General features: G+C 70.8%; 51 protein-coding genes, 4 tRNA genes and 2 pseudogenes. 28 read left to right on the top strand and 29 right to left on the bottom strand.

Annotated features, from left to right (window positions below; translation table 11 throughout):
- Position 1: 1 nt before the first annotated feature.
- From AB0O48_RS27735 to AB0O48_RS27725, 3 genes are read left to right on the top strand one after another with little or no spacing between them, the layout of a single operon-like run.
- The gene (locus AB0O48_RS27735; protein WP_357250768.1) at positions 2-484 is read left to right on the top strand and encodes a DUF6232 family protein; all 483 of its coding nucleotides are present in this window, start codon (positions 2-4) and stop codon (positions 482-484) included.
- The gene (locus tag AB0O48_RS27730; protein ID WP_357572181.1) at positions 481-870 is read left to right on the top strand and encodes a hypothetical protein; all 390 of its coding nucleotides are present in this window, start codon (positions 481-483) and stop codon (positions 868-870) included. The genes AB0O48_RS27735 and AB0O48_RS27730 overlap by 4 nt, the downstream gene beginning before the upstream one ends.
- Positions 871-917: 47 nt before the next feature.
- Positions 918-1,646, top strand: coding sequence for a hypothetical protein (locus AB0O48_RS27725; protein ID WP_357250773.1), 729 nt, complete (start codon positions 918-920; stop codon positions 1,644-1,646).
- A 64-nt stretch (positions 1,647-1,710) separates the two neighbouring features.
- Here AB0O48_RS27725 and AB0O48_RS27720 read toward each other — a convergent pair whose 3' ends face one another.
- Both AB0O48_RS27720 and AB0O48_RS27715 read right to left on the bottom strand, forming a co-directional pair.
- On the bottom strand, positions 1,711-2,607 hold the full coding sequence (locus tag AB0O48_RS27720; protein WP_365069221.1) for a ribokinase: 897 nt from the start codon (positions 2,605-2,607) through the stop codon (positions 1,711-1,713).
- 25 nt (positions 2,608-2,632) lie between these two features.
- Positions 2,633-3,463: an ABC transporter ATP-binding protein gene (locus AB0O48_RS27715; protein ID WP_357250782.1), complete on the bottom strand. Its 831-nt coding sequence runs from the start codon at positions 3,461-3,463 to the stop codon at positions 2,633-2,635.
- Positions 3,464-3,594: 131 nt separating this feature from the next.
- Between AB0O48_RS27715 and AB0O48_RS27710 the strand changes: the two genes are divergently transcribed.
- Positions 3,595-4,602: an ATP-binding cassette domain-containing protein gene (locus AB0O48_RS27710; RefSeq protein WP_357250785.1), complete on the top strand. Its 1,008-nt coding sequence runs from the start codon at positions 3,595-3,597 to the stop codon at positions 4,600-4,602.
- Entirely contained in the window at positions 4,599-5,615 is a 1,017-nt protein-coding gene (locus tag AB0O48_RS27705; protein ID WP_357250788.1) for an ABC transporter permease subunit, read from the top strand. The genes AB0O48_RS27710 and AB0O48_RS27705 overlap by 4 nt, the downstream gene beginning before the upstream one ends.
- A gap of 147 nt (positions 5,616-5,762) precedes the next feature.
- On the opposite strand, the gene AB0O48_RS27700 is transcribed toward AB0O48_RS27705, so the two are convergent.
- On the bottom strand, positions 5,763-6,938 hold the full coding sequence (locus tag AB0O48_RS27700) for an ROK family transcriptional regulator (RefSeq protein WP_357250793.1): 1,176 nt from the start codon (positions 6,936-6,938) through the stop codon (positions 5,763-5,765).
- Positions 6,939-7,107: 169 nt separating this feature from the next.
- Between AB0O48_RS27700 and AB0O48_RS27695 the strand changes: the two genes are divergently transcribed.
- The 4 genes from AB0O48_RS27695 (at position 7,108) to AB0O48_RS27680 (ending at position 10,427) form a co-directional block, all read left to right on the top strand.
- Positions 7,108-8,562: a glycoside hydrolase family 3 N-terminal domain-containing protein gene (locus tag AB0O48_RS27695; RefSeq protein WP_357250796.1), complete on the top strand. Its 1,455-nt coding sequence runs from the start codon at positions 7,108-7,110 to the stop codon at positions 8,560-8,562.
- Between the two features lie 131 nt (positions 8,563-8,693).
- Positions 8,694-9,275 (top strand): hypothetical protein, encoded by a 582-nt coding sequence (locus AB0O48_RS27690; RefSeq protein ID WP_357250799.1) that lies wholly within the window; start codon positions 8,694-8,696, stop codon positions 9,273-9,275.
- Positions 9,272-9,766, top strand: coding sequence for a DCC1-like thiol-disulfide oxidoreductase family protein (locus AB0O48_RS27685; RefSeq protein WP_357250803.1), 495 nt, complete (start codon positions 9,272-9,274; stop codon positions 9,764-9,766). Before AB0O48_RS27690 ends, AB0O48_RS27685 begins: the two co-directional genes overlap by 4 nt.
- Complete coding sequence (locus AB0O48_RS27680) at positions 9,729-10,427, top strand: TetR family transcriptional regulator (RefSeq protein ID WP_357250806.1); 699 nt, start codon at positions 9,729-9,731, stop codon at positions 10,425-10,427. The genes AB0O48_RS27685 and AB0O48_RS27680 overlap by 38 nt, the downstream gene beginning before the upstream one ends.
- A gap of 218 nt (positions 10,428-10,645) precedes the next feature.
- On the opposite strand, the gene AB0O48_RS27675 is transcribed toward AB0O48_RS27680, so the two are convergent.
- Positions 10,646-11,308 (bottom strand): GNAT family N-acetyltransferase, encoded by a 663-nt coding sequence (locus tag AB0O48_RS27675; protein WP_357572183.1) that lies wholly within the window; start codon positions 11,306-11,308, stop codon positions 10,646-10,648.
- A 164-nt stretch (positions 11,309-11,472) separates the two neighbouring features.
- Between AB0O48_RS27675 and AB0O48_RS27670 the strand changes: the two genes are divergently transcribed.
- Both AB0O48_RS27670 and AB0O48_RS27665 read left to right on the top strand, forming a co-directional pair.
- Positions 11,473-11,667: a DNA repair protein gene (locus AB0O48_RS27670; protein WP_357572184.1), complete on the top strand. Its 195-nt coding sequence runs from the start codon at positions 11,473-11,475 to the stop codon at positions 11,665-11,667.
- Between the two features lie 158 nt (positions 11,668-11,825).
- The gene (locus AB0O48_RS27665) at positions 11,826-12,344 is read left to right on the top strand and encodes a hypothetical protein (RefSeq protein ID WP_357250812.1); all 519 of its coding nucleotides are present in this window, start codon (positions 11,826-11,828) and stop codon (positions 12,342-12,344) included.
- A 10-nt stretch (positions 12,345-12,354) separates the two neighbouring features.
- Here AB0O48_RS27665 and AB0O48_RS27660 read toward each other — a convergent pair whose 3' ends face one another.
- Positions 12,355-13,083, bottom strand: a complete 729-nt coding sequence (locus tag AB0O48_RS27660; RefSeq protein ID WP_357250815.1) for a Clp protease N-terminal domain-containing protein — start codon at positions 13,081-13,083, stop codon at positions 12,355-12,357.
- A gap of 141 nt (positions 13,084-13,224) precedes the next feature.
- Between AB0O48_RS27660 and AB0O48_RS27655 the strand changes: the two genes are divergently transcribed.
- Positions 13,225-14,040: a DUF72 domain-containing protein gene (locus AB0O48_RS27655; protein WP_357250923.1), complete on the top strand. Its 816-nt coding sequence runs from the start codon at positions 13,225-13,227 to the stop codon at positions 14,038-14,040.
- 9 nt (positions 14,041-14,049) lie between these two features.
- On the opposite strand, the gene AB0O48_RS27650 is transcribed toward AB0O48_RS27655, so the two are convergent.
- A complete protein-coding gene (locus AB0O48_RS27650; RefSeq protein ID WP_357572185.1) occupies positions 14,050-15,885 on the bottom strand; it encodes a glycoside hydrolase family 15 protein in 1,836 nt (611 codons plus the stop codon).
- 153 nt (positions 15,886-16,038) lie between these two features.
- On the opposite strand from AB0O48_RS27650, the gene AB0O48_RS27645 reads away from it, so the two are divergent.
- Positions 16,039-16,464 (top strand): VOC family protein, encoded by a 426-nt coding sequence (locus AB0O48_RS27645; protein ID WP_365069172.1) that lies wholly within the window; start codon positions 16,039-16,041, stop codon positions 16,462-16,464.
- Between the two features lie 10 nt (positions 16,465-16,474).
- Here AB0O48_RS27645 and AB0O48_RS27640 read toward each other — a convergent pair whose 3' ends face one another.
- The 3 genes from AB0O48_RS27640 to AB0O48_RS27630 form a co-directional block, all read right to left on the bottom strand.
- Complete coding sequence (locus AB0O48_RS27640) at positions 16,475-17,707, bottom strand: FUSC family protein (RefSeq protein WP_365069170.1); 1,233 nt, start codon at positions 17,705-17,707, stop codon at positions 16,475-16,477.
- A gap of 57 nt (positions 17,708-17,764) precedes the next feature.
- Positions 17,765-18,061 (bottom strand): DUF6582 domain-containing protein, encoded by a 297-nt coding sequence (locus AB0O48_RS27635; protein ID WP_357250826.1) that lies wholly within the window; start codon positions 18,059-18,061, stop codon positions 17,765-17,767.
- 133 nt (positions 18,062-18,194) lie between these two features.
- Entirely contained in the window at positions 18,195-20,414 is a 2,220-nt protein-coding gene (locus AB0O48_RS27630; protein ID WP_365069167.1) for a peptidase M6 immune inhibitor A, read from the bottom strand.
- 335 nt (positions 20,415-20,749) lie between these two features.
- Between AB0O48_RS27630 and AB0O48_RS27625 the strand changes: the two genes are divergently transcribed.
- Positions 20,750-21,955: a DUF1996 domain-containing protein gene (locus AB0O48_RS27625; protein ID WP_365069165.1), complete on the top strand. Its 1,206-nt coding sequence runs from the start codon at positions 20,750-20,752 to the stop codon at positions 21,953-21,955.
- A 44-nt stretch (positions 21,956-21,999) separates the two neighbouring features.
- On the opposite strand, the gene AB0O48_RS27620 is transcribed toward AB0O48_RS27625, so the two are convergent.
- From AB0O48_RS27620 to AB0O48_RS27610, 3 genes are all read right to left on the bottom strand, one after another.
- Entirely contained in the window at positions 22,000-24,699 is a 2,700-nt protein-coding gene (locus tag AB0O48_RS27620; RefSeq protein WP_365069163.1) for an RICIN domain-containing protein, read from the bottom strand.
- A 309-nt stretch (positions 24,700-25,008) separates the two neighbouring features.
- Entirely contained in the window at positions 25,009-25,923 is a 915-nt protein-coding gene (locus tag AB0O48_RS27615; protein WP_357250838.1) for an alpha/beta hydrolase, read from the bottom strand.
- Positions 25,916-26,383, bottom strand: coding sequence for a hypothetical protein (locus AB0O48_RS27610; protein WP_357250841.1), 468 nt, complete (start codon positions 26,381-26,383; stop codon positions 25,916-25,918). The genes AB0O48_RS27615 and AB0O48_RS27610 overlap by 8 nt, the downstream gene beginning before the upstream one ends.
- Before the next feature lie 226 nt (positions 26,384-26,609).
- Between AB0O48_RS27610 and AB0O48_RS27605 the strand changes: the two genes are divergently transcribed.
- Both AB0O48_RS27605 and AB0O48_RS27600 read left to right on the top strand, forming a co-directional pair.
- The gene (locus tag AB0O48_RS27605; protein WP_357250844.1) at positions 26,610-26,864 is read left to right on the top strand and encodes a type II toxin-antitoxin system prevent-host-death family antitoxin; all 255 of its coding nucleotides are present in this window, start codon (positions 26,610-26,612) and stop codon (positions 26,862-26,864) included.
- Positions 26,861-27,235, top strand: coding sequence for a type II toxin-antitoxin system VapC family toxin (locus AB0O48_RS27600; protein WP_365069160.1), 375 nt, complete (start codon positions 26,861-26,863; stop codon positions 27,233-27,235). The genes AB0O48_RS27605 and AB0O48_RS27600 overlap by 4 nt, the downstream gene beginning before the upstream one ends.
- Positions 27,236-27,399: 164 nt before the next feature.
- On the opposite strand, the pseudogene AB0O48_RS27595 reads toward AB0O48_RS27600, so the two are convergent.
- The 6 genes and pseudogenes from AB0O48_RS27595 to AB0O48_RS27570 all read right to left on the bottom strand — a co-directional run.
- Positions 27,400-27,513 (bottom strand): annotated as a pseudogene (locus AB0O48_RS27595) (kinase); the annotation flags it as partial.
- A gap of 192 nt (positions 27,514-27,705) precedes the next feature.
- A complete protein-coding gene (locus tag AB0O48_RS27590) occupies positions 27,706-29,085 on the bottom strand; it encodes a gluconolaconase (RefSeq protein WP_357572192.1) in 1,380 nt (459 codons plus the stop codon).
- Positions 29,086-29,714: 629 nt separating this feature from the next.
- Positions 29,715-30,263, bottom strand: coding sequence for a hypothetical protein (locus tag AB0O48_RS27585; protein WP_365069157.1), 549 nt, complete (start codon positions 30,261-30,263; stop codon positions 29,715-29,717).
- A 307-nt stretch (positions 30,264-30,570) separates the two neighbouring features.
- Positions 30,571-30,646, bottom strand: a tRNA-Lys gene (locus tag AB0O48_RS27580).
- Positions 30,647-30,800: 154 nt separating this feature from the next.
- Complete coding sequence (locus AB0O48_RS27575) at positions 30,801-33,785, bottom strand: glycoside hydrolase family 3 C-terminal domain-containing protein (protein WP_357572193.1); 2,985 nt, start codon at positions 33,783-33,785, stop codon at positions 30,801-30,803.
- 416 nt (positions 33,786-34,201) lie between these two features.
- A tRNA-Lys gene (locus AB0O48_RS27570) sits at positions 34,202-34,277 on the bottom strand.
- 188 nt (positions 34,278-34,465) lie between these two features.
- Between AB0O48_RS27570 and AB0O48_RS27565 the strand changes: the two genes are divergently transcribed.
- Both AB0O48_RS27565 and AB0O48_RS27560 read left to right on the top strand, forming a co-directional pair.
- Positions 34,466-35,740: an Ig-like domain-containing protein gene (locus tag AB0O48_RS27565; RefSeq protein ID WP_357572194.1), complete on the top strand. Its 1,275-nt coding sequence runs from the start codon at positions 34,466-34,468 to the stop codon at positions 35,738-35,740.
- Positions 35,741-35,988: 248 nt separating this feature from the next.
- Entirely contained in the window at positions 35,989-37,278 is a 1,290-nt protein-coding gene (locus tag AB0O48_RS27560) for an Ig-like domain-containing protein (protein ID WP_357250862.1), read from the top strand.
- Between the two features lie 113 nt (positions 37,279-37,391).
- Here the strand turns inward: AB0O48_RS27560 and AB0O48_RS27555 are convergent.
- Positions 37,392-37,464 (bottom strand) — tRNA-His (locus AB0O48_RS27555).
- A gap of 106 nt (positions 37,465-37,570) precedes the next feature.
- Positions 37,571-38,167 carry an oligoribonuclease gene (gene orn / locus AB0O48_RS27550; protein ID WP_357250865.1) on the bottom strand — a complete coding sequence of 199 codons (597 nt, stop codon included), beginning with the start codon at positions 38,165-38,167 and terminating at the stop codon, positions 37,571-37,573.
- A 66-nt stretch (positions 38,168-38,233) separates the two neighbouring features.
- On the opposite strand from orn, the gene AB0O48_RS27545 reads away from it, so the two are divergent.
- The gene (locus AB0O48_RS27545) at positions 38,234-39,523 is read left to right on the top strand and encodes a glycosyltransferase family 87 protein (protein ID WP_357250868.1); all 1,290 of its coding nucleotides are present in this window, start codon (positions 38,234-38,236) and stop codon (positions 39,521-39,523) included.
- On the opposite strand, the pseudogene AB0O48_RS27540 reads toward AB0O48_RS27545, so the two are convergent.
- The 3 genes and pseudogenes from AB0O48_RS27540 to AB0O48_RS27530 form a co-directional block, all read right to left on the bottom strand.
- Positions 39,516-39,954 (bottom strand): annotated as a pseudogene (locus tag AB0O48_RS27540) (hypothetical protein); the annotation flags it as partial. The gene AB0O48_RS27545 and the pseudogene AB0O48_RS27540 overlap by 8 nt on opposite strands.
- A 691-nt stretch (positions 39,955-40,645) precedes the next feature.
- On the bottom strand, positions 40,646-41,383 hold the full coding sequence (locus tag AB0O48_RS27535) for a YcnI family protein (protein WP_357572195.1): 738 nt from the start codon (positions 41,381-41,383) through the stop codon (positions 40,646-40,648).
- Positions 41,384-41,400: 17 nt separating this feature from the next.
- Positions 41,401-43,065: a copper resistance protein CopC gene (locus AB0O48_RS27530; protein ID WP_357250874.1), complete on the bottom strand. Its 1,665-nt coding sequence runs from the start codon at positions 43,063-43,065 to the stop codon at positions 41,401-41,403.
- Positions 43,066-43,267: 202 nt separating this feature from the next.
- Here AB0O48_RS27530 and AB0O48_RS27525 point away from each other — a divergent pair, with 202 nt between their 5' ends.
- Genes AB0O48_RS27525 through AB0O48_RS27510 form a run of 4 tightly spaced genes read left to right on the top strand, consistent with a single transcriptional unit; the run spans position 43,268 to position 46,198 of the window.
- Positions 43,268-43,858 carry a sigma-70 family RNA polymerase sigma factor gene (locus tag AB0O48_RS27525; RefSeq protein WP_357250876.1) on the top strand — a complete coding sequence of 197 codons (591 nt, stop codon included), beginning with the start codon at positions 43,268-43,270 and terminating at the stop codon, positions 43,856-43,858.
- 33 nt (positions 43,859-43,891) lie between these two features.
- The gene (locus AB0O48_RS27520) at positions 43,892-44,416 is read left to right on the top strand and encodes a MauE/DoxX family redox-associated membrane protein (RefSeq protein WP_357250879.1); all 525 of its coding nucleotides are present in this window, start codon (positions 43,892-43,894) and stop codon (positions 44,414-44,416) included.
- Positions 44,409-45,125, top strand: coding sequence for a thioredoxin domain-containing protein (locus AB0O48_RS27515; protein ID WP_357250882.1), 717 nt, complete (start codon positions 44,409-44,411; stop codon positions 45,123-45,125). The genes AB0O48_RS27520 and AB0O48_RS27515 overlap by 8 nt, the downstream gene beginning before the upstream one ends.
- A complete protein-coding gene (locus AB0O48_RS27510) occupies positions 45,122-46,198 on the top strand; it encodes a hypothetical protein (protein WP_357250885.1) in 1,077 nt (358 codons plus the stop codon). The genes AB0O48_RS27515 and AB0O48_RS27510 overlap by 4 nt, the downstream gene beginning before the upstream one ends.
- 74 nt (positions 46,199-46,272) lie before the next feature.
- Here the strand turns inward: AB0O48_RS27510 and AB0O48_RS27505 are convergent, their stop codons facing one another.
- From AB0O48_RS27505 to AB0O48_RS27490, 4 genes are read right to left on the bottom strand one after another with little or no spacing between them, the layout of a single operon-like run.
- The gene (locus AB0O48_RS27505) at positions 46,273-47,031 is read right to left on the bottom strand and encodes an ABC transporter ATP-binding protein (protein WP_357572196.1); all 759 of its coding nucleotides are present in this window, start codon (positions 47,029-47,031) and stop codon (positions 46,273-46,275) included.
- Positions 47,028-47,798, bottom strand: a complete 771-nt coding sequence (gene cbiQ, locus AB0O48_RS27500) for a cobalt ECF transporter T component CbiQ (RefSeq protein WP_357250891.1) — start codon at positions 47,796-47,798, stop codon at positions 47,028-47,030. The genes AB0O48_RS27505 and cbiQ overlap by 4 nt, the downstream gene beginning before the upstream one ends.
- 15 nt (positions 47,799-47,813) lie before the next feature.
- Entirely contained in the window at positions 47,814-48,248 is a 435-nt protein-coding gene (locus AB0O48_RS27495) for a PDGLE domain-containing protein (RefSeq protein WP_357572197.1), read from the bottom strand.
- A complete protein-coding gene (locus AB0O48_RS27490; RefSeq protein WP_357250896.1) occupies positions 48,245-48,961 on the bottom strand; it encodes an energy-coupling factor ABC transporter permease in 717 nt (238 codons plus the stop codon). The genes AB0O48_RS27495 and AB0O48_RS27490 overlap by 4 nt, the downstream gene beginning before the upstream one ends.
- Positions 48,962-49,250: 289 nt before the next feature.
- Here AB0O48_RS27490 and bcp point away from each other — a divergent pair, with 289 nt between their 5' ends.
- The 3 genes from bcp (at position 49,251) to AB0O48_RS27475 (ending at position 50,533) form a co-directional block, all read left to right on the top strand.
- The gene (bcp, locus tag AB0O48_RS27485) at positions 49,251-49,727 is read left to right on the top strand and encodes a thioredoxin-dependent thiol peroxidase (protein ID WP_357250899.1); all 477 of its coding nucleotides are present in this window, start codon (positions 49,251-49,253) and stop codon (positions 49,725-49,727) included.
- A 109-nt stretch (positions 49,728-49,836) separates the two neighbouring features.
- Positions 49,837-49,919 (top strand) — tRNA-Leu (locus tag AB0O48_RS27480).
- 86 nt (positions 49,920-50,005) lie between these two features.
- Positions 50,006-50,533 (top strand): GNAT family N-acetyltransferase, encoded by a 528-nt coding sequence (locus tag AB0O48_RS27475; protein ID WP_357250902.1) that lies wholly within the window; start codon positions 50,006-50,008, stop codon positions 50,531-50,533.
- 4 nt (positions 50,534-50,537) lie between these two features.
- Here the strand turns inward: AB0O48_RS27475 and AB0O48_RS27470 are convergent, their stop codons facing one another.
- A complete protein-coding gene (locus tag AB0O48_RS27470) occupies positions 50,538-51,524 on the bottom strand; it encodes an expansin EXLX1 family cellulose-binding protein (RefSeq protein WP_357572198.1) in 987 nt (328 codons plus the stop codon).
- Between the two features lie 121 nt (positions 51,525-51,645).
- The gene (locus AB0O48_RS27465) at positions 51,646-52,464 is read right to left on the bottom strand and encodes an MOSC N-terminal beta barrel domain-containing protein (RefSeq protein WP_357250908.1); all 819 of its coding nucleotides are present in this window, start codon (positions 52,462-52,464) and stop codon (positions 51,646-51,648) included.
- A gap of 161 nt (positions 52,465-52,625) precedes the next feature.
- On the opposite strand from AB0O48_RS27465, the gene AB0O48_RS27460 reads away from it, so the two are divergent.
- Both AB0O48_RS27460 and AB0O48_RS27455 read left to right on the top strand, forming a co-directional pair.
- Positions 52,626-53,693 (top strand): LCP family protein, encoded by a 1,068-nt coding sequence (locus AB0O48_RS27460; protein WP_357250910.1) that lies wholly within the window; start codon positions 52,626-52,628, stop codon positions 53,691-53,693.
- 173 nt (positions 53,694-53,866) lie between these two features.
- Positions 53,867-55,336 carry a sugar transferase gene (locus AB0O48_RS27455; protein ID WP_357250913.1) on the top strand — a complete coding sequence of 490 codons (1,470 nt, stop codon included), beginning with the start codon at positions 53,867-53,869 and terminating at the stop codon, positions 55,334-55,336.
- The last annotated feature ends 180 nt before the right edge of the window (positions 55,337-55,516 follow it).

Here is a 55,516-nt window from a genome sequence, read left to right as displayed (position 1 = left end):
GATGACCCTCTATTACCGGGACGACGCGGTGCAGGTGACCTCCGAGTCGATCCGGGCGGGTGGTCACGTGATCGCCCTGTCCGACGTGACGTTCGTCTGGCACTCCCGGGGGCAGAAGACTCTCGCCGTCCGCGGTCGCGTGCTGGGGCGTGGCGTCCTGGTGCTGCTGCTCTCGCTGCCGCCGTTGGTCGCCGTGGTCTGCGTGCTCTCACTCGCGTGGTCCGCGCAGGACCGGGGCAACTGGAAGCTGGCGCTGATCATCCTCGCCGCCTGCGCCGTCGGGGCGGTGGTGGCCCTGCCGTTCCTGGAGATCCCCCTCGGCTGGCTGGACCGCTCCTACGAGCGCGGCAGCCACGTGCACGAGCTGTGGGTGCAGCACCACGGCCGGGAGGACCTGCTGGTGCGCACCCCGGACGCGCTACGGTTCGGGCAGATCTACCGGGCCGTGCAGCGCGCCGTCGAACAGCAGGGAGACCATCGATGACCACCCGCCGCGGCGAGGCCGTCGCCCTGGCCGGCCTGCTCGCCGCGGCCGGCGTCACCCACCTGGTACGGCCCGGCTTCTACGACCCGATCGTGCCGGGGGCGTTGCCCGGCCCGGCCCGGTTCTGGACGTACGCCAGCGGGGTGGCCGAACTCGCGGTGGCGGCGGCGGTCGCGAACCCGGGGACCCGGCGGGCCGGCGGTCGGGCCGCCGCCGCGCTCTTCGTCGCCGTCCTGCCGGCGAACGTGAAGATGGCCGTGGACTGGCGGCACCGACGCCCGACGGAGCGGGCCATCGCGTACGGCCGCGTGCCGTTGCAGGCGCCGCTGGTCTGGTGGGCGCTGCGGGTGGCCCGCGCCGACACCGCCGGCCGACCTTCACGCTGACCGGCTCCGTCAGGCGGTTGCGGCGCGGCCGACGCACACTTGGTCCCATGGCGATTCCCCTCCCCACCCCGACCGCCGTTGTCGGTCTGACCCGCTTCGCTCTCGACCAGGCGCTCGGCTCGGCCGCCTCGATGGCCGCCGTGCCCGCCCGCGCGTTCGCGGTGCTGGACGGGGTGGAGGCGCTGCTGGCCCGGATCAACGGCGTGGTGGACCGGATCGAGACGACCCTGGACCGGACCGACCAGGTGCTCACCGACGCCGAGGCAGCGGTCCGCGAGGTGGCCGTCATCAGCGCCGCCGCGACCACCGCCATCGACACGGCCACCGAGGTGGCGACGGCCGCCGCCGTGGTGGTCGCCGAAGCCGACCGGGTGTCCCGGTCGGCCGGCTCGGTGGTCGCCGAGGCCGACAGGGTGGCCGGCCGGGCCGCCGCCACCGTGGGCACCGCGACGGAGGCCGCGGCCACCGCCGCCGAGTTGCTGGCGGCGTACGAGCCCGCGTTGCGCCGGGCCGCGCCGATGGCGCGGACGTTCGTCGAGGAGTTGAGCCACGAGGAGATCAGCGCGGCGATCCACCTGATCGACGAGTTGCCCAAGCTCAGGGAGCACCTGACGGCCGACATCCTGCCGATCCTCGCCACCCTGGACCGGGTCGGGCCGGACCTGCACGACCTGCTGGACGTGACCCGCGACCTCAAGCTCGCCGTGGCCGGCATCCCCGGGCTGGGCATGCTGCGTCGACGCGGCGAAAAGCTCAGCGACGAACCCGTCGGCTGAACCCTCCCCCTCGGGCGTGGGGGATCAGCATGCGCAGGTGATCGTCGCGGGCAGGTGGGCGCGCTCAGGCTGGCGCGTACAGCTCGTCGATCTCGGCGCGTTGCGGCAGCGCCACCGAGGCGCCGAGCTTGCGGACGCAGGCCGCGCCGGCCGCCGACGCCCAGCGCACCGCGTCGACCAGGTCGCGTCCCTCGCCCCAGCCGACGGCCAGCGCGGCGGTGAACGCGTCACCGGCGGCGGTGGAGTCGACCACGTCGACCCGTACCGCCGGCACGTGCACGTCGGTGCCGTCGCGGTCCACGTATCGGGCGCCCTCGCCGCCGAGTGTGAGCACGGCCCGGGGGGCCAGGTCGAGCAGCGCCCGGGGGTCCTCCCGGCCACGGCCGGTGAGCGCCTGCGCCTCGCCCTCGTTGACGACGAGTACGTCCACGGCGGCGAGCAGCTCGGGCGGTAGGTCCCGGGCCGGGGCGGCGTTGAGGATGACCCGGGTGCCGGCGGCGCGGGCGGCAACCGCGGCGGCCGTCACGGTCCGCACCGGGATCTCCAGTTGGGCGACCAGCACGTCCGCCGCGCGCACCGTGGCCAGGTCCTCCTCGGTGAGGTCGACCAGGGCGTCGTTGGCGCCGGGGGTCACCATGATGGCGTTCTCACCCTGGGCGTTGACCATGACCAGCGCGACGCCGGAGGTGCCGTAGACCACGCGCAGCTGGCTGGTGTCCACGCCGGCGGCGGTGATGCGGGCCTTCAGGGTGACGCCGAAGGCGTCCGAGCCGATCGCGCCGAGGAACGCGCAGGAGGCGCCGGCCCGGACGGCGGCGATGGCCTGGTTGGCGCCCTTGCCGCCGGGCACCATCACGAAGTCGGTGCCGAGGGTGGTCTCACCCACCCGGGGCAGCGCGGGTGCCATCGCGACCAGGTCCATGTTGGCGCTGCCCACCACGGCGACCCGGGTCTGTGGCACTGTCATCTCCGCCCTGTCCTGACGCTCAGGCGGCCCGCGCGGTGTAACGGTCGCCCGACCGTTCGACGACCAGCGGCAGGCCGAAGGTCTTGGAGAGGTTGTCGCCGGTCAACGTCTGGGCGAGCAGACCCTGGGCGACCACCCCACCCTCGCGCAGCAGCAGCGCGTGGGTGAACCCCGGCGGGATCTCCTCCACGTGGTGGGTGACGAGCACCATCGCCGGGGCGTCCGGGTCGTACGCCAGCTCGGCCAGTCGGGCGACCAGGTCCTCGCGTCCACCCAGGTCGAGCCCGGCGGCCGGCTCGTCGAGCAGCAGCAGCTCCGGGTCGGTCATCAGGGCCCGGGCGATCTGCACCCGCTTGCGCTCACCCGAGGAGAGCGTGCCGTAGCGGCGTTCGGCGAGGCCACCGACGCCGAGCTGGCTCAGCAGTGCCCGCGCCCGCGCCTCGTCGGCCGGGTCGTAGTTCTCCCGCCAGCGACCGACCACCGACCAGGCGGCGGTCACCACCACGTCGGTGACCCGCTCGTCGGCGGGCAGCCGCTCGGCGAGCGCGGCGGTGGTGAGCCCGATCCGGGTACGCAGCTCGTTGACGTCGGTGCGGCCGATCCGTTCGCCGAGCACGTGCGCGACACCGGTGGTCGGGTGCAGCCGGCCCGAGGCGAGGTTGAGCAGGGTGGTCTTGCCAGCGCCGTTGGAGCCGAGCACCACCCACCGCTCGTCCAACTCGACGCGCCAGGTCAGGTCCTGCAGGAGGGCGGTGCCGGACCGGCGTACACCGACGCCGGCCAGGCTGACCACCAGATCCGGGTCCACAGGCGGGGCGCCGGCAGCGCCAAGGATCAGGTCACCAGTCACCGCACCATCCAACCACGCAGCGCCGTGGTGCCCCCCACGGGCGGCACCTCGGCCATAGGGTGAAGCGCCGTGTCGTTGATCACCAAACCCGGAGGACGGCTGATGTTCCGTCAAGATTCGGAGCCGCGCGGATGAGCGCGGTCATCGAGATCGAGGGTCTGCGCAAGACCTTCCGCAGCCTGCGCAACGGCCGGCGGGTGGCAGTGGACGGGTTCGACCTGTTGGTCGAGGCGGGCCAGGTCCACGGCTTCCTGGGGCCCAACGGCTCCGGCAAGACCACCACCCTGCGGGCCCTGCTCGGCCTGGTACGCGCCGACGGTGGACGGATGACCGTGCTCGGCCAACCGTCGCCGGAGCTGCTGCCCCGGGTGGCGGGACAGGTCGGCGCGATCGTCGAGAGCCCCCAGTTCTTCGGCAACTTCACCGCGTACCGCACGCTGCGCCTGTTGGCTCGCGCCGGTGGGGTGCCGGTCTCGCGGGTCGACGAGGCGCTGGAGACGGTGGGTCTGCGCGACCGGGGCGACGAGCGGGTGAAGGGCTACTCGCTGGGCATGAAGCAGCGCCTCGCGGTGGCGTCCGCGCTGTTGAAGGAGCCGCGGTTGCTGATCCTGGACGAGCCGGCGAACGGACTGGACCCGGCGGGCATCCGGGAGATGCGGGACCTGATGCGGTCGCTGGCGGCCAACGGGGTGACCGTGCTGGTGTCCAGTCACATCCTGGGTGAGATCCAGTTGATCTGCGACCACGTGACGATCATTTCGCGGGGGAAGCGGGTGGCGGCCGGCCGGGTGGACGAGGTGCTGGCCGGCCACGACCGACACGAGTTCGTGGTGCGGGTGGCCGAGCCCGAGCGCGCCGTGGAGTTGCTGCACGCGGCCGAGCTGACGGCGGTCGTCGACGGCGAGGCGCTGGTGGTGAGCGGTGTGAGTGACGGAACGGTGATCAGTCGGGTGCTCGGCGAGCAGGGGCTGTGGGTGGGCGAGCTGACGCCGCTTCGGCCGGATCTGGAGAGCGTCTTCCTGGAGCTGACGGGCGCGTACGCGCAGTCGTCGGTCCCCCGGCAGGTCGACGGCTCGGCGCTGCCGGACGGCGAGCAGGGCGAAGCTGTGATTGATCTCAATCGGGGAGTGGACGCGTGAACCTGGTTCGTGCCGAGTTGGAGCGACTGTTCAGTCGTCGTTTCGTGCAGCTCATGGTCGTCCTGTTGGCGTTGGCGTTCGCCGTGACGGCGGCGACCACCCTGGCCGGGTCGCACAAGCCGAGCGCGAGCGAGCTGAACTCGGCGCGGCAGCAGGCCGCCGAGCAGCTACAGGGGATGGAGACCGCCTACCAGCAGTGCCTGGCCCGACAGAACGGCACACTCCCGCAGAGGGACATGGACCAGTACTTTCCGGCGGAGTGCTCGGAGATCGACCCGGTCCGGCAGGAGCAGCTGCCGACCGCCGCCGACTTCCTGCCGGGGGTGTTCAGCTTCGCCCAGCAGGCGCGGCCGCTGCTCTACTTCCTGATCGCGTTCCTGGTGCTGTTCGGGTTCCTGGTCGGCGCCTCCTACATCGGCGCCGACCTGAACTCCGGCGGAGTGGTGAACCTGCTGCTCTGGCGGCCACGCCGGTTGACGGTGCTCGGGGCCAAGTTGGGCACCCTGCTCGGCACGGTGCTGGTCCTGGCCCTGCTGGCGTCGGTGGCCTACCTCGCCACGTTCTGGGTGATCGGGCAGACCGCCGGGTTGCCCGGCCGGTTGAGCGGGGAATTCTGGCGCGAACTCGGCGCGGTGCACGGCCGCGGACTGGTGCTGGTGTTACTGGCCAGCGCGGCGGGCTTCGCCATTGCCACGCTGGGTCGGCACACCTCGGCGGCCCTCGGCGCGCTCGCCGCGTACGTGGTGGTCTGGGAGCTGGGCGGCCGGCTGGTTCTGGAGATCGTCGACGCCCCGGAGTCGGACCGGTTCATGCTCTCCAGCCACATCGGGGCGTGGCTCAACGGCGAGGCGCGTTTCTACGACGCACGGATCTGCCGGGGCGGCAGCGTTGGCTCCTACTGCGAGGGGTTCTACACGCTGACCTGGTTGCCGTCGCTGTTGGTGTTGCTCGTGATCACCGGTGGGCTGACCGCTGCGGCGTTCGCCGTGTTCCGCCGACGCGACCTGCTCTGAGTCGCGGTCCGCCGGGTCGCCCGCGTGGTCGCGGGCGACCCGGCGGCCGATCGCGACGCGGCAGCCGGTGGCGATCACGACGCGGCAAGAGCTTGCAACCTGTCAAGCTGCGGTGAAATATTCCTTCACATGACCGGCGCAGCGGGCTCAGCCGACGGTGGAGCCGAACACCTCGTCGCGCACGGCGTCCAGGGCGGTGCGCAGCGCGCCGTGCAGGATCGGCTCCTCGGTCAGCCCGGTCGGCACCACCCGCGGCCGGACCAGGGTGATCGCGGCGACCTCGTGCTGCACCCGTTCGGCGAGTGCGGCGCCGCCGGCCTGGCCCACGTCGCCGGCGAGCACGACCAACGGCGGGTCGAGGACCACGCAGGTGCTCGCCACGCCGAGCGCGAGCCGGCGGGCCAGCTCGTCGAGCATCGGGCCACCGTCGGCGCCGGCCGCTACGGCCGCGCGCACCGCCTCGGCGGCGTCGGTGTCCGGATAACCGTGCTCGCGGGCCACCGCGCGGACCGAATCCGCACCGACGAGCTGCTGGAAGGCGGGCTTGGCGCGGCGGGAGACGTCGCGTGGGATGGGCGCGCCGGGTACCGGCAGGTAGCCGATCTCACCTGCCGCTCCACTGCTGCCGTGGTGCAGCCGCCCACCCAGCATGATCGCCAGGCCCACGCCGGCGCCCACCCAGACCAGGACGAAGTCCGCCAGCCCCTGCGCGGCGCCGGACTGCGCCTCGGCCACCGCGGCCAGGTTGACGTCGTTCTCGAAGACCACCGGAGTGTGCAGGTCCTCCCGCAGGGCGGCGAGCAGGCCGCTGTGCCAGCGCGGCAGGTTGAAGGCGAAGGTGATGTCGCCGGTGCCGGGGTCGACCAGGCCCGGGGTGCCGAGCACGATCCGCCGTACGCTGCTGAGCTGCGCGTGGGCGCTGCTGGCCGCCTGCACCACGGCGTTGTGCACGACACCCACCGGGTCGTCGGTGTCCCGGGTCGACTGCTCCACCCGGCCGATGACCGCGCCGGTGATGTCGGCACACGCGGCCACCACCCGGTCCGGCCCGACGTCCACGCCGACCACGTGCGCACTGCCGGGGCTGACCGCGTAGAGCTGAGCGTTCGGCCCCCGCCCGCCGGCCTGCTCACCGACCCGCGTGACGAGGCCACGCTCCTCCAACCGCTCGACCAACTGCGAGGCGGTGACCTTCGACAGCCCGGTCAGCTCGCCGAGCCGGGCCCTCGTCAGCGGGCCGCGTTCGAGGAGCAGCTCCAGTGCCGCACGGTCGTTGAGCGCCCGCAACAGGCGGGGGGTGCCGGGCAGCCGGGTCGCACTCATGACACGTCCTCTAGTTTTAGTAAACTTTGCTAACTGTAAACCTACCTGCGAACGGGTAGCCGTAGCGTATCGGCCACCCGGAGGCGGGACGCTCCGCCGATTCGGCAGGGCGGACACCACCACCGGTACGACGTTTCGTACCCGCTGGGGCACCGAAGGGGGAGATCACGTGGGGCTGGATCCAGGACTGCGCCGGTTGGCGCTGGGCACGTTGCTCGCCGCGTACCCGGGACCGGTCCCGCCGGACTGGGCTGTCGACCTGCTGGCCGACGGGCTGGCCGGGCACACCCTGTTCGGCACCAACGTGCACGACCCCGCCCAGGTGGCGGCGAGCACCGCCGCGTTGCGCTCCGGCCGGCCGGACGCGCTGATCGCCATCGACGAGGAGGGCGGTGACGTGACCCGGCTGGCGCATGCCACCGGCAGCCCGTACCCCGGAAACGCCGCCCTCGGCGCGATCGGCGACGTGGCGCTCACCCGACGCGTCTACCGGTCGATCGGCGCCGAGCTGGCCGCGCTCGGCATCACCGTCAACCTCGCCCCGACGGTGGACGTCAACACCGCCGACGAGAACCCGGTGATCGGCACCCGATCCTTCGGCGCGGACCCGGTGCGGGTGGCCGCCCACTCGGCCGCCGCCGTGACCGGGTTGCAGGCCGCCGGCGTGGCCGCCTGCGCGAAGCACTTCCCCGGGCACGGCGCCACCGTCACCGACTCACACCACGAACTGCCCACCGTGGACGCGCCGTTGAGCCTGCTCCGCCAACGGGACCTGCCGCCGTTCGGGGCGGTCATCGCCGCCGGGGCACGCGCCGTGATGACCGCGCACATCCGGGTGCCGTCGCTGACCGGCGCCGATCCGGCCACCTTCAGCCGGGCCGTCCTGGTCGACCTGCTCCGCACCGACCTCGGCTTCACCGGCGCCGTCATCACCGACGCGCTGGAGATGAAGGGTGCCGCAGTGGCCGCCGGCGGGGTCGGCCCGGCCGCGGTCCGCGCCCTGGCGGCCGGCGCCGACCTGCTGTGCATCGGCGCGCGGGTCGACGCCGAACTGGTCGAGCGGGTGGCCGCCGAGATCGTCGACGCCCTCACCGACGGTCGGCTGGCGACCGCCCGGGTCGAGCAGGCCGCCGGCCGCGCCGCCGAGCTCGCCGCCTGGACCCGGGCCGCCGCCGGGCCGCCGGCAGCCGGGGACACCGAGCTGGGGTACGCGGCGGCGCGTCGCGCCGTCCGGGTGGACGGGGTGCTCACCGGCCTGGACCGACCGCTTGTGGTGCAGTTGCACACCGAGTCGACGATCGCCGAGGGTCGGGTGCCGTGGGGTCTCGGTCCCCACCTCGACGGCGTGCCGGAGATTCGCGTGATCGCCACCGAGACCGACCCGGCGACGTTGCGCGGGTTGGCCGGTGACCGACCCATCGTGCTGGTGGGGCGGCACCTGCACCGGCTACCCGGTGGCCCGGAGCTGGTCGCCGGGCTGGCCGCCGAGCATTCGGTGACCGTGGTGGAGATGGGGTGGCCGGCGCAGTGGCGCCCGGCGGGCGTACGCGCCTTCGTCACCACCTACGGCGCGAGCCACGCCAACGGCCGCGCGGCGGCCGAGGCTCTCGGACTGGCCGGCTGAGCCGCGGCGTTCTCCAGCCGGGCCCCCGAGGCTCGGCCGGACGACGCGCTCCCGCGCCAGAGTGTCCACAGTCACGTGTCGCCCGTTCTTGAACATGTTCAATATTCACCCTAGGCTGACGACGTCGGTAGTTGAACACGTTCAAGAAGGGCGTCCGCATGGACATCAAGGTCTGGATGTACGTGGTCTACCTCGCGGTCAGCGTCGGGCTGACCATCTGGGTGGCTCGGGCACTGTCGCGCAACGGGCTGGTCTTCCTGGAGGAGGTGTTCGCCGAGGAACGAGTCGCCAAAGCGGTCAACAGCCTCCTGGTCGTCGGCTTCTATCTGCTCAACCTCGGCTACGTCACGGTGGCGATGAGGCACTCCGACCCGGTGGTTTCCACGGCCCAGGCCATGGAGGAACTGTCCCTCAAGGTCGGCCTGGTGCTGCTGGTGCTCGGCGCGCTGCACTTCTTCAACGTCTTCGCACTGGGCCGCTACCGCCGAACCCGCCTTCGCCAGCTCGCCACCCATCCCCCGATCGCCCCGATCGGCCGACTCCCCATGCAGCCCGCCCCAGCCGGATCACAGTTGGTCGGCGCGTACCCGGGCGGACCGCGGCCGCCCGGCGCACACCCGGCCGGACCCCAGCCCGGCCCGCAACCGGCCGGACCACACCCGGCCGGACCGCAGCCCGGCGCTGGGCCGGCGAACAACCCGCCGACCCGATGACCGAGACACCGACCGGTGGCGTCGGTCGACTCCCGGATCCCACCGCCCACTCCGGCGGTGGGATCCGGGGGTTCACCGTCCTGTTCGACGCGGCCTGCCCGCTCTGCCGCGCCGCCCGCCGCTGGTTGACCTCCCGCGCCCAACTCGTACCCCTGGAGTTCGTGCCGGCCGGATCGGTCGAGGCCCGGCGGCGCTTTCCCGGCCTGGACCACGACGCGACGCTGCGCGACCTCACCGTGATCGCCGACACCGGTGAGGTGTACGCGGGCGACGGCGCCTGGTTCGCCTGCCTGTGGGCGTTGGCCGACCACCGGTCCATGGCCGAGCGACTGGCCCGACCGCACCTGCTGCCCCTCGCCCGACAGGCGGTGGCCGCCGCCTCGGCGATCCGGGAGCGGGTCCGCGACCCGGGGGACGAGCCGACAAACGACCTGGCGGGATACGGTGACCTCGATGACCGAGCAGCCTGCGCAGACGACCACTGCGGGTGACCCAGCCACCGCCCGAGGCGAGCAGACCCGGCAGCTGATCCGGGACACCGCGATGCGGCTGTTCCGCGAGCGCGGTTACGCCCAGACCACCATGCGGGCGATCGCGCAGGAGGCCGGCGTGGCGGTCGGCAACGCCTACTACTACTTCGGTTCCAAGGACCACCTGATCCAGGAGTTCTACGCCCAGTCCCAGGTCACACACCGGGCGGCCGCACAGCCCGTACTCGATCGGGAGGAGGCGTTCGGCGCCCGGCTGGCCGGAGTGCTGCACGCGGGGATCGACGTGTTGACGCCCTCGCACGGGTTCGCGGCGACCTTCTTCAAGACGGCGGCCGAGCCCACCTCGCCGCTGAGTCCCTTCTCGGCGGAGTCCTCCGGCCCCCGACAGGCGGCCATCGAGCTCTTCGGCGAGGTGTTGACGGGCTCGACGGCCAAGGTCGACGCCGAGCTTCGCCCCCAACTGCCCGAGCTGCTCTGGCTCGCGTACATGGGCGTGATCCTCTACTGGGTCCACGATCGATCACCGGGCCAGACCAAGACCCGGCAGTTGATCGACGGGGCCGTACCACTGATCGACCGGCTCGTGGCGCTGTCCCGGCTCCGGGTCCTCCGACCGGTGACCCGACAGGTGCTCGACCTGATCCGCACGCTCCGTCACTGACCCGGCCTACACTCGCCGATCACCGAAGGAGCAGGTCAAGTCCACTTTTCGACACTCCGAACTGACAGCATCAACCTTGCCCTGAGCCGGTTAGATACGTAGCGTGATCGACGCGTACCGACCCGACACCTGTCGGTACGTCCGGAACCGGGGCCTGGGGGGAGGTTGCGGACCGTGGATCCGGCCCGGGATCCACGGTCCGCGAGCGCCCGCGCGAGTCAGCGCGGATAGACCCCGTACGCCCGCCAGCCGCGATCCGGGAAGCCGGCCGCGTCGGCGACCCGGGCCGAAGCGAGATTGTCGCGCTCGTGCAGGTAGGTCGGCACCGCTCCCTCGTCGAGGACCCGTCGCGCCGCCTGCGCAACGAGTCGGCGGGCAAGGCCGTGCCCCCGAGCCACCGGCGCGGTGCCCACGGCCAACTCGTGCCCGTACGCGTCGTGCCGCTTGATCCCGGCACCGGCCAGGTAGGCACCATCCGGATCGCGGACCACCAGCACCGGCCGGTCGAAGAGCCGCAGCCAGGGCGGCAGCCCGGGTGCCGTCGGCGGGGTCCACTCCCCCACGTCGGGAAGCGGCGCGGGGGACACACTCCACCGGAAGGGACCGTCGTGCACGCACCAGTCGGGCAGCCCCACGGCCTGCGGCAGCGCGGCGAGGAACCGGTCCGGAGTACGCCGGATCAGGGCACGGATCGCCGCCACCCGGTCCGGCGCCACGGAGAGCACACCGCTGCGCCCGGTGTCCACGGCGAGCGCGGGGCGCAGCCTGCCGTCCCAGGCCGGTGCGGCCCGTCGGTGCGAGGCGACCACGTGCAGCCCCGCGCCGGCCGGCCACTGACCGAGCCAGGTGGCCAGGTGCAGTTGGACCCGCCGGTCGAGCATGCCCACCTCCCCGTCGGTCCAGCCGTCGTGGATCACCGTACGCCGGGCTGGCCCGGCCGGGCGGACGATCCCGCAGGGCCGGGCGGGGCACGATGATCAGGCAGAGCGATCGACCGTCATATGTATTTTCTTAGCTGGACACCTTTCTTTGGGACGGTGAACGCATGCCGATTCAGCCGAGCGACCACTACCAGCAGGACCCCGAGCGACTCTGGCAGGCGGCGGAAGCCATCAAGAGCAGTCCTTCCCAGCCGCGCTACCGAAATCCCCGCACGGTCGGCGGCGGAGCCCTGTCGTGGGCCGGATTGAACAAGCTGCCCGTTGGCAGCTTCAGTCGGCACCGCCTGAACACGCACTGACGCACCACCCCTCACCCACCGGGTGGGTGGCACCCAAGGGCAGCCTCTGACGTTCGCCCGGGGCGACACACCGGGGAGGTCCAGCGAGGGCTTTCGCACACCTGTCGGGTAATTTCTTGTGGTCCGCCATCCGGCCTACGACAGGAGAAGCTCCGCGCATGGGCAAGAAGACGATCCACGTCTCCGACTTCACCGGCACGGTTCTGCAGCAGGACGACGAGGTGGTCCGCGTCGTGGTGCTGGAGCACCCGGACCTGGTCGCCGGGCCCGTGCAGTTGGACGCCACCCCGGGTGAGGTGGAGAACATCGACGACGCCGCCCTGGACGTGGCGGTGGTGGAGATCCACGACCGGCATGGCGGTGGCGAGCCGCGTCGGGTGGTGTTGACGGCCAGCGAGTTCGACGCGATGGCCACCGACGTGCCGATGGCGCAACTGTTGCGGACGGCCGAGCGGGTCCGCCCGCCGAAGGCCCGCAAGGGCGCCGAGAAGATCGACTACAGCACGCTTGAGCACGCCGGCAAGCCGCATCGGGGCCGGGTCACCGAGGAGGAGGCCCGACTGGTGCGCGAGCAGCTCGACGAGGTCAACAAGCGCCTCGCCGACGCGGGCGTGCGCCAGATCGACCCGACCGATCCGGAGCACGCCCTGCGTTACGGCTTCCCCGAGGCACCCTGACCGGAGGGCCTCACTTCGGTGCCGTGAAGGCGGCGAGCGCGGCGGCCAGGTCGGCCTCGACCGTCGCCTTGTCCAGGCCGAGACCGGTGAGCACGCCGGCGCCGTCCTCCTGCTCCAGCAGGGCCAGCAGGATGTGCTCGGTGCCGATGTAGTTGTGCCCGAGGCGCAGCGCCTCGCGGAAGGTCAGCTCCAAAGCCTTCCGGCCGCGTGCGTCGTACGGGATGAGGTCCGGGACCTGCTCGGCCGGTGGCGGCAGGAGGGCGGCGACCTTCTCCCGCACCACCTCGGCGGTGGCGCCCCGGCCGGCCATCACCTTGGCGGCCAGCCCGTCCGGCTCGGCCAGCAGGCCCAGCACCAGGTGCTCGGGGCGGATCTCGGCGCTTCCGCTGGCGCGGGCCTCCTCCTGCGAGGACATCACCACGTTGCGGGCCCGGGGGGTGAACCGCCCGAAGGATTCGTTCGGGTCGAGGGTCGGCCCGTCGGTGGCCTTCGGCACGAAGCGCTTCTGGGCGGCCTGCTTGGTGACGCCCATGCTGCGGCCGATGTCGGTCCAGGAGGCGCCCGAGCGGCGAGCCTGGTCGACGAAGTGCCCGATCAGGTGGTCGGCGACCTCGCCGAGGTGGTCGGCGGCGATGACCGCGTCGGTGAGCTGGTCGAGCGCGTCGGTGTGTGCCCTCTTGATGGCCTGGATCAGGTCGTCGAGCTTGACGGTGTTGCTCATCTGGAGAGGATCTGTCATGCGTCAACCATAGGTTGACGGTCCGGTCGCGTCAACCTTGAGTTGACGATGTCCGGCGGGTGGCGGGCGAGGCGCCCCGATACGGTGGGCTCCGGTCGAAGCACGGGAAGGGCGGACATGCGTCTGCACGTGGGGTGCGCGATGTGGAGCCACCGGTCGTGGCCGGGACACCAACTGCCACCTGCGGAGCGCCTGCGGCACTACGCCAGCTGGTGTGACGCCGTGGAGGGCAACACGACGTTCTACGCGACCCCGGCCCGGGACACCGTGGCGTCGTGGGCCGCGCAGACGGACCCCGACTTCCGGTTCGTCCTCAAGCTTCCGAAGGTCATCACCCACGAACGTCGGCTCACCGCCGTCGGCGAACCGCTGCGCGCCTTCCTGGACGCGATCGAGCCGCTCGGCCCGCGCGTACACGCCCTCTGGATCCAGCTACCCGGCTCGTTCGCCCCCGCCGACGTCCCGACCCTGCGCCGCTTCCTGGGTCAACTCCCGCCGTCGCACCGGTACGCGGTGGAGGTCCGCCACCCCGCGTTCTTCACCGACGCCGACGCGGCCCGGCTGCTGGAGGCGACCCTCGCCGTCGCGTCCGCCGAGTGGATCCCCTTCGACACGACAGCCTTCTTCGCGAGCCCACCCAGCAGCGACGCCGAACGGGACGCCTGGACCAAGAAGCCCCGCGTGCCGCTCCGCTCGCTCGCGCTGACCGACCGGCCGATCGTCCGCTACCTCGGCCGGGACGACCCGACCCGCACGGTCGAGGGGTGGCAGCGCTGGATCGACGTCACCGTGGCCTGGCTGCGGGAGGGACGCTCGCCGACGATGTTCCTGCACACCCCGGACAACGCCGACGCGCCCGTACTCGCCCGCCGGTTCCACGACGAGGTCCGCGCACGCGTGCCCGAGTTGGACCCGCTGCCCGAGCCGATACCTGTCGAACCGTTGACGCTGTTCTGACCGGGTGGGTCAGCACTGCTCCTTGTCGAGCAGGTCGTCGAGGTGGGCAGCCGTGCTGATCAGCGAGAGGTGACTGAACGCCTGCGGGAAGTTGCCGATCTGCTCGCCGGTCGGGGCGATCTCCTCGGAGTAGAGGCCCAGCGGGCTGGCGTAGGTGAGCATCTTCTCGAAGGTCAACCGGGCGTCGTCGACCCGCCCGGCCAGCGCGAGGGCCTCCACGTACCAGAAGGTGCACATGTTGAAGGTGCCCTCGGTGCCGGCGAGGCCGTCCGGCGAGGCCTTCGGGTCGTAGCGGTAGACCAGGCTGTCGGAGACCAGGCCGGCGTCCATCGCCCGCAGCGTCGACTCCCACATCGGGTCGGTCGCCGAGATGAAGTTCAGGCCGGGCATCGACAGAAGCGAGGCGTCCAGGATGTCGGACCCGTAGTGCTGCACGAACGCGCCGCACTGCGGGTCGAAGCCACGGGTCATGACCTGCTCGTAGATGGCGTCCCGTTCGGCGGCCCAGCGGGCGGTGTCGCCGGGGCGCCCGCGGCGGTGCGCGATGCGGATGGCACGGTCGAGCGCGACCCAGGACAGCACCCGCCCGTAGGTGAAGTCCTGCCGGCCGGACCGGGTCTCCCAGATGCCGTCCTCGGGTTGGTCCCAGTGCTCGCAGAGCCAGTCCATCATCCCGGCCGTCTTCCGCCACCCCTGGTACGGCGCGATCAGCCCGTTCCGGTCCGCGAGCTCCAACGAGACGAGCGCCTCGCCGTAGATGTCGAGTTGCAGTTGGCCGGCCGCGCCGTTACCGATCCGCACCGGCGCCGAACACCGGTATCCCTCCAGGTGACCCAACACCTCCTCGGGGAGGTCGGGTGAACCGTCGATGCGGTACATGACCTGGAGGGGCAGGTTGGCGTCCCGGGCCTCGCGGATGCGCTCGTTCAGCCAGAACAGATACCTCTGGGCCTCGTCGGTGAAGCCCAGGCGCAGCAACGCGTGCACGGAGAAGGACGCGTCCCGGATCCAGGTGTAGCGGTAGTCCCAGTTCCGCTGCCCGCCGATCTGCTCCGGCAGCCCGGCGGTGGGTGCCGCGACCAGGGCGCCGGTCGGCGCGTACGTCATCAGCTTGAGCGTCATCGCCGACCGCTCGACCACCTCCCGCCACCGACCCTTGTACCGGGAGCCGCCCACCCACCGCCGCCAGTAGTCGCGGGTCTGGGCGAGCAGGTCGCACGCCTCGTCGGTGCTCATCGCGCGGGGCGCGTGCGGACAGGCCGTCTCCAGGACGACCCCGCCGATGTCGCCCGCGCGCAGGGTGAACGACGCGGACACGCCCTCGGCGTCGCGCCGGACTCCCACCGCCTCGAATGTTCGTTCCGATTCCTTGAAGGGAGTGAGGGTGAGGGTGAGGGTCGGACTCCGGAACACGTCACCCTCGGGGTGCACCTCGAGCTCGTACGGGTCGCGCCCGTAGTTGAACCGGGGACGGCAGTCGAAGCGGAACCGCATGCTTCCCCGGACCATCCGTACCAGCCGGATCAGCCGGTGCCGGTCGGTGGCCTGTTCACCGGTGACGGGCATGAAGTCCAACAGCTCGCCCACGCCGTCGGCGCTGTGGAAGCGGGTGATCAGGATCGGCGTACCGGGCAGGTAGAGCTGCTTGCTCGTGTAGTCGACGCCGTCGGGCGTGAGCCGGAAGTGGCCGCCCTTGTCATGGTCGAGCAGCGCACCGAAGATGCTCGGTGAGTCGAAACGGGGCGCGCAGAACCAGTCGATGGCACCGTCTGCGCTGATCAGCGCGGCGGTCTGCAGGTCACCGATCAGGCCGTGCGCCTCGATCGCCGGATACCTCGCATCCACGCTGTCCCCCGCCGTCGTGATGGCAACGGCGGCGACTACCCGGGAGGCGGCGGGCTACACGCGACTTGTCCGAACCCGCCGACCATTGCGGAAGCGAATCTTCCGCAATCGCCGATAGCGTCGTGTGCAACGACATCGACGGAGGGAAAGCTGATGAGCCTGCGAGGATTCGCCACACTCAACATCTGGGCCGACGACGTGGAGGCGGCCACCGCCTGGTACGCCGACTTCCTCGGCGTCGAGGCGTACTTCATGCGCCCCGGGCCGGACGGACGCCCGGCCTACACCGAGTTCCGGATCGGCGACTACCAGGCGGAGCTGGGCATCCTCGACCGCAAGTTCGCGCCGCCCGGGGCCGCGACGGGACCCGGCGGCGTGCTCATGCACTGGTACGTCGACGATCTCGACGCCACCGTCGAGCGACTGCTGGCGTTGGGTGCCAAGGAGTACCAGCCGATCACCCCGCACGGCGACGAGGGGTTCATCACCGCCTCGGTCGTCGACCCGTTCGGCAACGTGCTGGGTGTCATGAAGAACCCGCACTACGAGGAGATCCTGGCCTCGCTCAAGCCGGCCTGACCCGGACGGCTCACGGGCGAGCGCCGCGTTCCGGCCAATCCCACCCGTCCCGGTCCGCCGTCTGCCGCACCTGCGCTGCCGCCGTGGTGGTGTCCAAGCCGCTGGCGATGAGCAGGTCGTGGGCAGCCGTGCGGAACTCACCCGCGGCGACCATTCCCGAGTAGCCCAGCCGGTGGGTGTGCGGGCGGGTGGGATCCGGGGCGGACTCCCCCTGCGCCTGTCCGACCAGTTCCACAGCGGTCAGAATCTGCCGGCGAGCCTCCTGCGGGTCCGCCCGCCCGGGGGTGGTGGTGCGTCTCAGCGTCTGCACACTGGTGGCCAGCAGGTCGATGGCCGCCGCGAACTCCGCAGGAATCGGCTCATCCTCCCGGAGAGCCTTGGTGAGTCTCCGCGCGACGGCCCGACAGCCGTAGAGACTGCGCTCAAGATGGTGGATGGCCTGGGTGTATCGGGCCAGGGACCGGCGTTCGCGCCACCGTAGTGGCGCCAGTCGCACCACCTCCTGGGCAGCCGCGAGCCCCTCGTCGAGCGCGGTCATCCGTGCTCCGAGAGTCCGCAACGCGTTCAGACTCTGCTCGGTGCCGCCAAGGTCCCGACGACGCAGGGCCGCGGCCAGGTCGTGCAGGGCGGCGATGGCCGGGTCGAGGACCGGTTCGGCCAGCCGCTGCACCGTCCGCTGCGGGTGGATGGGCACCAAGAGCAGGCCGACCGCCAGACCGACGAGCCCGCCGACCGCGGCGTCGACGAAGCGGGGGACGGACAGGTCACGCACGGGCGGTTCCAGGGTGGCGATGAGCACCGCGGTGCCGCCGGCCTGGGTGAGCAGGGATCCACCGCCCTTGAGCAACACGGCCACGATGATCGCCAGCACCACGACCACGCCGGTCTGCCAGGCGCCGATGCCGAACAGCGGCATGAGCGCGTCACCGACGGCGAGGCCCAGGATCACCCCGACCAGCAGCTCGACGGTACGTCGCAGGCGTGACCCCATCGAGGCGGCCACGATGCCAACCGCCGTGGTGGGCGCGAGGACCGGGGCCGGATTGTCCAGGAACTGATACCCCACGAACCAGGCGAGCGACGCCGCGACGCCGGCCTGCACGGCGAGCAGACCGAAGAGGCGGAACCGCCAGGCACGGGTACGTACGGCGTGGCGCACCCGTTCGCGGAGGCCGGCCACCGTTCGGGACGCCCCGCCCGACTCCGGGTCGAGGTGGGCTGCCGGCTCCTTCTCTGCGGGCACTCGCGCCGCTTACCCGCCGACGGCGGACCTACCCGCCGAATCGTGCGGGTGCGCCGGTCAGTGGGCGGGGTTCGGTGTGTGCGGGAGTTTGCCGAGCTGACGCCAGTTGGTCTCGGCGACCTCGACACCGTAGTGCTTGGCCGCGGCGAGGATGTTCTGGAAGGCCAGGTCCCGATCCTCGTCGGTGACGCCCTGCACCTGATCGAACCGGGCGATGGCGTTGCGGACGTGACCCGCGTCGGTCATCGGTTCCTTGCGTTCGCGGGGGAACGCGAAGACGGTCTCCGGCAGCTCGCGCTTGTCCTTGCTCGACAGCCCGCCGTGCTTCTCGTGGGGCTTCCAGGTCGACTTCATCACCCCGCATTACCCGCACGCTGTCCGCCAGCACCTCTCCGACCGAGAATTTCCGGTCCGGCCGACCCCGGCAGAGCGGGCGGGGCACCCACCGTCGACCTCGACGGCGGGTGCCCCGCGAGCTGGGTGGAGATCAGCTCAGTGAGCTGCTGCCCCCGGGCTGCACCACACCGTTCACGGTGAGTTGGTACGGCGCGTACTGCCGCACCTGCTCGGTCGGCTCGTCGTACGCCACCACGGCGACGACCTTCGGGAAGGCGTCCAGCACGGCCAGCTGAAGCTTGCCGATCGTGACCTCGGAGCGGCCGTTGGACTCGAACTGCCAGGCGATCGAGTGCTTCTCGTCGATGCCGACGAGCCGCAGGTTCCAGTTCTTGACCGGGGTCGGACGGATCTCGGTCGGCGAGTCGAACGGCGCCAGGCTGGTGCCGTCGCTGAGCGTCTTACCGCCGACGGTGATGTCGTCGAGCAGCAGGCCGCCCTCGTTGGTGCCGCCATCACTGACGTACTCGAAGCCGAGCAGCACGGTCTTCCCGGCGTACGCCGACAGGTCGTACGAGCGCGCCTCGAAGCCGCTGGTCGTACCGTTGAGCGCCGGGCCGCGCGGCCCGTCGACAGTCTTGTCACCGGGGATCGCCGTGTACGTGGCACCGCCGTCCGTCGACACGGTGACGTAGCCGTAGTCGTAGCCGAGTTCCGCGCCGTACTTGGCCTGGAACCGCAGCGTCGGGTCGGTGGTCGGCACGGCGACCGAGGTGACGGCCGTCGAGTCGAGGCTGTTGGCGTTGCCGGAGAAGAGCACCGCGTTGCCCGGCCGGTCCGGGTCCTGGGTGGTGGTCGTCCACGACAGCGGGAGGGCGGGCAGGGTCTTCGCGCCCTGGAACATCACCGACCGCAGGTCGCGACCGCTGAGCACCTTGCCCTTGGCCGTGCCCAGTTGCACGTAGTCGGCGCCGTTCGGGGCGGCCCCCGGCGTACCGTTGGCCGCCGTGCTGGCCAGGTTGACCGTGGAGCGCAGGCTCGGCGTGGTGACCCGGCTCTTGGCGACGCCGAGGGTGACGCCGAACTTCGACTCGCCGACGAGCTTGTCGAGCAGCGTCATCGACTGGAAGTCGTGGATGACCTGGTAGACGTCGTGGACCCCGACCGTCTCCAGCTCGGCGTCCAGGCTCGCGAGGCCCTGCCGGGCACCGTCGCGGTGCAGCCGGGACATGAAGTCGGCGCCGTAGCGGTCGTAGAGGAACAACATCAACGAGTACGCGCTGCCGTAGTCGGCGAGGACCGCGTTCGGGTTGGGGCTCTCGTCCCAGAGGGTGAGGGAGTTCTCCGGCCCACCACAGTCGCGCGGGTTGGTGTTGTACGGCGTCTGGACCGTGCCGAACCCCTGGTAGCAGTAGAGGTGACCGTCGGCGCCCCGGTCGAAGACCGTGGCCTTCGAGTCGCTGTACCCGGTCAGCGACATGGCGAAGTCGGAGAGGCCCTCGTTGATCCAGTTACCCTCGAAGGGGTCCGCGTAGTAGTGCGCGAGGTGCTGCCACTCGTGCGCGAACGTGCCCTCGTAGCTGTTCGGCCGCGCGCCCCGGCTGGTGCACAGGTCGGTGGTCGGCTCGTCCGGCGGGTTCGCCGTCATGCGGTGCAGCCAGTCGAACGCGTCGACGGTCATCACGTTGCGGTCGAGCAGCTCGTTGAACTGGGCGGAGAAGAACCCGGCGATGTACGTCGGCGCGGCCGGGAACGTGTAGTAGTTGTCGTCCCGCACGTTGTCCACGAGCGTGACGGTCTTGTTGCCGGCGCCGGTGTAGACCCCGCCATTGCCGTTGGCGTCCGGCCCGATCTGGGCGTTGCTGCCGTCCCGGTCCGGCGGGGTGCTGAAGGCGTTCGTCTCCTTCGGGTACATGTTCGTGTCGAACTCGTCGACCAGGTGCTTCACCTGCGCGTCGGTGATCTGCGTCGACGACGGCACCTGCGTCCGGCAGTCACCGGCCGGGAACGCCAGGTCGTTGGCGACCCAGACCTCGATGTGCTCACCGACCGCCCGCAGTGTGTAGTCCTTGCGGTAGACCGAGCCCTGGACGTCGTCGAGGCCGAGCCACTGACGGACCGTACCGACCGCCGGCGTCTCCACCGACTGCGCCTGCTTCCGCGCGCCCGTGCGCGGCTGGTACCGCGAGGGCGTCTCGATCGGCCGGCCGTCCAGCGTGAAGTCCTTCCGGGTGAGCTCACGCATGTCACTCCGCGGGGCGACCTTCGGCGCGACGGCTTCCGCCGACGCCGGCGACGTCGCGGTCACGACGGTGAGAGCCGGTAGGACGAGGACAGCGGCGAGCGCCCCAACCATGCGGGTGCGTGCCATGGAACCTCCTTCGGGTGTGCAACCCGGTTCCCGTGAGGTCGGTCGGGTGTCGACCGCTCACGATGATCAGTTGAACCGGGGACACGGTAGCCCGAGGCAACCTTCACGTTCGACCGATCGGGAAAGCGATACATCTCACCGGCGGGAACGGTAATCCGCAACATTCGGCGGGACCGCGTCCGTGGCCAGGAACGACGCACTGACCTGTATGGACATTCAGGTCCGCGCATTTTAAGGAAAGTTTAAGAAAGTGTCGAGTACGGGCGGCGGGCACCTACCATTCGGCGGCCGTGGCCGTTCGGGTCAGCCGCATGTCGGCTCGTTGGGAGTGACAGGTGTCGTACGAGAGCCCGCCGCCGTCACGTCATCGCCCTCCGGGGTGGCCGGCCCGCAACAAGCTCGGCGTGGCCGCCGCAGCGGCGGTCCTACTCGTGGTCGCGGCCGGGGGCGTGTACCTCAGCAACAGCGGAGTGACGCCCGAGCCGTCGAACGCGGCCAACGCCCAGCAGTACCCGTCGCCGTCGGCCGGGCAGCCACGGCCCGACGCGGCAACGTCGGACTCCGCGCCGCCGACCGTGTCCACGTCCCCGTCGACCGCCGCGACCCCGTCGACCAGCGCGACCCCGTCGACCGCCGCAGCGCCGGCGATCCCCGCCACCGGCTGGATTCCCGTCGACCGCGCGGCCTGGAAGGCGCAGGTTGACGCGTACCAGGCCTTGTCGATCGACCCGGTCCCGGCCGGTGTGGGCAACCTCCCGGAGTTCCGCGCGGACTGCCAGTACAGCCACCGGTTGCCGGATGACCCGATCGTCGCTCCCGGCCTACCGGGCGCCTCACACATGCACTCCTTCGTCGGCAACAAGGCCGTCGACGCGAGCACCGTCGCCGGCGACCTGACGAAGTTCACGGCCACCTCCTGCAAGCCGGTACAGGACCACTCCGCCTACTGGGTGCCCACGCTCTACGACAACGCGACGGGCAAGCCGGTCGAGACCACCGGGTTCCGGGTCTACTACCGATCGCTCGCCAAGAACTCGACGGGCCAGATGCCGATACCCAACGGCCTGCGCATGATCTCCGGCGACGCCAAGAAGAAGAAGCCGACACCGCGCGGCGCGACCGGGCAGTTCTACTGCGCCTTCTACGGCCCGGGGGACCTCGACGGCGTCGCCCGCAGCACCAACGGCAACTGGCCCATCTGCGGTGGGGACGCGACGCTGCACTTCATGATGCAGTTCCCCGACTGCTGGGACGGCAAGCACCTGGACAGCCCCAACCACAAGGACCATGTGGCGTACGGCAGCGGCAACGCCTGCCCACCCAGCCATCCGGTCCGGATCCCGGCGATCACCTTCGACATCCGGTACCCGGCGAAGGGCACCCCGGCGGGCTACTACCTCTCCTCCGACAAGGAGGGCAAGAGCGCCTCGTCGATGCACGGCGACGCGTTCGTGATGTGGGATGTCGCCACCATGAACAAGCGCACCAAGAACTGCGTCCTCGGCCGCCGGACCTGCGACAACTACGGATACCAGAAATAGCCCGGGGCCAGGCCCGTGTCGGCCTGGCCCCGGGGTCTGGTCGGTCAGCTACGCAGCGTCCACCGCTGGTTCGCGCCGCCGTTGCACGACCAGAGGATCACCTTGGTGCCGTTGGCGGTGGCGGCGCCGTTGGCATCGAGGCAGAGCCCGGACTGGGCGTTCGTGATGGTGCCGTTGCTGTTGACGTTCCACTGCTGGTTCGTGCCGCCGTGGCAGTCCCAGATGATGACCGCGGTGCCGTTGGCCGTGCCGGCCCCGGACGCGTCCAGGCACTTGTTGCCGTACACGGTCAGCTGCTTGCTGGCGGTCTGGGTCCAGCGCTGGTTGGCACCGGTGGAGCAGTCCCAGAGTTGCGCCTGGGTGCCGTTGGTGGTCGAGGAGTTGGGCACCTCGACACAGCGGCCGGACTGGCCACCCACGAGCTGCCCGGCCCCCGTGCCGCCGCCGCCCTGCTGTTGCCGGACGATGAAGGTCGACTCCGCCGACCGGTTGCCCTGTGCGTCGACGACGTAGAGCCGGTACTCGCCCTGCGTCGTCGGCACGGCGATCGAGGTGGCGTTGCCCGCCGCCCTGGTCATCGTCGCCCCGGCGGTGAAGGTGGTCGTGCCGGACGGCGCCAGCCAGACCGACTTGGTGGCGTCACCGGTGCTCCGGATCGGGATCGACGCCGTGGCGCTCGCGACGAATGTGCTGGCCGGCAGCACGTAGTTCGGCGCGGAGAAGGTGCTCGCCGGCACGATGTCCCGGTACGCGTCCTCCAGGCCGGAATTCGCCGCGATGCTGTACGCCGCCGCGGGCCAGACATAGTCGGAGGAGACGAGGATGTCGGCGACCGTGCTGTTCGGCAGGTTCTTGTTCGAGACCTTGTTGATCGGGCCGTAGATCTGCGTGATGCTCAGATCGTGCTTCCGGCCGAAGTCGTCGGAATTGATCATCCAGGTGACGTTCTTGTCGATGCTCAGGACGTTGTCACGGAAGGTGATGAACGCCGATCCCTCGTCCGGGTGGAGGCCGTACTTGTGGCCCGACGGCACGCCCTGGAGGTAGTTGTTGGTGATCATCGTCCCCGGCTGGCTGCCGAGCGTGTAGATCGGGGCCGTGTCACTGAGACGCTGCACCGTGTCGATGATGTGGTTGTAGCTGATGTTGTTGTTTCGGGCCGTCGTGGTGGGCCGGTTGGGCACGATCGAGCCCGACGATCCGTCGAAGTTCCACCAGCCCCAACCCATCGTGATACCCGACCACGTGGTCTTCTCGATCCGGTTGCGCTGGATGGTGAGGGTGTCGGCGAAGTACGCCGAGATGGGGCTGTGCCCGTTGAACAGGACGGCACTGTCGTAGAGGTAGTTGTTCTTGATGTCGATGTTCTTCGGCAGCCCCTCGACCTGCGCGGAGAACTTCTCCCGGTTGGTCGACGTGCCGTCTCCGATGTAGACGTGCTGCGGATGACCCACGGTGATCGCGGAGCCGGCGATGTCGTTGGTGTAGTTGCCGATCAACTGGGTGCCCTGCACGTCGTTGATCATGTTGATCCCGTCGGCGCCGGTGTGCTGGATCCGGTTGCGTTGCAGCAGGATCCCGTCGGCGTTCTGGATCTGGATGATGCCGGGCGTCACGTCCACGTTCCGGTAGTAGTAGACGTGGAAGTTGCCCTTGGCGTACACCTGGGCACCGAGGTTGCCCTGCTGCGCCTGCTTGAAGGACGAGCCGGCGACGTTGAACAGGTTCCAGTCGGAGTGCTGCACCGTCAGCCCGGAGAACGTGATGTTGCGCGCGTGGCCGCTGGTCGAGGTGCCGGCGACGCGCAGCAGGTTGGTGACGTTGTTCGGCGCGTAGACAGTCGCGGTCGACATGTTGTCGGCGCTGGCCTTGTAGTAGTAGACCGTCTTGGTGCCCTTGTCGAAGTAGAACTCGCCGGGCGCGTCCAGGAACTCGTAGGCGTTCATGAGCTTGTGGGTGCCACCCACCTGGGCGTTGCCGTTGAACGAGCCCTGGGCGATCGCCGCACCCGGCTGCTGGAACAGGGCGACCCGGTTCGCGCCGTCGGAACTCGTGGTCACCTGGCGGACGCCCACGATTGCCGTGGTCCAGGTCGTGCCCGTCTCGATCTCGATGTCGTCCTGGTTGCGGGCGACGGCGGGGAAATCATTCAGACTGTATTTGGCGCCATCGCACTGCGATCCCGACTCCCAGGCCCACGCGGCCTGGTTGGCCGTGATGGTGTACGTCCCGTAACAGCCCCCCGAGCTGATCGTCTTGGACGCCATGACGGCACGCTTGTCGTTGACGTACAGCGCACGCAGCTTGTTGGCGCGGTCCAGCGGCGCCTTCCAGATGTTGCCGCTGTGCTGGGTCCACCCGGTCACCTGGACACCACCGTCGAGGACCGGCTTCTCACCCGGGTAGGCGCCGTAGCTGATCCGGAATCCGTTGGTGCCCGAGTCACTCGTGCCGAATTCGACGGTGCTGCTGATCGGATAACTCCCACCACGCAGCAACACGCTGATGTCACCGGTCATGTTCGTGTTCACCGTACGGACGACATCCCGCGCGCGTTGCAGCGTCTTGAATGGGGATTCGATCGTCCCCGCGTTGGCGTCGTTGCCGTCCGGGGCGACATAGTAGGTCGCCTGAACCGCGGCCGCGGCCGGCAGCTGATTCGTCAGCACGGCCGGCACTGCGGCCGAGACGAACACCGCGAGCGCCAACAATGACGTTCGAGCGGTGGAAATTGCTGATTTCACGTGCTGTTCCTTTCACTTGCCGTCGACGGGATGCCGAATGTGGGTATCGAGCGACGAGCACGGAACAGCGACGCCACTAAGGACTGGCGGAGGGGTGCTGTTGCCCGACCGCACTCTTTTTCCAATCGCTACGAAGCTCTCCCCCGGACTGTATGTCGAACGTGTGACGACTGCAACAGTCAATTAAGAGTGGTCAATGCGCAAAGGCGCTCGTACCGGGCAGAACGCCCGACCCCCGCCCCACGCCCCACTGGCATCGTCCGATGAATCCGCGGCTGCGCCGCACGCGCGACGGCCGAGTCTCCCGGCTCAGCCGTGAGCTGCCTCGTGCAGGAAGTCGGTGACGATGGCGGCGAGCTCCGCCGGGCGTTCGGCGACCATCGCGTGGCTGGCGCCGGCCAACGGCAGCACCCGCAGGTGTGGGCCGTCCACAGTGGCAAGCCGTTCCAGGGTGGCCCGGCGGTAGGCCACGTACACCTCGTGAAACGGTTCCTGCTCGGGTAGGTCCTCGGTGGCGAGGACGAGCAGCAGGGGGCACCGGGCATCCCGGTAGGCGGGGACCAGGTCGAGGGACTCCATCGCTTCCCGCAACTGTCCGGTCACCGTCGGATCGGGGCGCAGCCGGTAACGGCCGTCGTCACCCGGCACGAGGTTCCGTTCGAAGGCGGCCACCCAGTCCGCCGGATCGGCGCCGTACCGCAGGGCCATCGCCCGCTGCCCGGCCAGCGCCGCGGCCAACTGTTCGGCGGTGAGCGGCTCGGCCAGCATCGCGGCCATCCCGTCGAAGGCCGCCCGCAGTTTGGCGAGCGCCGCTGCCGCCTGCCCCGGGTCCATCCCGGCGAGGTGCTCCGGGCGACTCGGCGGAGGATTTCCGTCCAGGCTGACGACACCTGGGCACTCCGGGTGACGCTGCGCCCAGAGGGCGGCCAGCATCCCACCGAGGGAAACCCCGACCACCGCGGGGCGGTCGAGACCGAGGCCGTCGGCGACGGCGGCCAGGTCGTCGAGCACCTCGTCCCACCGCCACGGGCCGTCGCCGGACCGCCCGTGGCCGCGCAGGTCGACGGTGACCACCCGGTACGCCTGCCGCAACTCCTCGGCCAGCGTCGTCAGCTGGGCGAGGTTGCCGCCCGCACCGTGCAGCAGCAACAGCGAGGGTCCCGGTCCACCGAGGTCGCGGTACGCGATCGGCACGCCGCCTGAGCTGAGGAGGGAATCAGGCATGTCGGGTTCCTTCCCGGAGTAGTCGGTCGCGGACGGCGGCGGACAGCACACCGCCCTCGGGATGGCGGGCGAGTTTGCCGCGGGCGGCCAGGTCGTGGACCCCCTGGCGGGTGATGCCGAGCATGGCGCCGGCCACCGCGTACGACACCGATTCGGCGGTGGGGTGGCCCACCCGTCGCGCGACGATCTGGCCGAGTGGGGTGCGCCACCAGTCGAGGGGCGGGTGGAACGGGGCGTCGCCGGGATAGAGCGTCGAGATCGCCCGGACGATCACGCCGTAGGCGGCCTGCTCGTCACCACCGACCATGGTGGCGGCCCAGGAGTGTGCCCGGTCCCGCACGACGGCCCGCAGCGAGTCGATCGCCGGGTCACCGTCGACCAGGATCTCCAACGGATCGAGCAGCCGAACCTCGATCAACCTGAGGAGCTGCGCGACAAGTTCCGCATTAGCTGGTGGCACACCAATCCCCTTCGCTTGACGCCCATCGTCAAGCACTTGACAGGTCATGTCAAGCGTCAGCGGATGTCGTCCCGAATGCGGCCCACGTGGTGATCCATCGACCCTCGACCCTGCCCAGCGCGCCGACTCAGACGGCGTCCGGCGACCCGACCGCAGACAGCCAAGCTGCTGGCGCACACGGCCAAGCAGGCTAAACTAATCTCTTAGCTAAGCGAGGGGGTACGCCATGTCGGCTGAGGCCGTGCACTACAACATGCATGACGCCAAGACCCACCTGTCGCGCATCATCGAACGGGTGGAACACGGCGAGGAGATCATCATCGACCGGGCGGGCACCCCGGTGGCGAAGGTCGTACCGCTGGTTCGGCGGGCCAACCGCACCGCAGTCGGCTCCCTCGCCGGCCAACTCGACCTATCCGGCGACTGGGACTCACCAGAGACCAACGCCGAGATCGCCACCGACTTCGGCATCGGCGCATGACCCTGCTGCTGGACACTCACGTCGCGCTCTGGGCCATCACCGGCGACCCGACCCTCGGCGCTGAGTTCCTCGACCGACTGCGACACGAGCCGGACATCTTCCTCTCCCCGGTCACCCTGTGGGAGATCACCATCAAGCAGAGCGCGGGGAAACTCGGCGGACCCCCTGACCTCGCAGAGCGGGTAAGGGACATGGGCTTCCAGGAACTCCCGGTGACCCACGCCCACGCCATCGCAGCCCGCCGCCTGCCAGCGCACCACCGCGACCCCTTCGACCGCATGCTGGTGGCCCAAGCGATCACCGAGAGTCTGACCCTGGCCTCCCGCGACGCGTCGATAGCGCTGTACGACGTGGACGTCCTCAAGGTGTGATCGGACCGGCTCGGTGAGGGCTAGCCTCTTGGGTCATGCCCGACCCGGCGCCGCGTCCATTGCTGTTCCTCGACGTGGACGGCACCCTCATCCCGTTCGGCACACCCGCGGCGGATCAGCCGGACATGCCGCACAGTCACACCCAGGCACCAGCCCTACCGGCCGACACCGGTGGTCTCGGGTAGGACGAGTTGGTCGGGCCAGCCCAGGACGTCATGGGCGGCGTACCAGCCGCTCATGTGCTCGGCGGTGAACTCACTGACCTGTGGGCGGGTGAGGTCGGGCAGGTCACCTACTCCATGTCGCTCGAACCGCCAGAGGGCCACAGCTTCACCCTGAAACAGTTCAAGCAACAACTCGCCGGCTTCACCTGGAGTTGATCCTGGCACGCTGACAGCAGCGGGCAGGCAACCTTTCCGCCCTACGTCGCTTCAGCGACCGACCGGGCACGGGCACGGGCGAGTGCCGAATCACCCTCGGGGGGCGGTGAGCCGGTAGACGGCGCCCGCGAGATCGTCACTCACGTACAGCGCCCGATCGGGGCCCTGCACGGCCATGACCGGTCGGCCCCAGCGGGAGCCGTCCGACGCCTGGAACCCGGTCAGCAGGACCTGCTCCGGGCCGAGGGTGCCTGCGCGCCAGGGGAAGAATGACACCTGCGGAGCCCGCGGCGGTGTCCGGTTCCAGGAGCCGTGCACACCGACCAGGGCACCAGACCCGTAACCGCCCGGCAGGCCCGGCGACCCCGTGAAGCTCAGCCCCAGTGGGGCCGAGTGGGCGGCCAGGCCCTGCTCGACGGGGGGGAGCGCCGCGCAGTCGAGCTTGTTGCCGTCGGAGTTGTGCTGGACATCCCGGACGAATGGCCGTCGGGTGTAACTCAACGGCGAGTCCTTCGCGCCCAGCTCCACGTCGGGGTCCGGGTTGCAGTACGGCCAGCCGAGGTCGCGGCCCCGAGTCAGCCGGGCCAACGGTTCGAGCGGGTGGTCGTTCACGTACGCCTGGAGGGTGCGCCCCTGGTCGGCCGTGCCGTCGCCGTCGTAGTCGCGGTCCACCGGGTACGCCACGTTGTCCCGGTTGTTGACCGCCGTCCACACCGCACCGTCCGGGTCGACAGCGAGCCCGGTGCCGTTGCGGACGCCGCGGGCGAAGACCTCGGGCCGCCCACCGCCGGCCGACACCCGCAGCACGGCGGCCCGCTGCGGGACCGCGTCCCGGTCCTCGACCGACACGTTGCCTGTCGAACCGATCGAGACGTAGACCGCGCCGTCCCTGCCCACCGTCACGCTCTTGAGCGCATGGGCATAGGTGCCTCGCAGCTCGGGGCTCTTCGCGTCGGGCAGCCCCTCGACGACGACGCGCCGGTCCGACAGCACGCCGGTACGGTAGGTGAAGCTGTCGACCCGGTCGCTCTCGGCCACGTAGAGCGTGTCGCCCCGGAAGGCCAGCCCGTGCGGCTGGTTCAGCCCGCTGATCAGCGTCCCCCGGGTCGGCGCGGCGTCGTCCTTCCCCGGCACCAGCGCGAGCACATCGCCCGAGCGGGGGCGCGACACAAGCAGCCGACCGTCCGGCGTCCAGGCCAGCAGCCGCGCGCCGGGCACCCGGGCCCAGACGTCGACCTTCCAGCCGGGGGGCGCCTGCAACCGCCGGACCTGATCGAACGGATCGGTGTCGGTGCCGGCGAGCGCACGCACGGCCGTGTCGGCCAGCGCCGGACCGGCGGCCGGAGTGGAGCCGGAGGGCGACGGCACGGTCGTCCCGGACGGGACGGGGGCGGCCGGCCCGTTGGAGGAGCAGGCGGCCAGCGTGAGCGCCAGGCCGCCGGCCAGCGCCGCGTACACGGTCTTCTTCATCCGGTCAGCTATACCCCGTAGACCGGAGGCGAACATCGTCCGGCTCGCGGGCTGTCGACACCGAGGATGCTCGCCGGCGGAGCTGTCCGATCCCCGCCCGTCCCGGGATCATGAAAAAAACGGTTGTGGATCAGTCCTGTTCGAACGCGGCAAACCCGAAGCGGCAGGCATCACCGCTCCGCACGACGCGCTCATCGCCCCGTAGATTGCCACGACTTCCGGGCGACCAAAATGAGCTTCCGCGCTTTGTTTCCCCGATCGCGTGTCGTCGCTCATTCTTTGGATTAATCCCGGCGGTGCCTCCGGTCATGGGCCCAATAAGGCGCACCCACGCAGGCGAGGGAAGGTCTTCGACATGTCCGCTCAGGGCCTGACCGGTCCCGGCCCACGTGCGGCGGACATGGTGGGGCCCGGCCCGGGTACCGCGGAAGGCGGCGCCGGACCGTGCCGATACGGACCCCGTCAGAGATCGGCAGTGGTGCGGGATCCCGACTGCACAGGGCAGCTCCTGACCCCGCCGTAGCGCTCGGCGCCAGTGACGATTCCGCTTTCGGACAGGGTCCGGCCCATGTAGACGACGAATGCCGGCATCCCCCGCGGGGGGTGCCGGCATGTCGACGGGTGCGTGGTCAGGCGGCGAGCAGAGCGATGCCCAGGGTCGCCACCCCGACGGTGAGCAACGCCGCGCCCAGGTAGAGCACCAGGATGAACCGGTTGGGGGTGGTGCGGTCCCGCCCGGCCGAGGCGGCGAAGAAGCCGGCCGACATCACCACCGCGGACAAGGGGATGCAGATCCGGGCGATCCAGCCGGCAGCACCGTCGACATTGCCGAGGTCGGCCAGCACGAGGCAGATCAAACTCAATGTCACGAGCACACCGGCATGGCCGTGGCCGGCGCGGGCGAAGGATTTCTGGAACGAAGTCATCTCCACCGCGCCGCTCGCGATCCGGGTCATGAGAAATCCACCGAGCTCGATGGTGACGATGGTCAGGAGCGCGACCCCGGCGATAATGCGGCTGGCATCGGTGAGGAGAATGGTGTCCATTGAAGAGGAGTCCGCCTTTCCGTATGAGATTGTTGACAACCTTAGCGGGAGACCGGACGCAGCAGAACCGCCGCGCGCCAGCACCGCCCCGGCGAGGAACGTGGCCGAGACGACGCCAAGGGCGAGGTGCACTCCGCTGGTGAACGCCGATTCGACACCGGCGGCCGCGGACCGGCGAGTGTCAGCGGTCGAGCGCCACCACGAGCTCCGCGAGGCACCGGCTCGACACGGGTGGGCACTGTCCATACTCCACCTGCTCTTCGGACCGTACCGGCCCGGACCGTTCGACCTGTCCGGTCTCGCGGTGCCGCCGGGTCTTCGCGGGGGACGGCCGCGTCACCGACGAACCCACGGTCCAGCCCTCGCGGCCGACCATGCAGGCCGACGTACCCAAAAGGCCCCGGACCGGCGTTGAACACCAGTTCAGGGCCTTGATCGTTGGTGCGCCGCCAGGGACTCGAACCCCGAACCCGCGGATTAAGAGTCCGCTGCTCTGCCAGTTGAGCTAGCGGCGCTCGCCGGCAACGGGATGAGACGTTAACACCGCACCGGGCCGGCCGGCCCGGCAACCCCCGGCCCACGCGCCACTGCCGGTGACCAGGTTCGAGCCGAAGGCCCGGGGCGTGCCGACCCGGGTCGGGACGACGATCGTCCCGGCCCGGGTTCCGGTCACCTGATGGAGAAGTCGGCCAGCCGCAGCGGGGAGTCGAACACCAGGTACACGTCGTGGGTGCCGGCGGCGCGGGCCAACTCGGCGCTGACGTTGACGTACCGGTAGTCGTCGCCGGTGCTGGGCACGGTGGCCGTGCCCAGCAGCCGGCCGGTGGGCGAGCCCAGGCGGACCTGGATCGTGCCGGCGTCCGCGCCGGCCCTGGCGACCCTGGCCGTGAGGGTGTCGGCGCCCGGACGCAGAGCCGAACCGGCGAACGAGATCCACTGGCCCGCCGCGGTGGCGCCGACGGCCGTACCCTGGGCCTTCGTCTCGTCGACCAGCCGGACCCCCGCGTACCCGTCGAAGTTCTCCGCCCGGGTCGGCCGGGACAGGTCCCGGGCCGGGACCGTCTCACCGCGGACCCGAACCGCGGTGCGGGCCCGGATGTCCTCGGCGGACGCCCCCACCATGATGTCGTGGGTGGACGATTCGACCACCCACCGGCTGCGCGTGACGTCCCAGTGCGCCAGGTCGGCGGCGGGCAGCCGCAGCGTGACGGTCCGGGTCTGCCCGGGTGCGAGTTCCACCCGCTGGAAGGCCTTGAGCTGACGGATCGGGGTCTTGACCCGCGAGGTGCGCTGGTGGGTGTAGAGCTGGACCACCTCGGACCCGGCCCGGCTGCCGGTGTTTGTCACGTCGACGCTCACCGTGATGGTGCCGTCGGCGGCGACCGGCCGGTCGCCGGTACGCGCCTGGCCGTAGCGGAACCGGGAGTACGACAGCCCGTGGCCGAACGGGTAGAGCGGCTTCGCGGTGCTGTACAGGTAGGTCTGCCCGGACGAGATGATGTCGTACTCCAGCAGGTCCGGTGGCAGTTGCCCGTCCGAGCGGTACCAGGTCTGGGTGAGCCGGCCGGACGGGTTGCGGTCGCCGAACAGGACGTCGGCCACGGCGTGCCCGGTCTCGGCGCCCGCGTGGGTGGTCCACACGATCGCCGGGACGTGCTCCTGCTCCCAGGTCAGGTTGACCGGGTAGCTGGTCTGGAGCACCAGAACCGTACGCGGGTTGGCCCTGACGACGGCCTTGACCAGTGCCTCCTGGCCGGCGCTCAGGGCCGTGGAGGTGCGGTCGTGCGCCTCGCGTCCGTTGATGAACGGGTTGCTGCCCACGACCAGTACGGCGGTGTCGGCCGCCCTGGCCGCCGCCACCGCCCGGTCGATTCCGCTGCTGATCACCTCGCGGCTGAAGTGGGTCGCGGCAGCGGGGGTGGACGCGCCGAGCTTGAGCGCACCGTCGTCGCCGACCGTGACGTACTTCTCGGGGGCGAACCAGCTCTCCTTGGTCTCGTAGCCGACGTAGCGCAGCACCACCGTGCCGTCGTCCTGCGGCTCCAGCTTGAACTGCTGCTGGACGTACCAGCCGTTCGGCTGCTCGTCGCGGGTGATGAACGGCCCCCAGTTGTAGCCGAGGTAGCGGCCGTTCGCGGCGTTGCGCAGCGTCACCACGTCCTGGCCCCAGTCCACCACGTCGAACTGTGCTTCGGGCGTCGCCGTGGCACCGGTGGCGGCGACCGGGTCGGCGTCGGTGGTGCCGGTGGCCGTGACGTACCTGCCGGTCGCCGCGTCCTTCAGGGCGATCCGGTCCGCCCCGTCGAGCCCGCTGACACTCGCGGAGTTACCCAGCCGCTCGCGGATCCCGTCGAGCGCGGTCACCTGGTACGGCAGGTCGCCGCCGTACCAGTCGGTGTAGAGGGTGTCGGCCAGCGGACCGAGCACGGCCACCTTGCGGGTGCGGGCCGGGTCCAGCGGAAGCGCCTGTCGGGAGTTCTTCAGCAGCACCATCGCCTCGCCGGCGGCCTGTCGGGCCAGCCGTTGGTGTTTCGGGCTGTTGATGACGTCCGGGGTGATGCCGCCGTAACGGCCACCGCCCGGGTCGAACTCCCCCAGCCGGAACCGCACGTTCAGGATCTCCCGGATCCGGGCGTCGATGTCCGCCTCGGTCAGCAGGCCGGTCGCGAGGGCCTGTTTGATGGCCGTCACCGTCGGTTGGGCGTTGGTGTCGTCGGTGATGAAGCTGTTGAGGCCGGCCTTGACGATCGCGGCGTTCGCCTCGGGCTGGGTGGCGTAGTACCCCTGGGAGGCCACGAGGTTGTTCGGCGCCCAGGCGTCGGTGACGTTCAGCAGCGGCTGGTCCGTCCAGCCGCGTACCACGGTGGCCAGGTCCGGATCGACGGTGGCGGGCCGTCCGTTGATCAGGTTGTACGCGGCCATCACGCCGGTCGCCGCGTCGGCGGCGATGGCTGGCTGGAACGCGGCGCGTTCGTACTCGTTGAGCACCCGAGGTGGCACGTTCGACGAGGTGACGTCGCGCCGGATCTCGTTGTTGTAGGCCAGGTAGTGCTTCAGGGTCGGGGCGCTCTTCAGGTGGTCGGGGTCGCCGCCGGTCATCCCCGAGCCGTACGCGGTGGACATCTCGGCGGTGAGTAGCGGGTCCTCGGAGTAGCCCTCCTCGTTGCGGCCCCAGCGGGGGTCACGCAGCAGGTTGACCACCGGTGCCCAGAGGTTGAGACCCCACACCCGGGGGTTCTGCACGTGATAGCCGCGCGCCTCGTCGCCGACGGCGGAGCCGACCCGGTTGATCAGGTCGGTGTCCCAGGTGCTCGCCATGCCGACCGGCTGGGGAAAGGACGTGCTGCGGGCCTTGACGACAGCGCCGTTGTTGTCGATGTCGGTCGACCAGGCCACCCCGTGCAGGGCCTCGGTGCCGGTCTTGAACAGGCCGATGCCCAGCCGGGGAACGGCTGGCTGGTACTGGTGCAGCCAGGAGATCTTCTCGTCGAGGGTGAGCCGGCCGAGCAGGTCGTCGACCCGGGCCTGCACCGGCAGGTGTGGGTCGCGGAACGGGTAGGTGGGTTCGGCGAGGGCGGTGCCGGGAACGGCCGGTAGAGCCAGTAGGACGAGCGCGAGCACGGCGATTCCGCGCCGAAGGCGCTTGTTCCCCATTTGCTTCTCCTCAGGTCGTACGACGGACGCCCAGCGGACGCCCCGACCGGTGTGGCCAGGCTCGACACCCGGCTGACGGGCCTGGACGACGGATCGTCGAAGCGCTTCGACGAACCGGCCGCAACCACCACGGCCATGATTGTTGTGATCCGCGCAACTATAGATGCCGGCCAATGGGCGGGCAACCGTGCGTCTCCCCGGCTCCGTCGCACAGCGCGCCACACCACCGGCGGGGCGGTGTCCGCGGGTGCACCACATCGACAGCTCGGGGAAGATCAGCAGATGGAGCCCGACCTTTTAGGTGGTCCCCCGCGCCCGAAGGCTTGCGTGTCCGAGCACGTGTGCCGGTGCCGAGCCCCAGCGGAAATACGACAAGGCCCTGACCCAGGATGAACCTCGGTCAGGGCCTTGATCGTTGGTGCGCCGCCAGGGACTCGAACCCCGAACCCGCGGATTAAGAGTCCGCTGCTCTGCCAGTTGAGCTAGCGGCGCTCGTTCGGCAACGGAGAAAACATTAGCACCCGCCCGAGCCGGGCTCCAATCCGGTTACCCGGCTCCCCCCTTCGGTCGAGCTTTGCGGGCAAAAAGCCACAAACCGGCCCTCGCGCTCGGGACGGGGGGGTGGGTTGAGGCGGTGATGCGGCACGATGTCCGCCAGGTACGCGAGAACAGAGGTGGGGATGACACGGTTCACGCGAGCCGGGGCGGTGGTGGGCGCTCTGACTCTGGTGGCGTCGCTGGCACTGACCGGGTGCGGCGACAAGCAGAAGACCCCGACGTTCGTCGGTGGAACGCCGGCGGCGGACGCGGGCGCCGCGCCTGGCTCGTCCGCGCCCCCGACACCAACCACGCCGGACGCGCCAAGCGTGCCGACGCTCACACTGAGCCCGGCCAACGGCGCGAACAACCGGCCGGTGAGCACCGAGATCAGCGCGAAGCTGCCGGACGGCGGGAAGGTCTCCGCGGTCACCCTGACCGCGGACGGCGGGGGCGCGGTGGAGGGCAAACTGCGCACCGACGGCTCCGCCTGGGTGCCGTCCGCCCCGCTGAAGTTCGGCACCCGGTACACCGCCACGCTGACGGCGGACGCGGCCGACGGGACGAGCAGCCAGGGCACCAGCAGCTTCACCACGATGGCCAAGCCGAAGTCGACGATCGGATCCGGCCTGTACCTCTTCGACGACAAGAGCTACGGGGTGGCCATGCCGGTGGTCACGGAGTTCCATCCGGGCATCCCGAAGAAGGACCGGGCGGCGGTGCAGAAGCGGATGTTCGTCCGCACCGATCCGCCGCAGCCGGGGGCCTGGCACTGGGTCGACAACGGTACGCAGGCGTACTACCGGGCACCGGAGTACTGGAAGCCCGGCACGACCATCACGGTGCGGATCGCCCTGGCCGGGATACCGCTGAGCAACGGCAAGTACGGCGACATGGACCGTAAGGCCACTGCCAAGATCGGCCGGTCGTTCCAGATGAAGGTCGACAACGCCAGCAAGAAGATGACGGTGTACGAGAACGGCGCGCTGGTGCGCACCATTCCGGTGAGCCTGGGCAAGAAGAGCACGCCGTCCTCCAGCGGCACGATGGTCGTGATGGAGAAGAAGGAGGCCACGACCTTCGACACCCGCGACGACCCGGATCCGGCCAACCGCTACGTCACCGACATCCAGTTCGCCCAGCGGCTTACCTGGGGTGGCGAGTACATTCACGCCGCGCCCTGGTCGGAGCACGTGCAGGGGCGGCAGAACGTCTCGCACGGCTGCGTGAACGTGTCGATGGTGAACGCCCGGTGGCTGTTCGAGAAGACGCGGATCGGTGACCCGATCACGGTGAAGGGCACCGAGCGCAAGCTGGGCGCCGGCAACGGCTGGACGGCGTGGAGCCTGAGCTGGTCGGCGTTCATCAAGGGCAGCGCGCTGCCCGTACCCAGTGGTGGGGCCGGCCCCCTGCTCTGAGCGTGTCGGCCTTCTCGCGCCGGCCCCGCCATTGGCGGGGCCGGCGTACCCTTGCACTCCGGCGAGGCGACGACGCCGCGGCGACCCCACCGCCCCCGCACGGAAACGAGCCATACTCGCGAAACGCCGGATAGTAGCAAGAATCCGGCAGAATAATCGGCGTGTTTCGGTTCACCCTCGGCAACCCGGCCCGGCTCTGGCGCGTCAGTAGGAGACGATGGGGCAGCGACCACGACTGTGAGGGAATCATGCGAGCTAGCCAGGATCAGCTGATCAGGCACCGTGGGCGACGTCGCGTGTTCGCGGCGGGTTTCCTCGCCGTGGCGTTGGCCTTCACCGCCGCCTGCACCAGCGGCGACGGCGGTAAGCCGTCCTCGTGGCACGGCGGCGGCGAGAGCCCGCCACCGAAGGCCGCGGCGACGATCAGCGAGCCTGCGGCCGACGCCAAGGACGTGCCGGCCTCGACCGGCATCACCTTCACCACGAAGGACGCCATGCAGACCGCCGTCGAGCTCAAGGACGCGGCCGGCAAGACGGTCGAGGGCGCAGTCGCCGCGGATGGCAAGACGTGGCAGCCGGCCGGCGCCCTCGCGTACGGCACGAGCTACACGGCGACCGTGACCGCCACCGGCGACGATGGCCGTCCGGCCACCGCGACCAACACCTTCACCACCATGGCCAAGCCCGCCAATCAGGTACGCGTGAGCAGCTTCCTCGGCGACAACCAGGTGGTCGGGGTCGCCATGCCGCTGATCGTGAAGTTCAGCCGGGCCGTCCCGGAGGACTACCGCGACGACGTGCAGCGCCGGATGACGGTGACCTCGACGCCGTCCCAGGAGGGCGTCTGGCACTGGGTCAGCCCCACCGAGGTCCGGTACCGGCCGAAGGAGTTCTGGAAGGCCAACAGCAAGGTCTCCTACCGGGTGCAGGCCGGCGGCCTGCCGATGGGTGAGGGCTGGTACGGCCGCTCCGACCTCGCGGTGGACGTCAAGATCGGCCCGTCGCTGATCATGACAGTGGACAACAAGAACAAGCGGATGACGGTGACCCGCGACGGCGCCGTGATCAAGACCATCCCGGTGAGCCTGGGCAAGAAGAGCACCCCGTCGTCGAGCGGCACCATGGTCGTCATCGAGAAGCTGCGCAAGACGGTCTTCGACACGATGGAGGAACTCGGCCCGGAGGAGGGTTACCGCACCAACATCGACTTCGCGCAGCGTCTCACCTGGGGCGGGGAGTTCATCCACGCGGCACCCTGGTCCGAGGGGCAGCAGGGCAGCGTGAACGTCTCGCACGGCTGCGTGAACGTGTCGATGGCCAACGGAAACTGGCTGTTCAGCAACACGCGGGTCGGCGACCCGATCACGGTCAAGGGCACCGAGCGCAAGCTGCAGAACGGCAACGGCTGGACCGACTGGAACATGAGCTGGGACGAGTACGTCAAGGGCAGCGCCGTCCCGTACGAGCCGCCGGCCGACCCGGCCACCACCCCGGCCCCGGACGGCGCGGTCACCCCGTCACCGACGCCGACCGCCTGACCTGAGCGACCGGAAGCCCCCTCTGCGGAGGGGGCTTTCGCGTGGTCCCCATCTCGCCCCTACAACGACTCAGGCCCCCTCCGAAGAGGGGGCCTGAGCAGCACAACCAACTGGGTGACTGATGGGAATTGAACCCACGACAACCGGGACCACAACCCGGTGCTCTGCCAACTGAGCTACAGCCACCATGCCGCCGTCGCCCGGTCGATCGCCCCGGGCGGGGTGCGGACCAATAATAGCCGCACCGCAGCCGGCCCCGTCCAGCGGGTATCCGGGGCCGCCCGCGCGTGGGTCAGAGTTCGGCGGCGATCGCCTTGGCGGTCTCGACGTCCGGGCCCGGCAGCGGGACGAAGAGCGTCCGCCGGTAGTACTCCAACTCCCGGATGCTCTCCCGGACGTCGGCCAGCGCCCGGTGCGCGAGGCCCTTCTGCGGCTGGCCGAAGTACACGCGCGGGTACCAGCGCCGACACAGCTCCTTGATCGACGAGACGTCGATCATCCGGTAGTGCAGGTGGGCGTCGAGGCGGGGCATGTCGCGGGCGATGAAGCCCCGGTCGGTGGCGATCGAGTTGCCGCACAACGGAGCCGTCCGCGGATCTTTGACGAAGGTGCGGACGTAGTCCAGGACCAGGTCCTCCGCCTCGGTGAGGGTGACCGCCGAACGGCGGACCTCCTCGGTGAGACCGGACTTGGCGTGCATCGTCTGGACGATCTCCGGCATCCCCTCCAGCGCCACCTCGTCGGCGTGGATCACCACGTCGACCCCGTCACCCAGCACGTTGAGATCGGGATCGGTGACCAGTGCCGCAACCTCGATCAGTTTGTCCCTGCCAAGGTCCAGCCCGGTCATCTCACAGTCGATCCAGACAAGGAGATCAGCCACCGGCACAGCCTACGCGCAGCCCACGCCCCGCGGCTGCGCGCTCTCGGCGGACCAGACCGCTAGGGTTTCGGGGTGCCAGCCGATCCCGTAGCACCGCCCGCCGTCACGGACGACGATCCCGGCGGCCGTACGGTCCGTCGCCTGGTCACGGTGGTGGCCCTCATCGCCGTGCTGCCAGCGCTCTACCTGCCGGGCCTGAACCACAAATTCCTCGACCTCAAGATCTACATGTCGGCGGTCGACTGGTGGCGTGTCGGCCACCCGCTCTACGACTACGTCCAACCCGACCGGGTGCAGGGCGAGTTGTACTTCACCTACCCACCCTTCAGCGCGTTGCTGCTGTGGCCGTTCGGCCTGTTGCGGCTCGGTGCCACCGTGGCGATCTTCACGGTGCTCACCGTGCTGGCCGTGGTGTTGACCACCCGCTGGCTGATGATGCCGGTCATCGCCCGGCACGACCTGCCCCGGGCGTTCACGCTGACCGTGGCCGTGCTGCTGGTGCTGGCCGTGGAGAGCACCCGCGAGACGATCACCTTCGGGCAGATCAACATGCTGCTGGTCGTGCTGATCCTGGCCGACCTGCTGTTCGCCGTACCGCAGGCACGGCGTTGGGCCGGGGTCGGCGTGGGGCTGGCGACGGCGCTCAAGCTCTTTCCCGGCATCTTCATCGTGTACCTGCTGGCCACCCGACGGTGGCGGGCCGCCGCGGTGGCGAGCGCTACCGCCGCGGCGGCGACCCTGCTCGCGGCGGCGATCGCTCCGGGTGACTCGTGGCGGTTCTGGACCCAGGAGCTGTGGGACAACGACCGGGTGGGACGCACCGACTACGTCGGCAACCAGTCGCTGTTCGGCCTGCTCAGCCGGTTCACCGCACCGGAGAAGCCGGACCGGCTGCTCTGGCTGCTGGTGGTCGCCGTGGTCGCCGCCTACGGCCTGTGGCGGGCCGCCCGCGCGGCGCGCGCCGGTGACCTGGTGACGGGCCTGACGTTGACCGGGTTGGTGGGTTCGCTGGTCAGCCCGATCACCTGGACCCACCACATCTACTGGTTCGTGCCGGCGGTGGTGCTGCTCGCGGACGCGGCGTTGAGTGCCGACCGCCCGGACGAGGCACGCAGGCGTCGGTGGTTGGCGGGGTTCGCGCTGGTCACCACCGCCGTGATCGTCTACGGCGTGGTGACGTTCCAGGAATGGGGCGCGGGAGCGGTCCGTACGCACGACCCGGCGGATTTCGTGTTGCAGAACACCTATGTGCTGCTCAGCCTGCTGTTGCTGGCGACCCTGCCGGTGCGCCTGCGCCGCGTCCGACCCGCCGACCAACCGCAACCCCAGGAAAAATCGCACCAACTGGACAGATCTACCTAGTAGCCGCCACTAGCGCTAATCTGGGCTCATCTACCTCAAGCGCCGCTCGGGTAGCACCGATCCCCCGGTGAGGGTGGCCCTCCGCGTCGGCAGCGCGGAGGGCCACCCGCCGTTTCGTCGACCGCCACCGGCCGGGTCGTGGCCTTCGCACCCGAACCGACCATGGTGAGCTGCCGCACGGCCGGAAACGGCGCGGCCGGCGCGGGATCCCGGGCACCGAGCCCACTCAGCGAGGTGACCCCGAGCCGGCCGGCGAGCACCGGAACCTGATCCGGCTCCACCACGAAGATGACCTCGCGTGGGCGCAACGGTCGCAGCAGGAGCAGCAGGGCGCACGCCACCAGCAGGACGCCGGCGGCCAGCAGACTCCAGGTGGCCGGGCCGGTCCACCCCGCCCGCACCTCGACGCGCAGGTCCAGTGCCAGGTCGGCGGCACCGTCGGGGCGCATCAGCACCAGACTCATGGGCTCTTCGGCCAGGTCGTCCGCGCTCCACTCCAGCGAGCCGACGCCCTGGCGTACCCAGGACGGCCGATCCGGCGGGCCGACCGGTACGACGGCGGCCGGATCGACCGGACCGCCCGCAGCGGGACCGGCCGGGTCCAGCCGAACCGGCAGCGGACCCTGGGCCAGCGCCACCCGACGGACCACGGCGTGCGGCACCGGCGCCAGCCAGCCACGCACCTCGGCGGTGGGGGCGAGCCCCACGAAGGTCGGGCCGCCCGAGGTGTTGGCGTCCAGGCGCAGCCGGGTCTCCCCGGTACGCGCGAACGGCGCCTCCTGGCGCAGCAGGCGGTCGAGGTCGGTGACCACGACCGCGTGACCGGGCGTGCGGAGCGTCTCGAAGCGGGCGGCGAAGGACCCGTCGGGGTCGGCGTGTCGCGTCACCAACCACAACGCGCCACCGGCGAACAGCGCCGGAATCCCCATGGCCACCAGCAGCACACCGACGATTGCCCGCACGACACGCATTCGCACCGTCTCCCTCCGTAGCCAGATACCCGGCCGACCTTACCGACGCGGGCGCGGTGATCAGGGAATATCCACTGCACCGCACGGTCCGACCGCGGAAAGCGCGCTGGCCCGCCGGAGGGTTCCGGCGGGCCAGCGGGTGGGACGGGGGTCAGGACTTGGCGACCGGCTCCCGACGGCTCCGGGAGAACGCCAGCCCGCCCAGCACCAGACCGGCCAGCCCGGCGACGAGACCGGCCACACCGAGGCCGACCGCGAGCCCGTTGCCGTCGTCGTCATCGTCGTCGTCGGGCGACGACGCGGCGGCGGCGCTCGGCGTGGGCGCACCCGCGGGTGCCGCGGCGGCGGCCAGGGTGAGCACCGGCGCCGGGTGCTCCGGCTCCTCGGCACCCGGCGCCGGCGGGTCGATCCAGCGCGAGATCTCGCCGTCCGAGTAGGTCTGGAGGACCTTGAAGACCATCGAGTCGACCTTCGGCAGCGGCCCCATCGAGACGGGGAACTCCTGGAACTGGCCGGGCTTCACCGCCGCGTCGCCGGTGGCCGTCCAAGTGATCTTGGAAATCGCCTCGGTGAGCTGGCTGCCGTGCACCTCGATCGGCGGGTCCACCTTGCGCTTCTCCGTCGCGACCGTCCAGCCGGGCACCGGCATGGTCGACACCGAGCCGACCGGAGCGTTCTCCGGCAGGGTCACCTCGATCTTGTTGGTCGAGGCGGTGTCGCTCTCGTTGGGCACCCGGAACGCCACCCGGGCGTACCCGCCCTGGACCGCCTCCTTCGGGTTGACCGTGACGTGCGCGGACGCCGGTCCGGCGACGCCGAGCACAGCGGTGGCGGCGGCGGTGAACGCCAGGGCGGCAGCGGCGGTTGCGGTACGCCGGAATCGGGTCATGGGTTTCGCGGACCTCTCTAACGGATCGGCACGGTGGCGGTCACCGTGGCCTGGTCGATGTCTGTCGTTCGGGCAGTGATCTTGATTTGCCAGTCACCGGAAGCCGGCAGGCTGATGTCGCCGTAGGCGTGGTTGTCCGTCAACGGCAGCAGCGGGACGTCGATCGGTTCGATCCCGGCCGAGGGCAGCGCGGCGGTCGCCTTCCACTCCACCACCGGCAGCGGCTGGTTGTTCTTGTCGTAGGCGTACAGGTGCACCGAGTTGTTTCCCCGCTGGGCCGGGCTCACCTCGATCTGCATGTCGTAGAGCGAGCTGGACAGCTTGGTGCTGAAGAGGCCGGCCTCCGTGCTGGACGGCCCGGCCACGGCGGTGCGGGCGGGCGTGGTCTGCACGAGCGTGGCGGACAGGCTCAGCACCACCACGGTGACGGCCAACTCCACCCAGACCGCACGGCGGACCGGCGCCGGGCGCTGCGCGGCGATGCGCCGACGCACCAACTGCCGGGAGTACGCGGCCACGGCGATCACCACCGCGAACAGCGCGATCTTGGTGAGCAGCAGCTGCCCGTACGTGGTGTCGAACAGCGCCTGCAGGGTGGCCACCTCGATCAGCGCCTGAACGGTGCCGGCGAGCAGCAGCGCCGAGACGGCGAGCGCCGCCCACCGCGACCAGATGGGCAGGATCGCGCCCAGCTCCCGCTCGTCGGCCTGGCGCAGCAGGAACGCGGCGAGCATCAGCAGACCACCCAGCCAGACCGCCATGCTGCCCAGGTGGACCGCGTCGACGACCACGGAGACGGCCGGCGCCGGGGAGGCCGCCGGGTGCCCGGCCAGCGGCCAGGTCAGCAGGGCGGCGCCGCCGAGCACGGCCAGGATGATCGCGTCGGCGCGGCCGACCGGCCGGGTCAGCAGCGGCCGGAGCAGGAAGACGGAGGCCGCCAGCAGGCCGAGTCGGACCAGGTGGGCGGTGCCGAAGGTGCTGCCGAACACACTGCCGAACCCCTCGCCGGTCACGTCGAAGAGGCCACCGCCGGCCGTGTAGGGCACCTGCAACCACAGGTCGGCGAGGGTGGCGACGGCCACCAGGCCGAGGCCGGTCCAGGCCAGCCGCGCCGGCCCCCGCCGGGAGAGCCGTCGCGGCCACAGCGCGGCGAGCACCAGCGCCGGCCCGACCAGCAGCACCAGACCGGTGTAGCCGAGGAAACGAGCCACCTTCACCGCCGTACCCACGACCGGGTTGGCGCGGCTGTCCGTGCCGGAGTCGACGGGTGGTGTCGAGGGCGCGCCGACCGAGTAGGTGAACGCCCCGGACACCGGGTGACTGTCGGCGGAGATCACCCGGAAGCTGAGCAGGTAGGTGCCGCGCCCGCCGGCCGGGTCCACCGGGATGCGCACCTCGCCGCCGTCGAAGGACGGCTCACCCCGGTCGGCGCGGGACCCGTCCGGCGCGATGACCCTGATCTTGCCGGGAACCTTGCGGACCGACTCACTGAACCGGAGGACCACCTCGGACGGCGCGCTCGGCACGACCGAGGAGGCGGCCGGGCTGGTGCTCTCCAGCACCGCGTGGGCGCTGGCCGGGGTGGCTGGCGCGATCAACAGGGCGACGACGGTGACCAGCAGGCCGGCGGCGGCAGCCAGCCGGGTGATCCAGCGGCGGGGGGCGACAGTCATGCCAGCCATGGTCGCCGACCGGTGTGGATCTCGGCGAGCCGAGTCGGGCAAAGGGCTCAACTCTGCTCAGCCGCCCGTGCCGCGCGGGAGGGATCGCGTGTCATGCGGAGGTAGTCGGCTCCGGTGGGGGAAAAGTTCCCGACGTGGTGCAGACCATCCAGGAACCGAAGGACCGTGACGCCGCCTCGGGCGCCGCGTAACCTGGTTTGTCGTGATCCCCGTCCCGCGTGACACCGGTGCCGCCGGTCCGGCAGAGCCGGCCGGTGCCGTCGCCCGGGACCCGGCGACCGAGTGGGCGCTCAGCGCGCGCGACGGTGACCCGAGCGCCCAGGCGGCGTTCGTCCGGCTGACCCAGACCGAGGTCTGGCGGTTCGCCGCCGCCCTGGTCGACCCGGACAGCGCCGACGACCTGACTCAGGAGACCTACCTGCGGGCGTTTCGGGCGCTGCCCGCGTTCGAGGGCCGTTCCAGCGTCCGCACCTGGCTGCTCGGCATCGCCCGTCGGGCCTGCGCCGACCACCTGCGCACGGTGATCCGCCGCCGCCGACTCGACGAGCGGCTGGCCGCGAACGCGTACACCGACCGCCCGCACCCGGACCCGGCCGGCCAGTTCGGCGCGGCGGACCTGGTCCGCCGGCTCAGCGCCGAGCGGCGCGCCGCGTTCGTGCTCACCCAGTTGCTCGGCCTGTCGTACGCCGAGGCGGCCGCCGTCGAAGGGGTGCCGGTGGGCACCATCCGATCCCGGGTCGCCCGGGCCCGCGACGAACTGGTCGAGGCGGTCGGCGACGCCCTGACCGGCTGAGCGGGGAACTTCCGGCGCAGACGGGACGACACAATGAGCGTGACTGCACCCTCCCCCCCGGTCGGCCGTTGGCCGGTCGTCCGGCCCTGGCTCGCCACGGCGGCACGGCTCGGCCTCGCCGCCGTCTGGCTCGTCGCCGGCGCGTCGAAGGTCGGTGACCTCGCCGCCTCCGGGCGAGCCGTCAACGCGTACCAGGTGCTGCCGTACGACCTGGCGACCGTGGTCGGCGCGGCCCTGCCCTTCGTCGAGTTGGCGCTGGGCGTGCTGTTGCTGCTCGGGCTGGCCACCCGGCTCGTCGCCGGGGTGTCGGCCGCGCTGCTGGTGGTCTTCATCGCGGGGATCGCCTCGGCCTGGGCACGTGGGCTGGCCATCGACTGCGGCTGCTTCGGCAGCGGCGGGCAGTTGGGCGAGGGGCAGGCACCCAGTTACCTCCCGGAGATCCTGCGGGACCTGGGATTCTTGGTACTGGCCGGATTTCTGCTGGTCTGGCCGCGTACGCCGGTATCGGTGGACGGGTGGTTGTCCGGCGAACCCGCTGTGGAGGACGAGGATGAGTAGTCGCAAGGGAAAGCGGGACGCCGCCCGGGTGGTCCGCGAGCAACTCGCCCGCGAGCGACGGCGTCGCCGCACGGTCTGGGTGTCCGCCGCGGCGGTCGTCGTCCTGGTCATCGCCGGTGTCGTCGGCTGGACCGTCTGGACCAACCAGCGTTCCGACTCCTTCACCACCCCACCCGGCGCGAACGCGGCCGGCACCGGCATCGTCACCGGTGGCGGACCGGTCACCGTCGACGTCTACGAGGACTTCCTCTGCCCGGTCTGCAAGCAGTTCGAGCAGGCCACCGGGGCGACGCTCGAGCAGTTGGTGGCCGACAACAAGGCGAAGGTGGTCTACCACCCGGTGGCGTTCCTCAATCGCTTCTCCACCACCGACTACTCCACCCGGTCCTCGGCCGCCTCCGGCTGCGCCGCGGCGGGAGGCAAGTTCCGGGAGTACGCCAAGGCGCTCTTCGACAGGCAGCCGCCGGAGGGCAGCGCCGGCCTCCCCGACGACCAGCTCATCGACATCGGCACCGGCGTGGGCCTCGATCGGGGCTCGTTCGGCGGCTGCGTCAAGGACAAGACGTACAAGACGTGGACCGACCACGTCACCGACGAGGCCAGCCGGAGCGACGTCACCGGCACGCCGACGGTCATGGTCAACGGTCAGCCGCTCACCAACCCCACCCCGGACAGCCTCACCGCGGCCGTGGCGGCGGCCGGCAAGTGATCCGTACCCTGCTGGCTCGCGTCGGCCTGGTCGCCACCGCCGCCGGCGTGGCGACCCTGCTCACCGCGGCGCCCGCCGCCGCGCACGGCGCGGACGCCCCCGACGGCACCGACTACCGCACCCGGACCACCGGGGTCACACCGCAGCGGCCAGGGCTGGAGGTACGCGTCGTCGAGGCGGGCGCCCGACTGGAGTTGACCAACGACACCGGCCGGGCCGTCGAGGTCGTCGGCTACTCCGGTGAGCCGTACCTGCGGATCACCCCGGACGGGGTCTTCGAGAACAGCCGCTCCCCCGCCACCTACCTGAACCGCACCATCGCCGGGGACACCGCGCTCCCGGCCGACGCCGACCCGGCCGCCCCGCCGACCTGGCGGCGGGTCGCCGACGGGACCACCGTGCGCTGGCACGACCAACGCGCACTGTGGCAGGAGTCGGCACCACCGGCGGCGGTACGCGCGGCACCGGACCGCGAGCACCGGGTCCGGGACTGGACGATCCCCCTGCGGGACGGCGCTGACCAGGTGACGATCGGCGGGACGGTGGACTGGGTGCCGCCACCGGACGCGTACACCTGGTGGGCGGTGACGATCGTCGGCCTGCTCGCGGTGGGCGCGCTCGGCCTGCTCGCCGCCGCCTCGCCCGCCGGTGCCCGCGCGTTGTCCGCGGTGGGCACGTTGCTGGTCGTGGGCGGCGTGGTGGCCGTCGTGTACCCGGTGGGGCGGGAACTGGACGCGGGCGCCCAGGGTGTGGGCGGGGTGACGCTCGGGCTGCTGTCCGGGCAGATCTGGTCGCTGCTCACCGGCCTCGGCGCGATCGCCGCCGGCTGCTACGCGCTGGCCCGCCGCCCGGCCGCCGACTTCGCGGTGGCGCTGGCCGGGGCCTGCCTGGCGCTCTTCGCCGGCGCGGCGAACGCCGCCGTGTTCGCCCGATCCATCGCCCCGGTGCCCTGGCCACCCGAGATCGCCCGGGTCATGGTCGCGCTGGTGTTGATCACCGGCACCGGGGCGACAGCCGCAGGCGTCCTCCGCCTCCACGCGGCCGCCAAAACCCCAACCCCAGCCCACACCTGACCCACCGCCCCCGCCCGCCGGCCCGCCGGCCCGCCAGCCCGCCGGCCCGTGTTGATCATGGGGCGGGGTGGGGGTTACCGGGGTGGGGCGAAGCCGTAGGGAAGTTCGAGGCGGTGGCGGGCCAGCAGGGCCGAGTCGGCCAGCAGGTCCAGGGTGGGGGCGTCGGCGACGATCCGGCCACCGTCCAGGATCACTGAGCGGTCGCACAACTCCGCCGCGTACGGCAGGTCGTGCGTGACCATCAGCAGGGTCACCGGCAGGTCGCGCAGGATCTCGGCCAGCTCACGGCGGGCCGCCGGGTCCAGGTTCGACGACGGCTCGTCGAGCACCAGGATCTCCGGGTGCATGGCGAGCACGGTCGCCACCGCCACCCGGCGGCGCTGCCCGAAGGAAAGATGCTGCGGGGACCGGTCGCGATGCGCGCCCATCCCCACCGCGGCGAGCGCCTCGTCCACCCGGGCGGCCAACTCCGCCCCGCGCAGACCCAGGTTCGCCGGCCCGAACGCCACGTCCTCGGCCACCGTGGGCAGGAACAACTGGTCGTCCGGGTCCTGGAAGACGATGCCCACCCGGCGACGCACCTCGGCCAGGGTGGCCCGGTCCGGCGTGACCGTCAGCCCACCGACGCTCACGCTGCCCTCGGTCGGGACGAGGATCCCGTTGAGATGCAGCACCAGCGTGGTCTTGCCGGCGCCGTTGGGCCCGAGCAGCGCCACCCGGTCGCCGCGCGGGACGCTCAGGTCCACGCCGTGCAGGGCGACGTGCCCATCCGGGTACGCGTACCGAACGCCACGAACGTCAAGCGAGACAGCGGTCTGCACGACACCGATCATGACAGCACGACGGCGGTGGCGGCGATGGAGGCGGCCAACACCGGCACTGTCGACGCGACGAGCCACTGACCGATGCTCGCGGCACCGTCGCCCTGCCACACGGCGGGCATCCGCCCGGTGTAACCACGCGACAGCATCGCCAGATAGACCCGCTCGCCGCGCTCGAAGGCGCGCAGGAACAACGCCCCGATCCCGGCGGCGAAGCCGCGCAGCTGCCACAGGAAACGCGGGTCGTCGCCCCGGGAGATCCGGGCCACCCGCATCCGCCGCGCCTCGCCGACCAGCACGTCGAGGTAGCGCAGCATGAACGTGGCGATCTGGGTGAGCACCTGCGGGCAACGCAGCCGGTCCAACCCCACGATCAGGTCCCGGGTGGTGGTGGTCGCGGCGAGCAGCAGCGAGGCGAGCACGCCCAGGGTGCCCTTGGCCAGGATGTTCCACGCGCCGTGCAGTCCGTCCTCGGACAGCCGCAGGCCCAGCACCTCGACCCGTTCGCCGGTGCCGAGGAACGGCAGCGCCACGGCGAACAGCACGAACGGCAGCTCGATCAGCGCCCGGCTGAGCAGCCACCGCGGCCCCACCCGGGCCAGCGCCGCGACCGCGACCACCAGCAGGGCGTACGCGCCGAAGGCCCAGAACGCCGTGCGTGGGGTGGCCACCACGGCGATCGTGAAGACCACCATCGCCACGATCTTTACTTCGGGCGGGAGCCGGTGCACCGGCGAGTCCGACTCGCGGTACAGCACATGCCCGTGACCGGCACCCATCCTGCGTACTCCTGCTCAGTTCGCCGCGTCGGCGCGGCGCCGGACGGGTGTCGTCGTGTCGGCGCCGTCGGTCGGCGTCGTGCCGTCGGCCGGTGTCGTGCCGTCGGTCGGCGTCGTGCCCCGACGGCGCAGCAGCCAGAAACCGCCAGCGCCGATCGCGAACGTGACGAGTACCCCGAGCACCCCGGAGAGCCCGGTGGAGACGAAGCTGTTCGACACGCCGCGCACCCCGTAGTCGGCGAGCGGGCTGTCCGCGAACTCGTGGTCCCGGGCCTGCTGAGCTGGGCAACTGCCGCCGACGATGTTGTCGTCGGCGTCGACCGTGCAGCCCTTGAGCAGGGACGAGTCCAGCCCGTCCGGGTGGGACGAGGCGTAGTTGCTCACCACCCCGGCGAGCAGGAGCGCGACCAGCAGGCCACCGGCCAGGAACACCCACGAGCGATTCTTCATCGAACACCTCCGACGACCGGGACAGCGGGGGCGGCGGGCGCGCGCAGCGAGCGCAGCGCGTACACCAGGTCGGGTCGCACCTTCGCGACGGTGAGCACGGTGGTCGCGGTGATCAGGCCCTCGCCGATGCCGATCAGCAGGTGCACGCCGGCCATCGTGCCGGCCAGACCGGTCAGGTTGCTTCCCAGGTCGGTGGTGCCGCCCAGCCAGTACTGCAGGACGAAGCCCTGCGACGCGACCACCACGCTGAGCGTGGCGGCGACGAACGCGGTCACGGCCAGGCCGGCCCGCGTACGGGGCAGCACCCGCAGCAGCACCGCGATCAGCACGTACGCCGCCGCGGTGCCGAGCAGCGCCATGTTCGTGATGTTGAGGCCGAGCATCGCCACTCCGCCGTCACCGAAGACCAGCGCCTGCACCACCAGGACCACGGACACGCAGAGCGCGCCGACCCACGGGCCGACAAGCATGGCGGCGAGCGCGCCGCCGAGCAGGTGGCCGCTCACGCCGGCCGTGAAGATCGGGAAGTTGAGCATCTGGACGGCGAAGATGAACGCGGCCACCAGGCCCGCCATCGGGGCCAGCCGGTCGTCCAGGTCGCGCCGGCCGCGCAGGACACAGACGGTGAGCGCGGCAAGAGCGAGCGCGGCGAAGATCGCTGCGACCGGACCGTCGATGATCCCGTTCGAGATGTGCATCGCCAGTGTTTCCACGCGACCTCCCAGACGTTCAGCGGACCCGACCGGGCCAGCGAGCGTCAGCCTATTTCCCATCACTCGTTGTTGCCAGACTCTGGCAACAACGCGAGGTGTTGATCACCTTGCGATCGCCCGAACTCGGCGGCGGTCGCGCGGGTGATCGACTCGCCTTCCCTGATGTCGGGGCATCCCCGAACCGCGGATGCCCCGGTTTCCTGAACGACGAGTTGACCTACAGCCAGCGGCGCCGACCGGGGCGCGTCGCCGGCGACGGCACCCGCCCGGTCGGCGGTATCGTCGGGCCATGACCACGCCCGACCGTCTCTCCCCCGGTGATCCCGCGCCCGAGTTCACCCTCGCCACCGACACCGGTGACCAGCTCTCCCTCGCCGACCTGCGCGGTCGCAAGGTGGTCCTGTACGCCTACCCGGCCGCGATGACCCCCGGCTGCACCAAGCAGGCGTGCGACTTCCGCGACTCGCTCGCCTCGCTCCAGGCCGCCGGCTACGAGGTCGTCGGCATCTCCCCGGACAAGCCGGAGAAGCTGGCGAAGTTCCGCGAGCGCGACGCGATCACCTTCCCACTGGTGTCCGACCCGGACCGGACGGTGCTGATCGCCTACGGCGCGTACGGCGAGAAGCAGCTGTACGGCAAGACCGTCACCGGAGTGATCCGCTCGACGTTCGTGATCGACGCCGACGGCAAGATCGAGCGAGCGCTCTACAACGTCAAGGCCACCGGACACGTCGCCAAGCTCCGCCGCGACCTCGGCCTGGACTGAGTCGGTGAGCCCTGGACCGAGTCGGTGAGCCACCACCCGGCCTCGGCCATCCGCAGACAAGGCCGGGCTCGACACCGTCGAAGCCGGACGCTCTAGACTCAGCGGGTTGGCGGGAGTGGCGTAACGGCAGCCGCGATAGGTTTAGGTCCTATTGTCCGAAAGGGCGTAGGGGTTCGAATCCCCTCTCCCGCACAAACGAGCACCACGCACCCCTCGGGATTGTCGGGCGTGTCACTGTCGAGGGTCACGGGCCTGGTCGGCGGGTCAGGATGGCCGGCGTGAGTCTGCGCTTCGTCCTCGACCCCGACCTGACCCCACGCCTGCGCGCCGACATCGTCGCGCTCTGGACGGACGTCAGCAACGCCGGTGGCGCGGTCGGCTTCGTTCCGCCGGTGACCGCCGCCGACGTGCACGTGCTCGCCGACCCGACCTTCGCCGGCATCGCCGACGGACCGGACCGCCTGCTTGTCGGATACTCCGGCGATCGGCTGGCGGGCCTGCTGGTCTTCTCCGACAACCGCTTCCCGCTCAAGGCGCACTGGTGCGTGTTGAAGCGGGTGATGGTCCACCCGGACGCCCAGGGCACCGGTTACGGCTCGGCGCTGATGGCCGAGGCCGCCCGTATCGGCAGGCGACTCGGCCACGAGGCGCTGCACGTGACGGTCCGCGACGGGTTGGGGTTGGACAGGTTCTACGGCCGCCTCGGCTACCGGGAGATCGGCCGGTTGCCGGCCGCGTTGCGGGTGGCGCCCGAGGATGACCGGGACGAGATCCTGATGTGGCTCGACCTGCCGCCGACTGACTGAGCGGTCAGCCCGCGCACCAGCGGGCGTTCGTCTCGGCCGGCTGGGTGCTCGGCGTGCTGGTGGCCGGCGCGCTCGCCTTCGCCACCTCGACCGGGCGGCTGGTCGGCGTCGGCGTACCTGCGATGGGTCGCTTGCCGGGTGGCCGGGCCGACGCGGACGGGCGGGGAGTGGCCGCGACGCCGCCGCGCCCGTACATCCGGACCGCGCTGTTCTGCACCTGGCCGGGTGCCATCCGGATGCCGCTGACGGTGGCACGGTTGCCGTACACGTCGCTGACCCGGATGGTGAACGGGCCGGCTCCGGCGCCGGAGGCGATCAGCCAGTAGTTGTAGTCCTGCCGGGCGGCTGGGCGCCACGGGCCGCTGGCACCCTGGCGGACCTCGACGGATCGCAGCGGGTTGCCGTGGTTGCCGACCCGGACGGCGAACCAGAACTGCGACGCGCCCTCCTTGATCCGGAAGGTGAGCGGGCCGGGCAGCGGTGGGTTGACCACCGCGCGGTAGGTGACCGGGACGAGGCCCTGGACCGGCTCGGCGATCCGGGCGAACGCCTCGCGGGACAGGTCGAGATGCCCGGGTGCGCACTCCGGGCACTGGTCCATGATCAGCACTCGGACGGTGCCCTTCGGGCCGGTCACGTCGAGGAAACCTCCGCAGGCGGCGCCCGCGGAGTATTCGGTCGGGCCGAGTGCGACGTAGAGCTTGTTGGCCGGGGCGGCGGGGTTCGAGCAGTTGCCGCCGGCGCCGTTCGAGTCGTAGAAGGTGGCCTTGCCACTGTGCGTGGTGGTGCCGGTGGGCGGCGCTGCGGCGAGGGTCCGGCCGGCGGCGCAGGCCGGGGCGGAGCCGGACCGCAGGGTCAGGGTGAGCCCCATTGCCGCTGCGACGACTGTGACGCCGGCGGCGACCAGCCAGGGCGTCGAGCGGGACGCCGACGCGGGACGCTGCTGGGGGGCATGGTCCAGGTCGATGTCGACAACGCTTACGTCCGTCACGACGGCGATGCTGCCGGAACGGGACGTGGGCGGACAAGCCGGCTAAGCCAAAGCTAAGACAGCGGTGACGGACGGTGACCGGCGCGTACCGCGTACCGCGTGCCGGGACGGTCGACCCTGGTCAGGGGACGATGACGAGCGGTGCACCCACCGCCAGGTGACCGGTGTCGAGCGGCACCAGGTGCAGTCCGAAAAGGACCTTCTGCCTGATGGTGCGGTGTCGTGCGAGGGTACGCAGCGGTTCCTTCGTGCGTACCCCGGCCTCCTGGTCGGTCGTGGTCACCACGCAGCGCTCGCACGGCCCGGCGGCGCGGAACCGCAGGTCACCGATGCGCAGCGACCGGCCGACCCAGTCGTCCTCGGTCCAGGCCGACGCCCCGTCGAGCACCAGGTTGGGCCGGAACCGGTTCATCGGCACCGGTTCCTCCCCCACCTCGGCCAGCCAGCCGTTGAGGGCGTCGAGGGAGGCGGTGTTCGCCAGCAGCAGCGGGTAGGCGTCGGCGAAGCTGACCTGGTCACCGGTGTCGTGTTCGCGGTCCCCGGCGGCCAGGTGGCGGGTCGGCTGACCCAGCCAGACCAGCCGGACCGGTCGGCCGAGCAGCGCGCCGAGCCAGTCGTCAGCCGCTCGACCGGCCGACAGGGCCGGGACGGGGAGCTTGCGGTTGCGGAAGGTCCGCACCGCGACCGGTCCGCCGCCGGCGGGCTCGGGCACGTCGAGGTCGGGCTGCCCGTCGGCGCGCAGCGACAGGCCCCCGGGGCGCACGGTGGCGCGCAGGCCGACCAGCCGGGTGGTCTCGCGCTGGGTGACGCCGACGCCGTCGGCGTCCACGACCATCCAGCGCCGGTCGCCGGCCAGGCCCCACGGCTGCACGAACGCGCCGTCGTGGTCGAGCCGGTGACAACCCTTGACGGGGTACGTGTGGATCGATGTCAACCGCACCCGGCCACCATGCCATGCCGATTCCGTCGCTGGATACCGATGGTTGACGGGCTCTCCCGGGCTCACCGCGACGATCGTCGGAAACGATTCGGTCGGGACGTGGAGCCCGACGACCCGGACGGGGGTACATCCCTGTAACCGGGAATCAGTAGCATCGCGGCATGCAGTATCGCCAAGAGTACGCGGAGCCCGAGACCCAGTTCATCGCGGCGCAGCAACCACCGGAGCCGACCAAGAAGGCGCGGTCGAGGCGTCCCCGGTGGCAGAAGGTCGCTTTGATCACGTTCGTGGTCCTGGCCTTGCTCGGCGGTGGCGGGATGATCGCCGGCGGTTTGTACTTCCGTTCGATCAACTCCGGCATCGAGCGCGTCGACGCCTTCGAGGGTGTGCCGGAGGCCGATCGCCCGCAGGTGGGTGAGAACGCCAAGGGCGCCATGAACATCATGATCCTCGGCAGCGACTCCCGCGACCCGAACAGCGAGTCCGGCTCCCGCACCGACACGATCATCGTGGCCCACCTTCCAAAGGACCGGTCCAGCGCCCAGCTCATCTCGATCCCCCGGGACACCTGGGTAAGCGTGCCGAAGTCCTCGAGCGGCCGGGGCGGCCGGGACGCGAAGATCAATGCGTCGTTCGCGTGGGGTGGCGTGCCGCTGCTGGTGCAGACGGTGGAGAAGTTCACGGGCGTGCGGATCGACCACGTGACGATCGTCGACTTCAGCGGCTTCAAGGAGATCGTGGACGCGCTCGGCGGCATCAACGTGGACGTGGAGAAGGGCTTCACCACGCTGTACGCGCTCAACGGCAGCCGGACGTTCAACGCCGGGCGGCAGAAGATGGACGGGGCGGCCGCGCTGGACTACGCGCGCGAACGGCACGCGTTCGCCGACGGCGACTTCGCCCGAATCCGGCACCAGCAGCAGGTGATCAAGGCGATCCTGGACAAGGCGGCGTCCGGCGGCACTCTCGCCAACCCGGCCAAGCTCAACTCCTTCATCAAGGCGACGGCGGACGCGGTCGCCGTGGACAAGAAGTTGAACCTGGTCGACCTCGGGTCCGAGATGCGCGATCTGCGCAGCGGCAACCTGACGTTCCTCACCTGCCCGGTGAAGGGCACCGGCATGATGGGCACCGAGAGCGTGGTGCTCGCCGACAAGGAAAAGGCCGCGAAGGTCTTCGATGCGGTCCGTAACGACAACGTTCCGGGAATCCTCGCCGCCGCAAAGTAGGAGGCGGAACTGACTTGGCGGCTATGGTGGCACGACCGGGTCGATCGTAGAGTTCGGTCGCCCTTCTGGTCGGGATGCATGACCGAGGGCTTTCACGGGGAGGTCCACAAGTGTCAGGCCATCCGGCGACCAGCCATTCGTCCACGCCGTCAGTCGGCGGGGACGACCTCGACATGCCGGGCGACGGGGCTCGCCTCTACGGAGGCGCCCCACCCGTGCCCCAGGCGAGGGAGGCCCAGGCCCCGGCCAGGGTCGAGGTGCCCGGCCTGGGGACCACCGCCGTCCTGCCGTACGCGAGGTCCCGCACCTCGTCGCGCACCCGGTGGCTGCGGGCATGGATGATGAACGCGCCCGTCGACGCGGTCGCGCTCATCGCCCCGCTGCTGCTGACGCAGAGCTACTGGCGCGGGACGATGGCCAACGCCGCCCTGACCATCACCCTGTTCGCGGCCGGCGGCCTCTACCGGCCGCGCCGTCACGTGAGCATCCTCGACGAGTTGCCGAGCCTCTGCGGGCGGCTGCTGGCCGCCGCCTCGGTGGTGGCCATCATCGCGGCCGAGCGCCACGCCTCGGTGACGTACGTCGGCGGGTTCATGCGCGGCGTCGCGGTGTCGGCGTTGCTGGTGATCCTCGGACGTGCGGCCAGCAGGTCGTTCACGGTCCTGTCCCGCAAGCGTCGGTGGGCGGAGCACAACGCGCTCGTCGTCGGCGGCGGGCCGATCGGCCTGGAGATCGCCCGGTTGCTGCGCCGCTACCCGCAGTACGGCCTGCGGTTCGTCGGCTGCGTCGACGCTCCGTCCCGCCAGGACAACGCGGCGCTTCCGTTGAGCGGGACGATGGCGGACCTCGAGCACCTCGTCCGGCTGACGGAGTGCGAGGTCCTGATCATCGCAGACCCGGACTGCGACGAGACGACGCTCATGGAAACCCTGCTGCGGCCCCGCAGCTCGCGCTGTGATCTCTGGGCCGTGCCGCGCCTGTGGGGCTCGCGCTCCCACAGCGGCTACCCCGACCACATCGGCGCGTTCCCGATCGTCAAGATCGGCGACATCACGCTGAGCGGCCCGCGGTGGGCCATCAAGCGGGCCTCCGACATCCTGGTCGCCGGCATCGCGCTCCTGCTGTTGAGCCCGGTGCTGCTGCTCTGCGCCCTCGCCACACTCATCGATGGTGGCCCCGGGATCTTCTTCTACCAGGAGCGGATCGGCCGGTACGGCAAGCCGTTCAACGTCATCAAGTTCCGGTCGATGCGTCCCGTGAACGAGCAGGAGTCCCAGACCAACTGGTCCATCGCGCACGACAACCGGGTCAGCCCGATCGGCCGGTTCATGCGCCGGACCTCGCTGGACGAGCTGCCCCAGCTGTGGAACATCCTGCGCGGCGACATGAGCGTCGTCGGGCCGCGGCCGGAGCGGCCGTACTTCGTGGAGAAGTTCTCGGCCGAATACCCGAACTACGCGGCACGTCACCGCGCACCCGTCGGACTCACCGGGCTTGCCCAGGTCAGCGGCCTGCGGGGCGACACCCCGATCTCCGACCGGGCCCGGTTCGACAACTACTACATCGAGAACTGGTCGCTGTGGTTGGACGTCAAGGTGGTCCTCCGTACCGTCTCGGAGGTCTTCCGCGCCGGCGGTCGGTGACCTGACGCACAACGACGCCGCGGGTGGTGGCGCCGACGAGGTTCGCATCGTCGGCTGCCACCACCCGCGGCATTTGTCCGCTCAGGCGGTGGGTGTGGTCTTGAGGGGTTCCCACCAGGTGCGGTTGTCGCGGTACCAGGTGACGGTGTCGGCGAGGCCCTGGTCGAGGGTGATGCTGGG

Origin of the sequence: Micromonospora sp. NPDC085948 (assembly GCF_040686315.1) — a bacterium.
In the GTDB taxonomy this organism is placed as follows: Bacteria; Actinomycetota; Actinomycetes; order Mycobacteriales; family Micromonosporaceae; genus Micromonospora.
This window is presented reverse-complemented; position numbering and strand designations above follow the sequence as displayed.

Bases quoted from the DNA above. Each gene is read 5' to 3' on its own strand.
- AB0O48_RS27630 (WP_365069167.1), bottom strand. From the start codon at position 20,414: ATGGCACGCACCCGCATGGTTGGGGCGCTCGCCGCTGTCCTCGTCCTA.
- cbiQ (WP_357250891.1), bottom strand. From the start codon at position 47,798: ATGGGTGCCGGTCACGGGCATGTGCTGTACCGCGAGTCGGACTCGCCG.
- AB0O48_RS27685 (WP_357250803.1), top strand. From the start codon at position 9,272: ATGACCGAGACACCGACCGGTGGCGTCGGTCGACTCCCGGATCCCACC.
- AB0O48_RS27675 (WP_357572183.1), bottom strand. From the start codon at position 11,308: ATGCTCGACCGGCGGGTCCAACTGCACCTGGCCACCTGGCTCGGTCAG.
- AB0O48_RS27665 (WP_357250812.1), top strand. From the start codon at position 11,826: ATGGGCAAGAAGACGATCCACGTCTCCGACTTCACCGGCACGGTTCTG.
- AB0O48_RS27645 (WP_365069172.1), top strand. From the start codon at position 16,039: ATGAGCCTGCGAGGATTCGCCACACTCAACATCTGGGCCGACGACGTG.
- AB0O48_RS27535 (WP_357572195.1), bottom strand. From the start codon at position 41,383: ATGACCCGATTCCGGCGTACCGCAACCGCCGCTGCCGCCCTGGCGTTC.
- AB0O48_RS27495 (WP_357572197.1), bottom strand. From the start codon at position 48,248: ATGAAGAATCGCTCGTGGGTGTTCCTGGCCGGTGGCCTGCTGGTCGCG.
- AB0O48_RS27725 (WP_357250773.1), top strand. From the start codon at position 918: ATGGCGATTCCCCTCCCCACCCCGACCGCCGTTGTCGGTCTGACCCGC.
- AB0O48_RS27575 (WP_357572193.1), bottom strand. From the start codon at position 33,785: ATGGGGAACAAGCGCCTTCGGCGCGGAATCGCCGTGCTCGCGCTCGTC.
- AB0O48_RS27680 (WP_357250806.1), top strand. From the start codon at position 9,729: ATGACCGAGCAGCCTGCGCAGACGACCACTGCGGGTGACCCAGCCACC.
- AB0O48_RS27615 (WP_357250838.1), bottom strand. From the start codon at position 25,923: ATGCCTGATTCCCTCCTCAGCTCAGGCGGCGTGCCGATCGCGTACCGC.
- AB0O48_RS27565 (WP_357572194.1), top strand. From the start codon at position 34,466: ATGACACGGTTCACGCGAGCCGGGGCGGTGGTGGGCGCTCTGACTCTG.
- AB0O48_RS27700 (WP_357250793.1), bottom strand. From the start codon at position 6,938: ATGAGTGCGACCCGGCTGCCCGGCACCCCCCGCCTGTTGCGGGCGCTC.
- AB0O48_RS27710 (WP_357250785.1), top strand. From the start codon at position 3,595: ATGAGCGCGGTCATCGAGATCGAGGGTCTGCGCAAGACCTTCCGCAGC.
- AB0O48_RS27460 (WP_357250910.1), top strand. From the start codon at position 52,626: ATGCAGTATCGCCAAGAGTACGCGGAGCCCGAGACCCAGTTCATCGCG.
- AB0O48_RS27455 (WP_357250913.1), top strand. From the start codon at position 53,867: ATGCCGGGCGACGGGGCTCGCCTCTACGGAGGCGCCCCACCCGTGCCC.
- AB0O48_RS27670 (WP_357572184.1), top strand. From the start codon at position 11,473: ATGCCGATTCAGCCGAGCGACCACTACCAGCAGGACCCCGAGCGACTC.
- AB0O48_RS27635 (WP_357250826.1), bottom strand. From the start codon at position 18,061: ATGAAGTCGACCTGGAAGCCCCACGAGAAGCACGGCGGGCTGTCGAGC.
- AB0O48_RS27590 (WP_357572192.1), bottom strand. From the start codon at position 29,085: ATGAAGAAGACCGTGTACGCGGCGCTGGCCGGCGGCCTGGCGCTCACG.
- AB0O48_RS27520 (WP_357250879.1), top strand. From the start codon at position 43,892: ATGAGCGTGACTGCACCCTCCCCCCCGGTCGGCCGTTGGCCGGTCGTC.
- AB0O48_RS27560 (WP_357250862.1), top strand. From the start codon at position 35,989: ATGCGAGCTAGCCAGGATCAGCTGATCAGGCACCGTGGGCGACGTCGC.
- AB0O48_RS27605 (WP_357250844.1), top strand. From the start codon at position 26,610: ATGTCGGCTGAGGCCGTGCACTACAACATGCATGACGCCAAGACCCAC.
- AB0O48_RS27655 (WP_357250923.1), top strand. From the start codon at position 13,225: ATGTGGAGCCACCGGTCGTGGCCGGGACACCAACTGCCACCTGCGGAG.
- AB0O48_RS27600 (WP_365069160.1), top strand. From the start codon at position 26,861: ATGACCCTGCTGCTGGACACTCACGTCGCGCTCTGGGCCATCACCGGC.
- AB0O48_RS27530 (WP_357250874.1), bottom strand. From the start codon at position 43,065: ATGGCTGGCATGACTGTCGCCCCCCGCCGCTGGATCACCCGGCTGGCT.
- AB0O48_RS27515 (WP_357250882.1), top strand. From the start codon at position 44,409: ATGAGTAGTCGCAAGGGAAAGCGGGACGCCGCCCGGGTGGTCCGCGAG.
- AB0O48_RS27660 (WP_357250815.1), bottom strand. From the start codon at position 13,083: ATGACAGATCCTCTCCAGATGAGCAACACCGTCAAGCTCGACGACCTG.
- bcp (WP_357250899.1), top strand. From the start codon at position 49,251: ATGACCACGCCCGACCGTCTCTCCCCCGGTGATCCCGCGCCCGAGTTC.
- AB0O48_RS27505 (WP_357572196.1), bottom strand. From the start codon at position 47,031: ATGATCGGTGTCGTGCAGACCGCTGTCTCGCTTGACGTTCGTGGCGTT.
- AB0O48_RS27735 (WP_357250768.1), top strand. From the start codon at position 2: ATGACCCTCTATTACCGGGACGACGCGGTGCAGGTGACCTCCGAGTCG.
- AB0O48_RS27730 (WP_357572181.1), top strand. From the start codon at position 481: ATGACCACCCGCCGCGGCGAGGCCGTCGCCCTGGCCGGCCTGCTCGCC.